General features: G+C 72.1%; 42 protein-coding genes, 1 tRNA gene, 1 pseudogene and 1 riboswitch (1 of these 45 cut by a window edge). Of the genes and pseudogenes, 27 read left to right on the top strand and 17 right to left on the bottom strand.

Going from position 1 to position 57,671, the window contains the following annotated elements:
* Positions 1-251 carry the end of a hypothetical protein gene (locus ACF09C_RS07505; protein ID WP_392089772.1) on the top strand. 1,300 nt of this gene lie to the left of the window's left edge, so 251 of the gene's 1,551 nt are visible here — the last part of the coding sequence; the start codon falls outside the window, past its left edge; its stop codon occupies positions 249-251.
* Positions 252-306: 55 nt separating this feature from the next.
* Here ACF09C_RS07505 and ACF09C_RS07500 read toward each other — a convergent pair whose 3' ends face one another.
* Together ACF09C_RS07500 and ACF09C_RS07495 are read right to left on the bottom strand one after the other, a co-directional pair.
* Positions 307-747: a hypothetical protein gene (locus ACF09C_RS07500; protein ID WP_392089770.1), complete on the bottom strand. Its 441-nt coding sequence runs from the start codon at positions 745-747 to the stop codon at positions 307-309.
* Positions 748-760: 13 nt separating this feature from the next.
* Positions 761-7,597 carry an RHS repeat-associated core domain-containing protein gene (locus ACF09C_RS07495; protein ID WP_392089768.1) on the bottom strand — a complete coding sequence of 2,279 codons (6,837 nt, stop codon included), beginning with the start codon at positions 7,595-7,597 and terminating at the stop codon, positions 761-763.
* A 510-nt stretch (positions 7,598-8,107) separates the two neighbouring features.
* Between ACF09C_RS07495 and ACF09C_RS07490 the strand changes: the two genes are divergently transcribed.
* Positions 8,108-11,632 carry a DNRLRE domain-containing protein gene (locus ACF09C_RS07490; protein ID WP_392089765.1) on the top strand — a complete coding sequence of 1,175 codons (3,525 nt, stop codon included), beginning with the start codon at positions 8,108-8,110 and terminating at the stop codon, positions 11,630-11,632.
* 79 nt (positions 11,633-11,711) lie between these two features.
* Here the strand turns inward: ACF09C_RS07490 and ACF09C_RS07485 are convergent, their stop codons facing one another.
* Both ACF09C_RS07485 and ACF09C_RS07480 read right to left on the bottom strand, forming a co-directional pair.
* Positions 11,712-12,923, bottom strand: a complete 1,212-nt coding sequence (locus tag ACF09C_RS07485) for a glycosyltransferase (RefSeq protein ID WP_392090288.1) — start codon at positions 12,921-12,923, stop codon at positions 11,712-11,714.
* An 83-nt stretch (positions 12,924-13,006) separates the two neighbouring features.
* Positions 13,007-13,726 carry a leucine-rich repeat domain-containing protein gene (locus tag ACF09C_RS07480; protein WP_392089763.1) on the bottom strand — a complete coding sequence of 240 codons (720 nt, stop codon included), beginning with the start codon at positions 13,724-13,726 and terminating at the stop codon, positions 13,007-13,009.
* Between the two features lie 159 nt (positions 13,727-13,885).
* Between ACF09C_RS07480 and ACF09C_RS07475 the strand changes: the two genes are divergently transcribed.
* Positions 13,886-14,326 carry a hypothetical protein gene (locus ACF09C_RS07475; RefSeq protein ID WP_392089760.1) on the top strand — a complete coding sequence of 147 codons (441 nt, stop codon included), beginning with the start codon at positions 13,886-13,888 and terminating at the stop codon, positions 14,324-14,326.
* An 81-nt stretch (positions 14,327-14,407) separates the two neighbouring features.
* On the opposite strand, the gene ACF09C_RS07470 is transcribed toward ACF09C_RS07475, so the two are convergent.
* Both ACF09C_RS07470 and ACF09C_RS07465 read right to left on the bottom strand, forming a co-directional pair.
* Complete coding sequence (locus tag ACF09C_RS07470; RefSeq protein WP_392089758.1) at positions 14,408-15,340, bottom strand: hypothetical protein; 933 nt, start codon at positions 15,338-15,340, stop codon at positions 14,408-14,410.
* A 197-nt stretch (positions 15,341-15,537) separates the two neighbouring features.
* Positions 15,538-15,611, bottom strand: a tRNA-Pro gene (locus ACF09C_RS07465).
* A gap of 139 nt (positions 15,612-15,750) precedes the next feature.
* Between ACF09C_RS07465 and ACF09C_RS07460 the strand changes: the two genes are divergently transcribed.
* Complete coding sequence (locus tag ACF09C_RS07460; RefSeq protein ID WP_392089756.1) at positions 15,751-16,221, top strand: DUF309 domain-containing protein; 471 nt, start codon at positions 15,751-15,753, stop codon at positions 16,219-16,221.
* 6 nt (positions 16,222-16,227) lie between these two features.
* Here the strand turns inward: ACF09C_RS07460 and ACF09C_RS07455 are convergent, their stop codons facing one another.
* The 3 genes from ACF09C_RS07455 to ACF09C_RS07445 all read right to left on the bottom strand — a co-directional run bounded on the left by ACF09C_RS07455 (position 16,228) and on the right by ACF09C_RS07445 (position 18,618).
* On the bottom strand, positions 16,228-17,463 hold the full coding sequence (locus ACF09C_RS07455; RefSeq protein ID WP_392089754.1) for a cytochrome P450: 1,236 nt from the start codon (positions 17,461-17,463) through the stop codon (positions 16,228-16,230).
* 133 nt (positions 17,464-17,596) lie between these two features.
* Positions 17,597-17,971 carry a DUF488 domain-containing protein gene (locus ACF09C_RS07450; RefSeq protein ID WP_392089752.1) on the bottom strand — a complete coding sequence of 125 codons (375 nt, stop codon included), beginning with the start codon at positions 17,969-17,971 and terminating at the stop codon, positions 17,597-17,599.
* 29 nt (positions 17,972-18,000) lie between these two features.
* Positions 18,001-18,618 (bottom strand): TetR/AcrR family transcriptional regulator, encoded by a 618-nt coding sequence (locus tag ACF09C_RS07445; RefSeq protein ID WP_392089749.1) that lies wholly within the window; start codon positions 18,616-18,618, stop codon positions 18,001-18,003.
* 159 nt (positions 18,619-18,777) lie between these two features.
* On the opposite strand from ACF09C_RS07445, the gene ACF09C_RS07440 reads away from it, so the two are divergent.
* From ACF09C_RS07440 to ACF09C_RS07405, 8 genes are all read left to right on the top strand, one after another.
* Positions 18,778-19,746, top strand: a complete 969-nt coding sequence (locus ACF09C_RS07440; protein ID WP_392089747.1) for a phosphatase PAP2 family protein — start codon at positions 18,778-18,780, stop codon at positions 19,744-19,746.
* On the top strand, positions 19,743-20,807 hold the full coding sequence (locus ACF09C_RS07435) for a DMT family transporter (RefSeq protein WP_392089745.1): 1,065 nt from the start codon (positions 19,743-19,745) through the stop codon (positions 20,805-20,807). Before ACF09C_RS07440 ends, ACF09C_RS07435 begins: the two co-directional genes overlap by 4 nt.
* Before the next feature lie 91 nt (positions 20,808-20,898).
* A complete protein-coding gene (locus ACF09C_RS07430) occupies positions 20,899-21,603 on the top strand; it encodes a MerR family transcriptional regulator (RefSeq protein ID WP_392089743.1) in 705 nt (234 codons plus the stop codon).
* Positions 21,604-21,656: 53 nt separating this feature from the next.
* A complete protein-coding gene (locus tag ACF09C_RS07425; protein WP_392089741.1) occupies positions 21,657-22,685 on the top strand; it encodes an SPFH domain-containing protein in 1,029 nt (342 codons plus the stop codon).
* Positions 22,682-23,581 (top strand): hypothetical protein, encoded by a 900-nt coding sequence (locus ACF09C_RS07420; protein ID WP_392089738.1) that lies wholly within the window; start codon positions 22,682-22,684, stop codon positions 23,579-23,581. Before ACF09C_RS07425 ends, ACF09C_RS07420 begins: the two co-directional genes overlap by 4 nt.
* A 162-nt stretch (positions 23,582-23,743) precedes the next feature.
* Positions 23,744-24,619 carry a GNAT family N-acetyltransferase gene (locus ACF09C_RS07415; RefSeq protein ID WP_392089736.1) on the top strand — a complete coding sequence of 292 codons (876 nt, stop codon included), beginning with the start codon at positions 23,744-23,746 and terminating at the stop codon, positions 24,617-24,619.
* Between the two features lie 620 nt (positions 24,620-25,239).
* Positions 25,240-26,937, top strand: coding sequence for a S8 family serine peptidase (locus ACF09C_RS07410; protein WP_392090286.1), 1,698 nt, complete (start codon positions 25,240-25,242; stop codon positions 26,935-26,937).
* Positions 26,938-27,201: 264 nt separating this feature from the next.
* Positions 27,202-30,027 carry an AAA family ATPase gene (locus ACF09C_RS07405; RefSeq protein WP_392089733.1) on the top strand — a complete coding sequence of 942 codons (2,826 nt, stop codon included), beginning with the start codon at positions 27,202-27,204 and terminating at the stop codon, positions 30,025-30,027.
* Between the two features lie 98 nt (positions 30,028-30,125).
* Here the strand turns inward: ACF09C_RS07405 and ACF09C_RS07400 are convergent, their stop codons facing one another.
* Complete coding sequence (locus tag ACF09C_RS07400) at positions 30,126-30,938, bottom strand: caspase domain-containing protein (protein WP_392089732.1); 813 nt, start codon at positions 30,936-30,938, stop codon at positions 30,126-30,128.
* Positions 30,939-31,044: 106 nt separating this feature from the next.
* Here ACF09C_RS07400 and ACF09C_RS07395 point away from each other — a divergent pair, with 106 nt between their 5' ends.
* The 4 genes from ACF09C_RS07395 (at position 31,045) to ACF09C_RS07380 (ending at position 40,701) form a co-directional block, all read left to right on the top strand.
* Complete coding sequence (locus tag ACF09C_RS07395) at positions 31,045-31,941, top strand: DNA/RNA non-specific endonuclease (RefSeq protein ID WP_392089730.1); 897 nt, start codon at positions 31,045-31,047, stop codon at positions 31,939-31,941.
* Between the two features lie 125 nt (positions 31,942-32,066).
* Positions 32,067-37,541: a trypsin-like peptidase domain-containing protein gene (locus ACF09C_RS07390; protein ID WP_392089728.1), complete on the top strand. Its 5,475-nt coding sequence runs from the start codon at positions 32,067-32,069 to the stop codon at positions 37,539-37,541.
* A 66-nt stretch (positions 37,542-37,607) separates the two neighbouring features.
* Positions 37,608-38,699: a trypsin-like serine peptidase gene (locus ACF09C_RS07385; protein WP_392089727.1), complete on the top strand. Its 1,092-nt coding sequence runs from the start codon at positions 37,608-37,610 to the stop codon at positions 38,697-38,699.
* A gap of 172 nt (positions 38,700-38,871) precedes the next feature.
* Complete coding sequence (locus ACF09C_RS07380; RefSeq protein WP_392090283.1) at positions 38,872-40,701, top strand: bifunctional serine/threonine-protein kinase/glutamate ABC transporter substrate-binding protein; 1,830 nt, start codon at positions 38,872-38,874, stop codon at positions 40,699-40,701.
* A gap of 218 nt (positions 40,702-40,919) precedes the next feature.
* Here the strand turns inward: ACF09C_RS07380 and ACF09C_RS07375 are convergent, their stop codons facing one another.
* Both ACF09C_RS07375 and ACF09C_RS07370 read right to left on the bottom strand, forming a co-directional pair.
* The gene (locus ACF09C_RS07375) at positions 40,920-41,321 is read right to left on the bottom strand and encodes a nuclear transport factor 2 family protein (RefSeq protein WP_392089725.1); all 402 of its coding nucleotides are present in this window, start codon (positions 41,319-41,321) and stop codon (positions 40,920-40,922) included.
* A gap of 85 nt (positions 41,322-41,406) precedes the next feature.
* Positions 41,407-42,438 carry a medium chain dehydrogenase/reductase family protein gene (locus tag ACF09C_RS07370; RefSeq protein WP_392089723.1) on the bottom strand — a complete coding sequence of 344 codons (1,032 nt, stop codon included), beginning with the start codon at positions 42,436-42,438 and terminating at the stop codon, positions 41,407-41,409.
* Positions 42,439-42,582: 144 nt separating this feature from the next.
* Here ACF09C_RS07370 and ACF09C_RS07365 point away from each other — a divergent pair, with 144 nt between their 5' ends.
* Complete coding sequence (locus ACF09C_RS07365; RefSeq protein ID WP_392089721.1) at positions 42,583-43,158, top strand: TetR/AcrR family transcriptional regulator; 576 nt, start codon at positions 42,583-42,585, stop codon at positions 43,156-43,158.
* Between the two features lie 97 nt (positions 43,159-43,255).
* Here the strand turns inward: ACF09C_RS07365 and ACF09C_RS07360 are convergent, their stop codons facing one another.
* Complete coding sequence (locus ACF09C_RS07360; protein WP_392089719.1) at positions 43,256-44,116, bottom strand: recombinase family protein; 861 nt, start codon at positions 44,114-44,116, stop codon at positions 43,256-43,258.
* A gap of 344 nt (positions 44,117-44,460) precedes the next feature.
* Between ACF09C_RS07360 and ACF09C_RS07355 the strand changes: the two genes are divergently transcribed.
* The 3 genes from ACF09C_RS07355 (at position 44,461) to ACF09C_RS07345 (ending at position 47,009) form a co-directional block, all read left to right on the top strand.
* A complete protein-coding gene (locus ACF09C_RS07355) occupies positions 44,461-45,558 on the top strand; it encodes a serine hydrolase domain-containing protein (protein ID WP_392089717.1) in 1,098 nt (365 codons plus the stop codon).
* Complete coding sequence (locus tag ACF09C_RS07350) at positions 45,555-46,331, top strand: MerR family transcriptional regulator (protein ID WP_392089715.1); 777 nt, start codon at positions 45,555-45,557, stop codon at positions 46,329-46,331. Before ACF09C_RS07355 ends, ACF09C_RS07350 begins: the two co-directional genes overlap by 4 nt.
* 105 nt (positions 46,332-46,436) lie before the next feature.
* A complete protein-coding gene (locus ACF09C_RS07345) occupies positions 46,437-47,009 on the top strand; it encodes a dihydrofolate reductase family protein (protein WP_392089714.1) in 573 nt (190 codons plus the stop codon).
* On the opposite strand, the gene ACF09C_RS07340 is transcribed toward ACF09C_RS07345, so the two are convergent.
* A complete protein-coding gene (locus ACF09C_RS07340) occupies positions 46,964-47,824 on the bottom strand; it encodes a Tn3 family transposase (RefSeq protein ID WP_392089712.1) in 861 nt (286 codons plus the stop codon). The two genes, ACF09C_RS07345 and ACF09C_RS07340, sit on opposite strands and share 46 nt — an antisense overlap.
* 40 nt (positions 47,825-47,864) lie before the next feature.
* Positions 47,865-47,967, bottom strand: a riboswitch (cobalamin riboswitch).
* 152 nt (positions 47,968-48,119) lie between these two features.
* Here ACF09C_RS07340 and ACF09C_RS07335 point away from each other — a divergent pair.
* The 3 genes from ACF09C_RS07335 to meaB are packed head-to-tail and all read left to right on the top strand — an operon-like array spanning position 48,120 to position 53,097.
* A complete protein-coding gene (locus ACF09C_RS07335; protein ID WP_392089709.1) occupies positions 48,120-49,931 on the top strand; it encodes a methylmalonyl-CoA mutase family protein in 1,812 nt (603 codons plus the stop codon).
* Positions 49,931-52,105 (top strand): methylmalonyl-CoA mutase, encoded by a 2,175-nt coding sequence (gene scpA, locus ACF09C_RS07330; protein WP_392089707.1) that lies wholly within the window; start codon positions 49,931-49,933, stop codon positions 52,103-52,105. Before ACF09C_RS07335 ends, scpA begins: the two co-directional genes overlap by 1 nt.
* The gene (gene meaB / locus ACF09C_RS07325) at positions 52,102-53,097 is read left to right on the top strand and encodes a methylmalonyl Co-A mutase-associated GTPase MeaB (protein ID WP_392089704.1); all 996 of its coding nucleotides are present in this window, start codon (positions 52,102-52,104) and stop codon (positions 53,095-53,097) included. The genes scpA and meaB overlap by 4 nt, the downstream gene beginning before the upstream one ends.
* 53 nt (positions 53,098-53,150) lie before the next feature.
* On the opposite strand, the gene ACF09C_RS07320 is transcribed toward meaB, so the two are convergent.
* A complete protein-coding gene (locus ACF09C_RS07320; RefSeq protein ID WP_392089702.1) occupies positions 53,151-53,615 on the bottom strand; it encodes a hypothetical protein in 465 nt (154 codons plus the stop codon).
* Between the two features lie 50 nt (positions 53,616-53,665).
* Between ACF09C_RS07320 and ACF09C_RS07315 the strand changes: the two are divergent.
* Positions 53,666-54,100, top strand: a pseudogene (locus tag ACF09C_RS07315) (erythromycin esterase family protein); the annotation flags it as partial.
* Positions 54,101-54,210: 110 nt separating this feature from the next.
* Positions 54,211-54,615 carry an erythromycin esterase family protein gene (locus ACF09C_RS07310; RefSeq protein ID WP_392089700.1) on the top strand — a complete coding sequence of 135 codons (405 nt, stop codon included), beginning with the start codon at positions 54,211-54,213 and terminating at the stop codon, positions 54,613-54,615.
* On the opposite strand, the gene ACF09C_RS07305 is transcribed toward ACF09C_RS07310, so the two are convergent.
* Complete coding sequence (locus ACF09C_RS07305; protein ID WP_392089698.1) at positions 54,557-55,594, bottom strand: GlxA family transcriptional regulator; 1,038 nt, start codon at positions 55,592-55,594, stop codon at positions 54,557-54,559. The two genes, ACF09C_RS07310 and ACF09C_RS07305, sit on opposite strands and share 59 nt — an antisense overlap.
* Before the next feature lie 101 nt (positions 55,595-55,695).
* On the opposite strand from ACF09C_RS07305, the gene ACF09C_RS07300 reads away from it, so the two are divergent.
* Complete coding sequence (locus tag ACF09C_RS07300) at positions 55,696-56,526, top strand: dienelactone hydrolase family protein (protein WP_392089695.1); 831 nt, start codon at positions 55,696-55,698, stop codon at positions 56,524-56,526.
* Here the strand turns inward: ACF09C_RS07300 and ACF09C_RS07295 are convergent.
* Positions 56,521-56,805 (bottom strand): hypothetical protein, encoded by a 285-nt coding sequence (locus ACF09C_RS07295; RefSeq protein WP_392089693.1) that lies wholly within the window; start codon positions 56,803-56,805, stop codon positions 56,521-56,523. The genes ACF09C_RS07300 and ACF09C_RS07295 overlap by 6 nt on opposite strands.
* A gap of 339 nt (positions 56,806-57,144) precedes the next feature.
* On the opposite strand from ACF09C_RS07295, the gene ACF09C_RS07290 reads away from it, so the two are divergent.
* Positions 57,145-57,671 (top strand): hypothetical protein (locus ACF09C_RS07290; protein WP_392089690.1); only part of this gene is annotated, 527 nt, incomplete at its 3' end.

The raw sequence follows: 57,671 nt of genomic DNA, 5'->3' as shown, positions 1-57,671 counted from the left end.
GTTCCCGGCTGGCGGTCGCCGTGAGCAAGACGGACCTGCTCACCGAGCACGGCCTGGCGCCTGCCCGCCGCGAGGACAGCGACGCCACCCGGGCCTGGCTCTGCGAGGCCCTCGGCCTGCACACCCTCGTCCGGGCCATGGACCTGCACTTCCGCGAGGTCCGCTTCTTCCGCACGGCCGCCGTGGCCGACGAGGAGGCCGGTGTGGACGCCAGCGTCACCGGGTTCGTCGACTGGTGCCTGCGAGGCTGACGGCAAAGGGCCCGCACCTCCATGAGGTGCGGGCCCCTGTGGCCGTGCGCCGGCTCTACGAAGCCGTCCAGTCCGCCGGGACCGGCAGGCCCCAGTCCTCGCAGGCGCGGACCATCACGGCGCGGACCTCCGGGCCCGCGTGGGCGTACGCGAGCGGGCCGTCGTCGCCGATCAGGTAGTCGCCGGTCAGGCCGCCGAGGAACTCCCGGACGAGGGGCTCGGGTGAGGAGGCGACCCGCTCCAGGAAGGAGAAGGTACGCCGCAGCACCTCGGACCTCTCGGGACCGGGCTCGGCCGCCAGCGCCGGCAGCAGGACGTCGTTGAACAGGTCCCAGAGCCTGCCGTACACATCCGTCCTGACCGTGTCCCCGTCCTCCGGGTCTCCGGTCAGCTCGACGGCCGCGCGGACCTTCTCCGCGACCGGCTCACGCATCTCGGGGAAGGCGGCCAGCAACTCCCCGAGAAACGTGCGCGATGCGATCGGTTCGTTCACCACGTGCTCGGTTTCCTTACGCGATACAGGCGGCCGGGTTGGCACACGGATCGGCGTTGAGCTCGTCCGCCATCCCGAGGGGGTCGAAGATATCCTCGACGGTCTCCCACAGGCCGTCCTTCACTCCGTGTTCCTTGATGTTCCCGGCCGCCCCGCCCACGCCGGTCAGCACGCCGCCGGCGATGCCGAACGACTTGAGGAAGCCGCCCAGCCTGCTCGGGTTGCCCGTCGCCCTCGGCTTCGGGTTGGGAGAGCGGTCCTTGGGATGGACCTCGAACTTCTGGCCGGTGATGTCCGACATGGCCTCGGCGTTCAGGGCGGTCTTGCGGCTGGCGATGAGGTTCTTCTCGATCGCCGGGTTCGCCTTCGCGTACGCCGTCATCCTGCCGTCGATGTCCCTGAGGTTCATGGCGTGCCAGAGTTCCTTCGCCTCGGCCCTGGCGAGCTTGAGCTCGGAATCGGTGAGCACACCCTTGCCGCCGTCCAAGCGCGCCTTGCGGTCCTCCTCCAGGAGGCCGGAGAGACGGGTCATCAGGTCAGGGACCTTGGGGACGTGCCAGCTGCCGTTGACGGGCTTGCCGTAGTTCAGCTCATGGATGAACGCCGTGCCCACCTTGCCGTCGCCGGTGACCTTCGCACCGGGCCTGACATTGCGGAGGTAGATGGCGTTCAGGATGTTCTGGAAGTTCGTGTGCTTCACCACCGGGGGCTTGGCGACCGGCTTCTTCAGTCCCGGGTTGGCGTGCAGGCCGATGCCGGTGAGCTGCATGAACATCTTCTTGACCTGCGTGAAGAGGCCGAAGAAGAACAGACCGGTCGGGTCGCTGTTGGTGATGGGGCTGTTGTTGCTGTACGCGTACCCGTTCATCTGGAGCGGGTCGGACAGGTCCACCACGGGGTCGGCGGAGATGAAGCGGCCGGTGGAAGCGTCGTACTCACGGGCCCCGATGTGGGTCAGGCCGCTCGGGCTGTCGATGCCGACGCCGAGGTACGACCGGCGGTCGACCCAGGCCGGCTTCGGTCCGCGCACCTCGCCGTAGGGCTTGAAGGCCCTGCGGGTGACGGGCTGGTTGGTGGTCTGCTCGACCGCCGTGGTGGCGGTGCCGAGGTGGTCGGAGAGCAGCACGGTCAGCTTGTGGCCGGAGGTGGCGCCGTTCACCGTGGACCGGACGACCGTGGGCGCGCCCTGCTGGGCGTAGCCCCGCGTCGCGCGGGTGATCTTCCCGGCGGCGGTGGTCAGTTCCGTGCCGTCCAGGTTCAGCACGCTCCCGGAAGGGGTGTTCTCCAGGATGCGGTTGCCGTCGGCGTCGTAGACGTACTTCGTCGTGACGCCGCCCTCGGTGAGCGTCGCGAGCTTGTTCTCGCGCGTCCACGTCAGATCCTGCGTGGTGGTGGCGAGGTCGCGCTTGGTGGTGTTGCCGTAGGCGTCGTTGACGTACGCGCTGCCGCCGCCGGCCGGAGCCGTCGACACCCAGGACAGGGTGTGGGGCTGGGCGGTGTACGTGGGCGAGGTGCCGTTGCCCGTGACGAGCTTGCCGTACCCGTAGGTGAACGTCACGTCCTTGGTGGCGTCCTTGGTGTCGTGCTCGACCAGCGAGGCGCGGTTGCCGAGCAGGTCGAACCGGAAGGACTGCCAGTAGGAGGTGGCGCTGGTGTCGAGGGTCCCGGTGGCCGGGGCTCCGGCGGCCAGCGAGGCCGTCAGCACGCTGTCGGGGCTCTCGCCGTCGGTCACCTGGTCGGGTGCCTCGGCCACCGGACCGGTGGAGGGCCAGCCGTCCGTGCGCGGTCCCCAGGTGGCGCCGTTCGCCGCCTTGCAGCCGGTGCCGTCGCCCTGCGGCGTGAGGTTGGACGTCCACGCCTGGGTGAGTTCGCCCATCGCGTCATAGGTGAAGCACTGGGTGTCCCGCGTCGTGACCGTGCCGTCGGTCAGCCTGCGGGCGAAGCCGGTGATGTTGCCCGCGATGTCGTACGCGTAGGTGCTGTCGGAGATCCGGTGGGAGTTCGCGGTCTCCCGGTCGGCGACCGTGCGCTGAAGGCGCCCGGTGTGCTGGTCGACGAAGTTGGTCGTCCACACGCGGTAGGGCTGCGGTCCGGTGACCGTGCGCAGTGGCTCCCCGTACGGCGAGTAGGTGATGTCCGAGGTGTACCAGGTGTGCCCTGAGGTCGACTCGGCGAAGCCGTCGCTGTTGTAGCGGGTGATGACCTTCTCGGTGGCGAGGCCGCCCGCGGCCGGCAGGGTCACCGAGAGCGGCTTGCCCGTCGGGGTGTAGCTGTAGGCGTAGCCGTACGTGCCCGAGACGCCGGTGGTCATGGCGTTGGCGGGGATCACGACCTGACGGCCGGTGGGCTGGTAGCGCGCGTCGAATCCGGTGACACGGGTGATGTAGTCGCCGCTCGCGTCGTGACGGATCGAGGAGGTCCGCTGGCCGATGCCGCCGGTGACGTCGTCGTAGGTGTACTCCTTGACGGGCGCCGAGCTCGTCGTGCCCTCGCGGACGGCGACGATGCGGCCCAGCTGGTCGTAGGAGGTGTGGATCGCGCCCCGGAGGTCGGTGGCGCTGGTCTGGCGGTCCGCCTTGTCGTAGCCGTAGGAGATGTCCCCGGTGTCGGGGTCCGTGGCGGAGGTGATCCGGCCGCGGGCGTCATGGGTGTAGGTCCAGGCGTTGCCCGCCGGGTCGGTGACCTTGGTGCGGTTGCCGCGGGCGTCGTAGCTGTAACGGGTGTCGCGCCAGCGGCTGGTGGCGGTGTTCGTGTAGTGCTGGATCAGGGTGATCCGGCCGCGGGCGTCGGTCCAGGTGTTGGTGGCCGGCATGGCGCCGCCGGCGGGCCGGCTGTAGGTGTTGGTGTCGCCGTAGGTGGTCGTCGACCAGTACGCGGTGTCGCCGCCGTGGTAGGTCGTCGCCCGGACCGGCCGCTCCAGACCGTCGTAGCGCGTGCGGACCAGGCTGGGGACGAGCGCGTCGGACACCCGCTTGAACTGGGCGGCCTCCGGCTCTCCCTTCGCCACGTACGCACCGGTCTGCTCGCCGACCAGGCCGTGGTCGTTGTAGCGCGTGTCGACGATGATCCGGCCGGGGCCATGGGCCTCGCGCTGGGTCTGGACGGCGCGCATCAGGCCGTCGTAGACGGTGACCTGCTTGGCGTAGGTGCCGTCGTCCTTGATGCTCTGGGTGGTCACGGCCGTCGGCCTGGTCACCGTCGGGGAGGTGTCGGCCATCTGGTAGCCGATGATGACGTCCGGCGTCTGCGTGCCGGAGGAGCGGCCCGTCGACCAGCCCTTGACGAGCCGCCCGAAGGCGTCGTACTCGCTCCGGACGACCTTGCCGTTGGGGTCGGTGACGGTGAGCTCGGAGCCGCGGCCGGGGTCGAAGGTGCGGACGGTCGCGTGCCCCTTGGGGTTGATGACCTTGACGCTCGTGACCGCGCCGCCGGTGTCGCCGGGGGTGTACTGGGTCTCGGTCGTGCCCACCTCCGGCTCGGTCACCTTGCGGGTCCGGCCCAGCGGGTCGTACGTCGTCGTGGTGACGACGGAGTGCGAGGTGCCGGCGCCGTCGATCTCGGCGCTGGAGGTGACGAGCCCCTTGGCGGGGGGAGCTCCCCATGCCTGGTCGTCGTACGAGATGCGGACCGAGCTGATCAGCTGCGTCGCCGGGTCGGCGGACGCCTGGCTCGCGCACGAGGTCGCCGTCTTACGGGTCGACGAGGGAGCACCGATGATGTGCGCCGTGGTGTTGTGGAGCAGCGTGGTCGTGGTGCAGTTGTAGTCGCTGAGCGTCTCGCCCGTGCCGTTCGGCTTGACGACGGCCGTCTGCATCTGGACGGGGATGCCCCAGTCGGGGTCCACCTCCGTCTCGGTGCGGACCGCCTGCCAGCCGCTGCCGACCGTCTGGATCGCGTCCGAGCGCTGTACGCCGGCGCGGTAGGCCTTGAGCGGCGGCAGGCCGCCGTCGCGGGTCCGCGACGCGGTCTCCTTGGACCAGGGGAACGTCAGGGTGCGCTTGACGATCCGGCCGCCGGATCCGTCGTACGCGATCGTCTCGGCGGGCATGCCCGCGTACTGCGCGGCGTCGTCCGCCACGAGGGTGACGGCGTCCTTGGAGTCCTTGACCACGCCGCCCGCGCCGCGGAAGTACCGCACGACGGAGCGGGACTGGGTCTGCGGGCTGCCCGTGGAGGGGGTGTTCTTGCTGCCCTTGACCGTGGAGACCTGCCGGTAGCCGCGCCATTCGCTGTAGGTGCGCAGCGCGGGCTTGGTGAATTCGTCGTCGCTCTTGGTCCAGGCCGCGTCGGCGTAGTCGTAGCGGTGGGTGATCCGGTCGGAGACACCGGTGATGCGGTCGGTCTCGGTCACCGTGTGCACGACGTACTTGTTGAACCAGGCGAGGGCCGGCTTCTCCAGCTCGCCGTCCGGGGACCAGCGCAGCGGGAAGCAGGTGCCGCGGTTGTCCTCGGGCGCGACGGTGGGCTGGACCTTGCAGCCGCCCTTGTACGTGACCTCGATGTCACCGCCGTGCTCGGTGGAGACGGTGCCGATGCGCGGGCGGGTGAAGCCGGGGCGCGCGTCGGTGCTGCTGCGGGGGACGAGGTTGGGGAGCTGCTTGTCCTTCAGGTAGCCGCTCAGCGGGTGCGCGGTGCCGGTGCCGACGACGTACGGCTTGAAGGAGACGCCGGACGTGGAGAGCAGGGTGCCGCTGGTGTCACCGGGTTTGAAGCCGTAGCGGGTCACGGAGTTCAGCCACAGGCCCGGCGCGGTGTCGTACCAGTCCCGGGGGAACGAGTGGTTGAGCAGGAAGGTGTCCACCTTGGCCAGGCCCGTCGTGCCGGGGCGGTGGGCGTAGGTGGTGATGCCGCCGAGCCGCAGCCGGTTCCAGAAGGAGGGGAAGCCCGGGCACAGCTTCGAGCCGGACTTGCAGTTGAGGTTGCCGGGGCTGTCCCACCAGGGGCGGTAGGAGGCGGGGTTCTTGGTGTCGTCGAACTTCTCGGAGGCGCAGACCGTGTCGTCCTGCACGCACCGCTGCCACAGCAGGAAGTCGATCTTGGCCGCCGGTTCGGCGCCCAGCGCGCCTTCGCGCAGGCCGTACTCGATGGAGTCCGGGAGGCCGCCGCGGTCGTACTTCTCCGGGGTCTTGAACTTCTTGTTGACGGCGTAGTAGTTCGTCGACTTGTGCCAGTTGACGATCATCACGTTGCCGTGGACGTCGACCACCTTGTCCAGGCCCCAGTGCCAGGCCTGCTGCTTGGTGGCGTCGTCGTTGCAGCGGGAGGCCGCGAAGGTCTCGGCGTGGCACGGCTCACCGGGGTGGTTGCCGAAGACGGGGACGGTGAAGACCGACTGGGTGTCGGCGTGACCGTCACCGATCTTGTTCAGGCCGTAGTAGTACCGGGTGCCGTCGGTGGTGGTGACGACCCAGTACTCGCCGTTGTTGTCACCGTTGGTGCCGCCGGTCTTCAGCTCGACGCGGGTGCCGTCGTCGTGCTGCGGGCGGTAGATGTTGCTGGTCCCCTCACGGACCAGTTCGAGCGTGCGGCCCTGGTGGGACATGACGGCGTTGTACGAGACCCAGCACAGGTCGGAGGTCTTGGCCTTCTTCGCCGTGTTGTTCGGCTCGCCGGCCGAGGTCGCCTCGCGGTCGTCCTTGCAGGTGCGGTAGCGGCGCTCGATGTGTCCGGGGTCGTAGTCCCAGCCCTCGCCGATCCAGGAGGCCTGCGGGGAGGAGGTGGCGGTCCTGCCGTCCACCGCCTGGGAGTTGTAGTCGAAGGAGATCTCCGGCGAAGGGCCGGCCGGCGCCGACGGCACCGCGACGGGGTACGACCAGGTGAACGCGCCGGAGGAGGTCCCGGCCTCCCACTTGCCGTTGGAGATCAGGGGGGTGGCCCGGAAGGAGCCGCCCTCGCCCATGCCGGAGTCGACGGCGCCGACGACGGCCCGGTCGCCGCTCGCGGCGACCTGCTGCATTCCGGTGGAGCGGACGTAGGAGGCCTGGAAGACGCCGGACGGCGGGGTCACCGCACGCGGGGCGACGGCCGGGGTGACGGTGCCGTCGGCCGCGGTGTCGACCGTCGCCGTGATGGTCCTGGTTTTGGTGTCGTTGACCGTCTCCAGTTCGTCGTAGGTACGGCACTCCTCGACGTCCGGGGTGGTGAGGTAGCACTCGGGGAACTGGACGAAGGTGAGGCGGGAGGCCCAGTCGGCGCCGTAGAGGTTCTGGTACGCCTTGTAGTCGAGCTGTACGGAGACCGGGACGGAGCCCGTGGCGGGGGCGGTCACGGTGACGACCGCGCCGTCGACGCTGTCGGCCTCGGGCGCGGTGCGCGGGTAGACGCCGACCTCCCACGTGCCGGTGGGCGTCGCGGCGCCGGGCGCCTGGCCGAGCTTCACGGGCAGCGTGCCGACCGGCTCGAGCTCGGCCTGGGTGACGCCGGCGATAGAGGCGGTGGCACCGGCGCCGGTGCCGGTGGTGAACGCTGCCTGCCGCACGGCGCCTTCGCCGGAGGCGGCGGAGGCCTGCTGCGGGGCCGGGTCGCCGAAGGTGACGGCGGCCGTGCCGCCGGCCGGCGGGGTCGCGGTGCCGGCCGGAGCCTCCTCCTGGTCGGCGGGCGGCGCGGCCGCGATCGTGTCGAGGCCCGCGTTACGGGTCGCCCCGTCGACCTGCTTCTCCTCGGGGAGGTTCTCCAGGACGAGTTCCTCGCGGGGCACTTCGTCCTTGGACGGGTCCGGCGGCAGGGCGGCGGCCTGGGTCGGCAGGAGCGTCAGCAGCAGAGCGGCACCTACGGCCGGAACCACTGCGGTACGCAGGCGCTTTCGGCGCGCGGACAAGAAGGCAGGCACGGGTGGGGTCCCCCCGGACGACATGAAGCGGCGCCTGGGCGGACCGCAGGTGAGGCCAGTGAACGCGGCAATTCTGTGTGTGAGGTGCGGATAAAGACCAGGCGGAAAGTGATCACGTGGTGATGATCACAGCCATACTTCGGTCGAATGGGAACAGCATCACTCGAACCAGTTCAGTGGCTCCACAATCCCCAGTCGGACGAGGTAAAACGGTGATTCCCGCCTCAGCGGACCAAGCGGAATCAACTGCAGCAAATTCGAGGGATTTTCGTCCGGATATCGAGCGGGAATTCCGTCTCGTCTGTCGCCCCGTACTGCTCAGGTCCGCTCGCGCGGCCGACCGGGCCTGACGAAAGACGTCCGGCTCCGTGCGGAGATCCTGTGACCGTCGCGTGACGGCTGATCCCCCGTAAGCCATGATCTGCAGGCATCCGTCACGCCGGGGCGTGTTCCGCCGCGCCCGCGTGACCAGCCACAGGAGCCCGGTCGGCCGTCTGCCGTACGCCGGTTCTCGAGGGGGAAGGAACCTCGCTCATGACGAGCAGATGGCGCCGCGTGCCCGGGCGTCGACCGGTCGCGGCCGTGGCGGCCGCCGTCGTGGTGGCCTCGGGCCTCACGTACGTCGGACTCGACAGCGGTCCCGAGGACCGCCGTACGGACGCGGCCCCGCGCACCAGGGCCGGCGCTCCCCTGAGCGAGTCCGACGCCGGCGCGCTGGCCCGGAAGACCGGCAAGGCCGTCGAGGCCACCGCGATGCGCACGGCGTACTCGACCACGTGGGCCAGGCCGGACGGTCTGATGCAGCGGCGGATCCACGCCAGCCCGATCCGCGCGCAGGTCGACGGGGTCTGGAAGGCCATCGACACCGATCTGAAGCGGGTCGACGGCGGCTGGGCGACCAAGGCCACCAACGTGGGCGTCCTCTTCTCGGCCGGTTCGAAGGGCAAGGGCGGGCAGGGCCAGGCGGGCGACCGCGCCTCGCGGGCCGGTGCGCAGCGCGTCCCGCTGCTGCCGGGCACGCCGGCCGGCGCCCCCATGGCGGCCGCCGCCTCGGGCAACGTGCTCGCCACCCTCACGGTGAACGGCCACGACATCGTGCTGACCTGGCCCGACGCCGTGCCCACCCCGATCGTCGACGGCCCCCGCGCGCTCTATCCGGAGATCCTGCCCGGCGCCGATCTCGTGCTCACCGCCGACGACGGAGGCTTCGCCCAGCTCCTGGTGGTGAAGAATCGTCAGGCCGCGGCCGACCCGCGCGTCGCGCGGCTCGCGTACGGGCTGTCCTCGCCCGACCTCAGCTTCAGTCTTGACCCGGCCACGGGCGTCGTCTCCGCCACCGACACCGGAGGCCAGGACGTCGCCGAGTCCCCCACGCCGCTGATGTGGGACAGCTCGGGCACGCCCACGCAGACCGACGGCGGAGGCGGCACCAGCGCCTCTCCCACGGCCTCCGAGGTGATCCCCTCCGAGTCGCCGGTCCCGACCGGTGAGCCCGAGGAGACGCCGACCGCCTCGGCCGAGCCGACGGACGGCATGAACGACGGCGACCAGGGCGACACGTTCAACGAGGTGCTTCCGGAGGCCACCGACGAGGCCGCCGATCCGTCCGTGATCGGTGAGATCGAGGGGTCCGCGCCGCCCGTCCCCGCCGAGCCGACCCCCGAGCCCTCGCAGACCGGCTCGGCGGCGACGCTGTCGCTGCCCGGGGTCAACGGCCCCCAGCCCGACTCCAAGGGCACCCTGGTCGGAACGGACCTGGAGGGCTCGGAGTGGGTGATGACCCCGGACCAGGACTTCCTCAACGACCCGTCGACGGTGTACCCGGTCTTCGTCGACCCCTCGGTCAAGAAGCACACGAACGACTGGACGACGGCGTACAGCCGGCACCCGAACGCGAGCTTCTACAACGGAAAGAACTTCAACAAGGGCGGCACGCACGAGGCCCGCGTCGGCTACGAGTCCGACACCTGGGGCACCTCGCGGTCGTTCTTCAGCATCGACTGGGACCCGGACCTGAAGGGTTCCACGGTGCACAGTGCCAAGCTGCGCGCCCTGGAGACGTACTCGTGGTCGTGCAGCGCGCGCAGCATGACCGTGCATCTGACCGGCACGATCAGTTCGAAGACGAACTGGAAGAACGCGCCGTCGATGAACAGCGGCAACAAGATCGGCGGCGGCAGCTTCGCGCACGGCTGGAAGTCCTCCTCCTGCCCTGACGAATGGGTCGCGTTCGACGTCAAGTCCTCGGCGAAGAAGGCCGTCGACGGCGGCTGGAAGACGATGACCGTCGGGTTCAAGGCGTCCGACGAGGGGTCCCAGTACTCCTGGAAGAAGTTCCAGGCCAACGGCGGTCAGGACCCGTTCGTCGACCTGTCGTACAACCGCCCGCCGACGACCCCGACGGGTCTGGTCCTCGACCCCAACGAGGTGCGCTGCGACACCACGTCCCCGTACCTCAACGTGGGCGCGTCCTCGATCACCCTCTGGGCGAACAGCACCGACAAGGACGGCAACCTCCAGTCGCTCCACTTCGAGCTCTGGCCGACCGGCGGCTCCACCACCAACCTGCTCGGCAGCAAGGGCAAGGTGTCCGTCGGCAGCCAGACCGGCTCGGCGAAGGTCCACACCGACCCCTTCTCCACCAGCGGGCTGAAGAACGGGACCACGTACTCGTGGCGGGCCAAGGCCGTCGACAAGTTCGGCGCGACCTCGTCGTACTCGCCCAGCAAGACGCCGTGCCGCTTCGTCTTCGACAACTCCAAGCCGTCGTCGCCGACCGCGACCTCGGCGCAGTTCCCGGACGCCGACGCCAAGGACAACGGCTTCGAGAACGACTCCGAGGACTCCAAGTGGAGCACGGTGAAGTTCGGCACGGCCGGCTCCTTCACCTTCAAGGCGGCCCAGACGGACGTGGTGAAGTTCGAGTACGGCTTCAACCAGGCGTCGTACCCCTTCTCGGTGGCCAGGACGAACGGCGCGCCCGTCACGACGACGACCACCGTGAGCAACGTCAAGCCTCCGCTCGCCGGGCCGAACGTGCTGTACGTGCGGGCGGTCGACGACGCGGGACACCCGTCGGAGCCGACGAAGTACCTCTTCTACGTGACCCCCAGGGACCAGGCGGACCAGCCGGGCGACTTCACCGGTGACAAGCTGCCCGACCTGATGGTCGTGGACGGCAACGGCAACCTGCGGCTCTACCCGTCGGAGTCCACCACCGACCTCCTGAAGGGCACCGGCGACCTGGACTGGTCCATGTCGGGCTCCTACCGCGGCAACCCGGCCAAGGACCCGAACGGCGACGACGGACTCCCGCAGTACGTCTCGGCACCGTCCGGCTACTGGAAGAACACCCTGATCACCCACCTCGGCGACATCTACGGCGGGGACGGTCTCCAGGACCTCGTCGCGCGCCGCGAGAGCAAGCTGTGGGTCTACCCGGGCGACGGGTACGGCGGTGTGAACATCGACAAGCGGCAGGAGATCCTGCTGCCGTCGAACGCGCCGGCGCCGGACACCATCACCCAGATCGTCTCCGCGGGAGACGCCACGGGCGACGGCAAGACGGACTTCTTCCTGAAGGTCGGGGACGCGCTGTGGGCTCTCGTCGGCTACAACGGCGCGAGCATCGAGACGGCCGTCCGGCTGTCCAGTTCGCCCTGGCTCGAGCGCGACATCGTCACCGTCCAGGACATCACGGGCGACGGTGTGACCGACATGGTCTACCGCACCGACGTCTCGGGCCGCCTGCTGCTCCGCACCGGCAAGAAGGACGCCGACGGCAGCGGCGTGGACATCATGTCCCTGGCCTCCGCGGCCAACTCCGCGACCGGCACGGACGACCAGTACGGCGCCTCGGGCTGGGGGCGCAGCAACATCCGGTTGTTCTACGGCACCCCGGACGCCAACGGCGACTCCATCCCCGACATCTGGACGCTGCGGGTGGACGGAGCGGTCCGCTTCTACGCGGGCAGCCGAGTGGCGCTGGCGGGCAGCGGTGTCGAGATCGTCGGCAACAGCGACGGCGTGGGCTGGAAGAACAAGCTCGCCATCGGCTGACGTGACGCGCGCCTTGCAGCCCGGTGGGGCCCTGCCGACTCGGCCGGGCCCCACCGGGCTTTTCCGACCTTCGTTACGGTCAGGGCGCCAGTCGGGCGAGCGCGGCGAGGACCGGCGCGACGCCGTCCTCCGCGGCCAGCCGGCCGGCGAGCGCGCGGGCGCGCGTCTGATGGGAGCCGTCCTCCGTCGCCCGGCGCAGGGCCGTGGCCAGGGCCCCGGAGGTGAGCCGGCGCAGCGGCAGCACCCCGGGAGCCGTACCCAGGGCGGTGAGCCGGGACGCCCAGAACGCCGCGTCGAACTGGACCGGCACCGGAACGGAAGGCACCCCGGCCCGCAGGACGGCGCCCGTCGTGCCCGCTCCCGCGTGGTGGACGACGGCGGCCGTCCGGGGGAACAGCGGGGCGTGCGGCACCTCGTCGACGGTCAGGATGTCGTCGCCCGCTGCGTCGAGACCCGCCCAGCCCCGCTGGACGATCCCCCGCAAGCCGGCCGCGCGCAGCGCGGTGACGATCTCGCGGCTCACCCGCTCGGGATCGGGAACGGTGGCGCTGCCGAGACCGACGAAGACCGGCGGGGCTCCGGCGGCGAGGAACTCCTCCACGTCACGGGGCAACCGCCCGGTCTCGTACGGCCACCAGTACCCGGCCACGTCGAGCCCCGCGGGCCAGTCCACGGGCCGGGGGACGACGAGCTCGCTGTAGCCGTGCAACACCGTCGCCGCCCGCCGCCCCCGGGACCGGCCCGCCGCCACGAGGCCGTGCCGCCGCCGCAGTGACCGTACGGCGTCGGCGAACAGCAGCTCCACCGTCGTCATGACGGCCCGTCCACTCGCCCGGTTGCCCACGGTGCCCAGAGATCGCGTCCCGAGGACCGGGGCGGGGAACTCCCGGGTCGGATGCAGCGGCTGGAGGTGCAGGCCCAGGGCGGGCACGGAGAGGCCCTCGGCGATGGCGTACCCGAGCGGCCCCAGCGACCCGCCGACCAGCAGCACCTCGCCCTCACGCGCCACCTCCACGAGCGCCGCCGTCATCTCGTCGGCGGCTCCCCTGGCCATGGACGCAAGCCGTACGAGCTTCCCCGCACCGGTCCGCGCGTCATGCAGCCGCCTACCGCGCGCGGAGCGCAGCTCGGCCAGGGGATCGACCGGCAGCGGATGAAACCGCACCCCCGACCCGGCCACCAGCGGCTCGAACATCGCGTGCGTGGCCAGCGTCACCTCATGCCCGGCCCGTACGAGACCTGCCCCCAGACCCGTGTACGGCGCGACATCGCCCCGCGACCCCGCCGTCATCATCACGATGCGCACACGGCCAGTGTGCCCGACGGGACCGCCCCGCACAGAAGACCGGCCGGGTGCCGCGCCGGTGTCAGCCGTCACGCCAGGACGACGCATCCCCGCCCCTCCAGCTCACCGAGGAGCGGCAGGCAGGGATCGACCTCGTTCCACCGCAGATCCAGCTTCTCCAGCGAGGGCATCAGTCCGAGCCAGTCGGGCAGCCGGCTGATGTGATTACCCCTCAGGTCGATCTGACGCAGTCGCGGAAGCCCGGCAAGTGGCTCCGGCACGTCGGCGAGGGAGTTCTCACGCAGGTCGAGGTGCCGCAGTTCGTGCAGCTCGGCCACTGACGACGGCAGGCGCGCGATCCTGTTCCCCCGGAGCCACAGCTCACGCAGGCGCGTGAGCCGGCCGATGGCGTCGGGCAGGCTGTTGAGCCGGTTGTGCTGCGCCCTCAACTCGACGAGTCCGCTCATCCCACAGAGGGTCTCGGGCAGGTTGGTGAGGAGGTTCTCACCGATGTTGAGATAGCGCAGGCGCGTCAGGTTCCCCAGAGATTCGGGGATCCGGGACAGCTGATTGTCGTGCAGGTAGAGGCACTCGCGGAGTTCGGCCAGACGGCCGATTTCCTCAGGCACCGACGTCAGCGCGTTGTGGCCCAGGTCCAGGGTCTTCAGCCGTTGAAGCCGCCCGATGCCCGGCGCGAGCGCCGCGAGCCCGTTGTCCGCGAGGATCAGCACATCGAGTTCGGTCCGCTGCCACACCGACTCGGGCACCTCTCCGAGTTCGTGACGCCACAGGTTCAGTGTGTGCCGCAAAGCCGACTCCCCCTCGTCATCGACGGTCAGTGCTCCGATTCTCGCCCCTGCCGGGACGGGCTGCCGGGAGACTCCTGTGCTGTGAACATGGGGATATCTGGTTTCGAGCCGTCCTTCCTGAGAGGGGTCGACGCGATGAGACGGGCGCACGGATCGCGGTTGGCGACGCTCGCCGGTAGGCGGCTCACGGGGTTTGCGCTGGTGCGGTTTGCCGCAGACGGAGAATGGTTCGCCGACTGTCCGGTGGTGCTGGACTTCGCCGGTGTCCAAGTGGAGTTCTGTCACTGGAAGTTCGACGAGCTCTCGATCGGCTGGGACACGATCGACACCGCGGGGACCATCACCGGGTGGGAGTGGTCGGAACTCACGCCGCTGTGGTCTCACTGCGATGAACGCCTCGAACCGCTCGTCGGCCGGCAAGTACGTGAGGTCGCGCTTCTCGAATGGCGGCCGGAAGAGCGTGACATGGCGGCCGGAACGGTGGCGGTGGAATTCGTCTTCGCCGGCGGGTCCCTGCGGATCGCCAACGGTCTGGACGAGAACAGCATCGAGGTCGGTCCGGTCCCCCCGGAGTTCGTCCGACACGGTCTGGGCCGCTGAGCACTCCTGCCCGGTCGGCCCGGCAGGGCCCCGAGGCCGACGAGTCGCACAGCGCGCCGGGGCGGACCTCCTGGTCTTCGGCTACCAGGACTGGGCCGCCGGGGCGGGCGGGGGCGTCCGGGTGTGTCGGCCGGACAGGGCCATGCGGTTCCATGTGTGGCGCCGTCCGCGGATCGCGACCGAGTAGGCGTACATCACCTCCGGGTCGCACATCCCGGGGATGTACGAGTCGCCGAAGTGGTGGGCGTCGAATCCGGCCTCCTTGGCGTTGAGGGCCAGCTGCGGCACCACGTCCGTGTGCGCACCCTCCTGGCTGGTGCCGATCGCGCCCATCACGACCGCCCCGGCGTCCTGCACCGCCGCGACCGCCTCGGCCGCCAGCTCCCGGGTCACGCCTGGCAGCGTGCCGGGCAGCGGCATCACCACCCCGTCGGCCCCCGCCTCGACCAGCGCGGTCAGCCGCCCGGTGGTCACCCGCTCGGGGTACCCGGCATGGTGCATCTTCCCCGACCAGATCGCCGCGTCGTCCCCGAGCCCGACACGCAGCTCCTCGGTCACCCGTGCCATGGCCTCGTACGAGCCGCCCGTACCCGGGTTCGCGGTCACGCACAGCAGCGCCGCGCCCATGCCGACCAACCGCTTGGCGTACTCGGGCTTCGCGCGGCGGATCTCCGGCACGTCGCCCGGCTCCAGGTTCACACCGATCGGCCGGCCGATCACCTGTGCCAGCTCGGTGAAGGAGGCGAACTCACCCAGTCCGGGCAGCCGCAGCCGTTCGCCGTCCCACGCGCGCTCGATCAGGTTCAGTACGACGATGTCTGCTCCGAAGGCGGCGACCAGCTCGGCGTTGTGCACGCCCCGGCCGTCGGGGTACGGAGAGAGCGCGGCCCGCTCGGCGAAGACCTCGGCGACCATGGTCCGCCCCTCGGCGGCGGCCACGGCCCGGGTCAGCGCCCGTCCACGCAGGGCGGCGAGCTGGTCACGGTCGAGGTCGAGAATGCGAGGTTCGGTCATGCTTAGACCCTAACTGGCACGGAATGGCGCAAACCCTGTCTTTCGGAAGGAGGAACAGGGTCTTCGGTCCCGATCCGAAGGTGTCCCAGACAGCGACCGAGGCGCGCCTCGTCACGCCTCGCCCTGCAGGAACCAAAAACGATCAGGGGCCGTTTCAGATTTCTCTGAAACGGCCCCTGATGTGCGACTCTTTCGAGTCGGGACGACAGGATTTGAACCTGCGACCCCTTGACCCCCAGTCAAGTGCGCTACCAAGCTGCGCCACGTCCCGGTGCCCGTGCCGCCGAGGTGATCCCCGGTGGCGGCGTGCAAGAGAACATTACCTCACTCCGCGTGGTCGCAGGACGCACCCCCGGGAACGCGCCGGGGGCATTCGCGCAGGCAGGGTGGGTCGGGGGGAGAATGGGCCGGTGGACAGGACGGCGAGGGACCGGGACGACGAGGGGCGGGCGCGCAGTGGGCGGCCCCGGGACGGGTTGGGGCGGCCGTTGCCGTACGGGGCCGAGGGGGTGCCGCGGCAGCCCGAGGGGGTCGTACGGACACCGGCCGAGACCGTGCGGGAGGCGCAGGCGCTGCTCGACGCGGGCATGCCGTTCCACGCCCACGAGGTCTTCGAGGACGCCTGGAAGAGCGGCCCCGCGGCGGAACGGGACCTGTGGCAGGGGCTCGCCCAGCTGGCGGTGGGGCTCACGCACGCCGCCCGCGGCAACGCGCAGGGTGGCGCGCGCCTGCTGCTGCGCGGTGCCGCGCGCATCTCGGGGCAGGACGATCCGTACGGGATCGACGTCGGCGGACTCGTCCGCTGGGCGCACGCGTTGGCCGAGCGCGCCGGCGAGGTGACGGACGCCGCCGCCGAGGCGCCGCGGCTGCTCAACTCCTGACGTCCGTCACCACACCAGGGGGAGTTCCAGGGGCGAGCGGTGGATCAGGGTCGGCCGCATCACGACCTCCTTGTCCTCGGCGAGCCGTAGGCCGGGGAAGCGGCGGGTGAACAGCTCCAGGGTGACGCGGAGTTGGGCGCGGGCGAGTTGCGACCCGGGGCAGCCGTGGGCGCCATGACCGAAGCCGACGTGGCGGGTGGGGCTGGCCGGCCGCGTGATGTCGAAGGTGTCGGCGTCCGGGTGGCGCGCCACGTCGCGATTGGCGGAGCCGTAGGCGACGAAGACCGTTGCGCCTGTGGGGAGTTCGGTACCGGCGAGGACGACGGGCCTGGTCGTGGTGCGGCGGAATCCCTGGACGGCGGTGTCGTAGCGGATCGCCTCCTCCACCGCGCCGGGTATGAGGTCGGGCTGGGAGCGGAGCAGCTCCCACTGGTCGCGGTGGCGGAGGAGGTGGAGCAGGGTCGTGCCGATCAGCGCGGTGGTGGTGAGGTGGCCCGCGATGAGGAAGTTCTGCAGGTTGGCGACCAGTTCGGCGCGCTGGTCCGCGGTGAGTTCGGGGCTCCCGTCCGTCGCCACGGAGGCGACCATCAGCGAGCAGAGGTCGTCGCGCGGGTGGGCGTGCCGGGCGCGGGCGTAACGGTCGAGGAGGTGCTGGAGCGCGACCACGTCCTCGGCGGCGGCGAGTTGCTCGTCCTCCGGCAGCGGGCGGAAGAGGAGTTGCTCGGCGCGGTGGCCGCCGTGGACGGCGGTGGGCACGTCCTCGGGCGCGAAGCCGATGAGCCGGCCGACGACGGCGCCGGGCAGCCGGCCCGCGTAGGACGCCATGAGTTCGGTGCGGCCGTCGGCGGCGAAGCCGTCGACGAGGGCGGTCGCGACCTCGGCGGCGTACGGCGTGAGGGCCGCGACCCGTGCGGCGGAGAGGCCGCGGTTGATCGGGGCGCGGTGTCGGCGGTGGGCGGCGCCGTCGGTGGAGACGACGGTGGGCCGCGCGGCGAAGCCGCGGGCGAGGACCCCGAAGGCGGCCGGTGAGGGCAGGACGTCGGGCCGCAGGGACTGGGCCGAGGAGAAGTCCTCCGGCCGCAGCAGCACCTCGCGGACGTCGGCGTCCCGGGCGACCAGCCAGGCGTCGAGTTCGGGTACGAAGGTCAGCCCTTCGGTCTGTCGCGCCCGGGCGTAGAGGGGGTAGGGGTCGCGCTGGAGCGCGTCGAGCAGCTCGTGGGGTACGGACGTCTTCGGGTCCACGCGGCGGCTCCGTGGGGGAAGGTGCGGAACTCGGGCGGGCCGTCGGTGGAGCGGGCGGGTGGTGTGTGGCGGGTGGACGAACGGCCGGTCGCCCGTCCTCATGGTGACCGGCGGCGGGTGCGCGTGGCTACGGTCAGGTGGCGGTCAGAGCGCGTTCGAGGACGGAGGTATGGCTGACGGACGGGTCCTTGGCGGCGGTGAGGAGCGTGACGCGGCCCTGGGCGGCGAGGCCGCGCAGCCGGTCCAGGGCCTCGGCGGCGGCCGGTTCGGCCAGCTCGTCCTCGTACCGCCGGCAGAACTCCTCGTACGCGCCCTCGTCCTGGGCGGCGTGGTACCAGCGGCGCAGTTCGGTGGAGGGGGTGAGCGCCTTGGGCCACTCGTCGACCCGGGCGTCGGTCTTGGCCAGTCCGCGCGGCCACAGGCGGTCGACGAGGACCCGGACGCCGTCGTCGGGGGACGGGGGTTCGTAGATCCGTCGGACGCGTACGTCGGGCGCGGAGGAAGGCATGGGTCCAGGGTGCCTGACGGGCGGGGCGCTCACCTCTCGGCGGCGCGGCCCGTCGGCATGAGCGCGGGGAGCAGGACGGAGTCCACGAAGACACGCATGGTCGAGGCGTCCGCGAACCGCTCCTCGAAGAGCCGCTCGATGCGGAGCATGCCGAGGAAGCAGGGCGCGACGAAGCCGACGGCCGGGTTGTCGGCGTCGATCTCGCCGCGCTCGACGGCACGGCGGAGGATCTCGTCGAGCGCCGCGATCTCGGGGCTGATGACGGTCTCACGGAGCGCGGCGCGCAGGTCGGGGTACTGGACGTAGGCCTGGCTCACGGCCTCCATCAGCTCGGCGTCCCGGTCGCGGCGGGTCGCGGCGGCGTGCGCGGCCTCGCGGAGGTCGCCCGCGAGGGTGCCGGTGTCGATGCCCGCGAAGAACGTGCAGCGCTGCTTGGCGAGGGCGGCGGTGACGAGCTTGGGCTTGGTCCCCCACTGGCGGTAGAGCGTCGCCTTGCCGCACTTGGTGCGGGCCGCGACGCCCTCCATGGTCACCGCGTCGTAGCCGCCCTCGCGGAGCAGGCAGAGCACGGCCTCGTACAGCTCGGTCTCCCGCTCGGGGGTGATCTTGCTACGGCGGGCGGCGGTGGTCGCGGCCTGCGTGGACATGGCTTCCTCCCGGACAGCTCTCTGCACATACGAGAGTAGGGGGTGCACAATCGAGACGCAAACGTTTCGAGACGCTTGCGTCTCGATTAATTCGGATCTAGGCTTCCTCCGTTTGCTGCCGAATTGACGGATTGACGCACGATGCGAAGGGGCCGCGCCATGGCTGCCGGGATACGCGGGACCCGGGGGACACCTCCCGCCGAACCGAAGCCGGAGCCGGGGCCGAAGGCGGAGCCGGAGCCGGAGCTGGTGGCGGAGCCTGAGCCGGAGCTGGAGCCGGTGCCTCCCGGGCACGTCGCTCCCCCGAGGCCGCCCCTGCTGCGCGAGCTGCTGCTCGTCACCGCGCTCTTCCTCGTCTACAAGTTCGGCCGGCTCTTCGCCAACGGCCACGAGCTGCGCGCCTTCCACAACGCCGACCGGATCTGGGACGTCGAGCGGACGTTCCACCTCCCCGGCGAGGGCGCGGTTCAGGCACTCCTGCTGCACGGCGACGGCGACGCGCTCGTCCGCGCCGCCAACACCTACTACGCGGCCGTGCACTTCCCGGCCACGATCGCCTTCCTCGCCTGGCTCTACTGGCGCCGGCCGGCCCACTACCTCTGGTCCCGCCGGGTCCTCGCGCTCCTCACCGCCGCCGCGCTCGCACTGCATCTGCTGATGCCGCTGGCGCCACCCCGGATGCTGGCGGCGACGGGGCTCGTCGACACGGCGCGGGTGTACGGTCCGTCGGTCTACGGCGCGACGCCGGAGACCGACTCGATGGCGAACCAGTTCGCCGCGATGCCCTCGCTCCACTTCGGCTGGGCACTGATGGTCGCGATCGGCCTGATCGTGGCGGGACGCGGGCGGCTGCGGTGGCTCTGGCTGCTGCATCCGGCCCTGACCCTGCTGGTCGTCGTCGGCACGGCCAACCACTACTGGTTCGACGCGCTCGCGGCGGCGGCCCTGCTCGGCCTCGCGCTCGCACTCGTCCGACCGCCGGGCGAGCCTCCGACCGAACCCGCCGCCCCCGCGGAACCCGCCGAACCCGCCGAACCCACCGTGCCCGCCGAACCCGTCATGCCCGCCGTCCCCGGTGCCGCGCCGCCGCGCGCCACGACTCCGCGCCCGGCGGGGGCGCTGCGGTGAACGGCCTCGACGGCACGGTCATCGCCGTACTGCTCTCCCTGGTCTCGACCGCCGGTTACGCCCTCGCCGCGGTCGCCCAGTCCCGGCTCGCCTCGGCCTCCAGCGGCGGCCGGGGCGCGCTCCGTGCGCTGCTCGCGCGCGGCCAGTGGTGGTGGGCGGTGGGCCTCAACGCGGCGGGCGCGCTCGCGCATGTGGTCGCGCTGCACTACGGCCCACTGACGCTCGTTCAGCCGCTGGGCGCGCTCACGCTCGTGGCGGCCCTGCCCCTGGGCGCGTACTGCGCGCGGCGCCGGGTCACCCGGGCGGAGTGGCGCGGCGCGCTCCTGACCCTGGCCGGGCTCGTCGCCCTCGTCTCGGTCACCGGACCGGCGGCCCCCGGCGACGCCCTCACCCTCCGCGAGGCCCTGCTCGTCGCGGGCGCGACGGCCCTCCTGATCGCGGCCCTGGCGTCGGGGAGCCGGTACGGGGCGCTGCGCGGTGGGCGGCGGCGCGGACAGGGGCTCGGACACGCCACGGCCTCCGGGGTCGCCTCCGGGGTGGGCTCCGCACTGACCCAGACGCTCACCGCCGCGCTCGCGCGGGAGTTGCCGGGCGGCGTGCCGGCCTGGTGGCAGACGACCCTCGTCGCCGTACTGATCTCCGCGTTCGCCGTCGGCGGGCTCCTGCTCTCGCAGGCCGCCTACCGGGGCGGTCTCGCCGCCCCGCTGGCCGTCGTGAACCTCTCCAACCCGGCCGCCGCCGCCGTCATCGGCGTGGCGCTGCTCGGCGAGACCTTCCGCGCGGGCGCGTGGGGCTGGCTGGTCGCGGGCGCGGCCTCGCTGGCGGCGGCGCGGGGTGTGGTGCTGCTGACGACGGGCGCGGGGACGGCACCCGAATCCCCGGCACCCTCCCCCGTCGTGGCGGCCTCCCCTGTCGTGCCGGCCTCCCCAGTCGTGCCGGCCTCCCGAGCCGTGCCGGCCTCCCCTGTCGTGCCGGCCTCGGGGCCACCGCTTCCGACCCCCCGCGCCGACGACGCGGCACTGGCGGCAGCACAGGCACCGTCCCCCGCGGTCGCCGGCTGACGCCCCCCCGTACTGGATAGCTGGACTATCCTTTAAGTGGAGGATAGAACTCCCCGTAGTCGTGTCGAGACGATGGGAACGGTGGAACCCTTTGCGCCTCTCCGAGTTGAGCGACCGCGGCGGCGTGTCGGTGGCCACCGTGAAGTACTACCTGCGCGAGAGGCTCCTGCCACCCGGAGCCCCGGTCACCGCTCGGCAGTCGGAGTACGGCGAGGAGCACCTGCGCCGACTCCGCCTGGTCCGGGCCCTCCTCACCGTCGGAGGGATGACGATCCAGCAGGCCCGGGACGTCCTGGCGGTCGCGGACGACCCCGCCTTCGGCCGCCACGAACGCATCGGCGTCGCCCAGTACATGCTGGGCCCCCAGATCGTCCCACCCGGGACCGCCGACCCGGAGCGCGCGCCGTGGGACGAGGTCTTCGCCGAGATGCGCGGGCTGCTCACCGAGATGGGCTGGCGGGTGTACGACGAGGCTCCCGCGCTCGCCGCGCTCACCCGGGCGGTCCTGACGCTCCGCGAGCTGGGCTACGGCGGCACCACCGAGCACATCCGGCGGTACGCCGAGGTGATGCACCCGATCGCCGCCGAGGAGTACGCGGTGATGGAGGACTACCCGGTCCTGGAGGAGGCGATCGAGGCGGCGGTCGCGTACACGGTGCTGTACGAGCCGATCATGCTGTCCCTGCGCCGCCTGGCCCACGAGGACGTCTCGGCCCATCTGCACCGGATCCCGCCGGCCCACCACCCGGCAGCCGACTCCGGACCCGAGCCCGAGGCGCCCATTTCGTCATCTTGACCAAAAGACGCCGCACCCCATATCGTCAACATGACGACAAGGGGGAATCACCGATGGCCGACATCACCCGCCGCGCCGGCTGGCGCCACCTGCGGTCCGCTCCGACCGCGCACATCCGCCACCACCGGCGCGGACGCCTCGTGCACGACGGCACGGGGCTCAGCTTCTGGTACCGCTCGCTCTCCGCCGCGCTCTCGGAAGTACCGGTCAACGACCGCGAGCTGGCGATGGCCTTCCACGCCCGTACCGCCGACTTCCAGGACGTGAGCGTGCAGTCCACCGTCACGTACCGCGTCGGCGACCCGGAGGCGGCGGCCACCCGGCTCGACTTCTCCATCGACCCGGACACGGGCGCCTGGCGCGGCGCGCCCCTGGAACAGATCGCGACCCTGCTGACCGAGACGGCCCAGCAGCACGCACTCGACGTCCTCGCCCGCACCCCGCTGGCGGCGGCGCTCGTCGACGGGGTGGCGTCGGTACGCGACCGGATCGCGGACGGGCTCTCGGCCGAGCCGCGGCTGCCCGCCACCGGGATCGAGGTCGTGGCGGTCCGGGTCGTGGCGATCCGTCCCGAGCCGGAGGTCGAGCGGGCGCTGCGCACCCCCGCGCGCGAGCAGATCCAGCAGGAGGCGGACCGGGCGACCTACGAGCGCCGCGCCGTGGCCGTCGAGCGTGAGCGCACCATCGCCGAGAACGAACTCGCGAGCAAGATCGAACTGGCCCGGCAGGAGGAGCGGCTCGTCGACCAGCGCGGTACCAACGCGCGGCGCGAGGCGGAGGAGAGCGCCGCCGCCGACTCCGTACGCGCGGAGGCAGAGGCCGCGCGGAAGGTCCGGCTCGCCCGGGCCGAGGCCGAGGCGGCGCGCGAGGTCGGCGAGGCGCGGGCGGCCGCCCAGGCGGCCTGGCTCCGGGTGCACGCGGAGGTCGACGCGGGCACGCTGCACGCCCTGGCGGCGACCCGGGCGGCGGAGAACCTGCCGCGGATCGAGAGCGTCACGGTCTCCCCCGACGTCCTGACCGCGCTGCTCGGCAGGCTGGGCGGCGGGACGGGCGGCGGCGCGACGGGCGGAACCTCGTCGTGAGCCTGGCGCCGCGCGCGGTGCTCGTGCACCGCACCACGGAGTACGAGGAGTTGCTCGCGCGGCACGGGACGCACGGGCAGGCGGCGTTCTTCCTGTCGAGCCGGGGCCGGAGCATCGAGGACGTACGGCGCCGGCACGAGCGGAACCTGCGCGGGCTCGCGGACGTGGCGGCGCGCGTGCCGCTGTCGTGGCGGCACGCGCGCGTGGAACGGGCGGATCTCGACCGGTTCCTCTTCGGCCCCGAGGACGTCGTGGTGGTCGTCGGGCAGGACGGCCTGGTGGCGAACGCCGCCAAGTACCTGTCCGGCCAGCCGGTCGTCGGCATCGACACCGACCCGGGCCGGAACCCGGGGGTACTCGTCCGGCACCGGGCGGCCGACGCGAGGGCGCTGCTGAGGGCGGCGGTCACACCGGCGGCCGGGGCGGACGAGCTCACGATGGTGGAGGCGGTGACGGACGACGCGCAGCGGCTCCTGGCCCTGAACGAGATCTACCTCGGTCCGCCCAGCCACCAGACCGCGCGCTACACCCTCGCCGTCGAGGGGGTGGAGACGCCGCCCGAACCGCAGGCGTCCTCGGGGGTCCTCGTCGGTACGGGAACGGGGGCGACGGGCTGGCTGCGCTCCCTGTGGCACGAGCGCTCCAGCGGCCTGCCGCTCCCCGGTCCGACGGCCCGCCGCCTCGCCTGGTTCGTCCGCGAGGCCTGGCCCTCCCCGACGACGGGCACGACGCGGGTCGAGGGTGCGCTGACCCCCGGCACATCGCTCCGTCTCACCGTGGAGTCGGATCGCATGGTCGCCTTCGGCGACGGCATGGAATCGGACACCTTGGACCTGACGTGGGGCCAGACGATCCGGGTGGGCGTCGCCGGGACGACCTTGCGGCTCGTGGGCTGAGCCCGGCACGGGCCGCGGCCGGAAACCGTCGTCGCGGCCATCGGGCGGGCCGGCGGGTCGCTATGCTCGGGGCGCTTTGCCCGGTTCTGACACCCTCTCCGCCGCTCCCCCGGCCCGCGCCCCGGGTCCGCAGCCCCGGCCCCTGGTCCCCAAAGGAACCTCATGACGCTCCCCGCCACCGGCTCCCTCCAGGTCTCCCGCGCGACGCTCCAGGACTGGGCGGTCGTCCGCCGGTGGTGCGTCGACGAGGGGTGGAACCCGGGAGTTTCGGACGCGGACGCGTTCTTCGCCCAGGACCCCGGGGGGTTCTTCCTCGGACGGGTCGACGGGGAGCCCGTCTCGGCGATCTCGGTGGTCAACTACAGCGACCGGTACGCCTTCCTCGGCTTCTATCTCGTCCGCCCCGACCTGCGCGGACTCGGCCACGGCCTCGCGACCTGGCGCGCGGGGCTCGCCCACGCCGGGGACCGGTCCGTCGGGCTCGACGGGGTGCCGGACCAGCAGGACAACTACCGCCGCTCCGGCTTCTCCGCCGTCCACCGCACGGCACGGTACGTCGGCGAGCCGAGCACCCCGGACTTCCCCGGCGCGCCCGACCCGCACATCGTCCCGGCCCTCGACGTCGACCCCGAGGCCCTCGCCGCGTACGACAGCGCGTGCCACCACGCCGACCGGCCCCGCTTCCTCACGGCCTGGCTGGCCACTCCCGGCCACCGGGCCCTGGCGCGGGTCGTCGACGGGCGCCTGACGGGGTACGGCGTGGTGCGCCCGGCGGAGGACGGGGCGCGGGTCGGACCGCTGTTCGCCGACACGCCCTCCGACGCGGCGGCGCTCCTCGACGCCCTCGCGGCCGAGGCGCGGGCACTCGGCTCGGCGCGGATCGCGGTCGACATGCCGGAGGCCAATCCGGCGGCGGCCCGGCTCGCGCTCGACCGAGGCCTGGAGCCGTCGTTCGAGACGGCGCGGATGTACACCGGTCCGGTCAGGCCGATCCCGCGCGAGCGGGTCTTCGGTATCACGACCCTCGAACTCGGCTGACCCTCCCCTTCCCCCTCCCTCTCCGCGCCTCCCCCTCCTCCCGCGGGGCCCGCCCCGGGTCCCCCCAGCTCGCCCCCCGGGCGCGCGCGTTGGCCGCGCGCGCCCCTCCCTCGTGCGTGCCGCGCGCTCTTCCCCGCCCGCGTCCTCCGCATTCCCGCCCGCCCCCTCGGGCTTCGCGTCGGGCCCTCCCTCGACCCCCTCGGGGGGCGACAAGGGTTTTCCCCGTATCGGGTTCATCTCGTCGTTCCCTACTGTCTGCCGCACCGGCATCCCGATCCTCCGACCCACCCGACTGTCAGGTCCATGTGGAGCGGTAGGTAGGGTCCGCCGGTGGCGGCCTTGACCCGGGCCGTCGTGTCGCCGGTGGCGGCGCACGGGCTCCCCAAGCCCAAGGGACCGACGGATCGCGACCCCACTTCGCCCCGTGGCTCCCGCGCCGCCGCCACTGCTCCGCACCTACGTCGTGCTTGAAAGGGAACACCTTGAACAGTTCCAGGCGGAGAGTCATATCCGTCGTGGTCGCGAGCGCCGCGATCATCGGCGCCGCTGCCACCTCCTCCGGGGCGTTCGCCGCCGCCCCGGCCGCTGTGACCCCGAAGCCGGCTCCGGCCGCGCAGGCGATGACCGCACTGCCGAGCGCCCCGGTCGAGAAGGTCATCGTCACCTACAAGGCCAAGACCGCCGAGGCGGGCTCCAACGAGGCGGTCAAGACCGACGCCCGGGCCAAGGCCGCGAAGACCGGCGAGAGCCTCGCCTTCGAGCGCCGCCTCGCCGGCGGTGCCGCCCTTGTCGACCTGGGTGGCAGCGCCACCAAGCAGGACGTCACCGAGGTCATGGACGCGTTCCGCGCCGACCCGCAGGTCGCCTCGGTCGAGCCCGACATCCGCGCGTACGCCATGGCGGTCACGCCGAACGACACCGACTACGCCAAGCAGTGGGACCTCTTCGAGGCCACCGGCGGCATGAACGTTCCCACCGCCTGGGACAAGACGACCGGCTCCGGCGTGACCGTCGCCGTCATCGACACCGGCTACGCGGCCCACACTGACCTCGCGAGCAACGTCGTCAACGGGTACGACTTCATCTCCGACTCCGCGGACGCCCGCGACGGCAACGGCCGTGACGCGAACGCCAAGGACGAGGGCGACTGGAACGCCACCGACAACGAGTGCGGGCTCGGCTCCAAGGCCTCCAACTCCTCCTGGCACGGCACCCACGTGGCCGGCACCATCGGCGCCGTCACCAACAACACCAAGGGCATCGCGGGCATCGCGTACAACGCGAAGATCCAGCCCGTGCGCGTGCTCGGCAAGTGCGGCGGTTCCTCCGCCGACATCGCCGACGCGATCACCTGGGCGTCCGGCGGCTCCGTGCCGGGCGTCGCCGCCAACGCGACCCCGGCGAAGGTCATCAACCTGAGCCTGGGCGGCGCCAGTTCCACCTGCCCGAGCGTCTACCAGACCGCGATCAACGGCGCCGTCTCGCGCGGTACCACCGTCGTCGTCGCCGCGGGCAACAGCAACGCCAACACCTCCGGCTTCACCCCCGCGAACTGCTCGAACGTCATCACCGTGGCGTCGACCAGCCGCGAGGGCAACCGTTCGTTCTACTCGAACTACGGCTCCATCGTGGACGTGGCCGCGCCGGGCGGCGAGACCCGCCGCGGTACGGACACCCCGGGTACGGTCACCACGCCGCAGAACGGCATCTACTCCACGCTGAACTCCGGCACGACGACCCAGTCCGCCGAGAACTACGCGCCCTACCAGGGCACCTCGATGGCCGCGCCGCACATCGCCGGTCTGGCCGCGCTGCTGAAGTCGGCGAAGACCAGCCTCACCCCTGCCGAGATCGAGTCCGCGATCAAGGCCAACGCCCGCCCGCTGCCCGGCACCTGCACCGGCGGCTGCGGAACCGGCATCGCCGACGCCGCGAAGACCGTGGACGCCGTCACCACCACCACGCCGCCCACGGGCACCGTCTTCACGAACGCGACCGACGTCACGATCGCCGACAACACCACCGTGTCGTCCACGATCAACGTCACCGGCCGCACCGGCAACGCCCCCGCCGCCCTCAAGGTCGGCGTGGACATCAAGCACACCTGGCGCGGGGACCTGGTCATCGACCTGATCGCCCCCGACGGCACGGTGCGCAACCTGAAGGCCTCCTCCGGCTCGGACAGCGCCGACGACGTCGTCACCACGTACACCGTCGACGCGTCCAGCGAGGTCGCCAACGGCGCCTGGAAGCTCCAGGTCCGCGATGTGGCCTCGGGTGACACCGGCTACATCAACTCGTGGAGCCTGACCTTCTGAGCCCCACCTGAACCACCCCCCACAACAGCATTATTGCTGGTCAGCGACGCGCTCGTGGTCTACACCACGGGCGCGTCCTGGCGTGGGGGCCGCGGCCCGCTGTCCGTATGCCGGACAAAGGGCCTGGACTGCGCCAGCACGCTCCGTATCCTCTGCCCCACGGGGCTCACGGGCCGGGCCCCGAGTGCCGGAGGGGGTGGACAGGTGAGAGAAGCGCCGCACCCTTCGCCACGCCCAGCGGGCGTGGGCGGATCACCGGCGCCGGTGGGCCGGGAAGAGCTCCTCTCCCGACTCGAGCGCGTCCTCAACTCCCGGGGCCGCGCGTTCCTCACCGGCACCACGGGCGTCGGCAAGACCGAGGTCGCGCTCGCCGAGGCGTCCCGGGCGGAGGCCCGGGGCGAAACGGTCCTGTGGCTGGCGACCCTGCCGGCCGACCGCGAGATACCCGGCGCCGCTGCGGCCGCCCTCGTCGCCTCGGCGGCGGCGACGGTGACCTGGCCGGGGCTCCCCGGCCCCACGGCGCAGGGCGAACCGAAGGCCTCGGCCGGCGACACGGCGGTGCCGCCACCAAGGACCGACCTGGCGTCCGGCGTCTTCGACGGGCTGCCCGGGCCGCAGCGGACCGCCGTCGCCATGCTCTGCCGGGAGGCGCCGCTGCAGGACGGCGGCTGGGACCCGATCGCGCTGCGCCTCGGCCTCGCGCAGATCCTGCGGGCCCTCACCGCGCGCGGCCCCGCGCTGCTCGTCGTGGACGGCGTGCAGCACATCGACACCGACAGCGCCGACCTGCTGCGTTTCGCCCTGCACCTGGCCCCGCCCGCGCTGCGGGTCATCGCCGTCGAGACTCCGGAGGCGTACGGCTCCGAGGACGGCCACGACACCCGCCTCTGGGTGCCGTCGGAGGCCGACATCCTGCTCGTGCCGCCGCTGCACGCCGACGAGATCGCCGAACTGCTCATCCACCACCGGCTGCCGTCCCGGATGGCCGGCCGCATCCACAAGGCGAGCGGCGGCAACCCGCGCCTCGCGCTCGCCGTGGGCCGCTCGCTGGCCGACGCGCGCACCCCCGTCCACCACGCGGAGGCGCTGACCCTGTCCGGCCGGGCCCGGGACCTCGCGCGCCAGCTGCTCGGCGCCGCACCGCCCGCCGTACGGGAGACGCTGCTGCTCGCCGCCCTCGCGCTGCGCCCCACTGCGGCGCTGATCCGCCGGGCCGGACGCCCCAACGCGGAGGCGGACCTCGCCGCCGCCGAGCGAGCCGACCTGGTGTCGCTGGCCGAGGACGGCACGGTCGCCTTCACCGCGGGACTGCTCCCCTCCACCCTGGTGCACGACGCCTGCTGGGCGGAGCGCAGTGCCGGGCACGCGGCGCTCGCCGGGGTCGTGGACGACTCGGTCGAGGCGGTCCGTCACCGGGCGCTCGCCACCGACGTCCCCGACGAGGCCCTGGCGGCCGAGGTCGCCTCCGCGGCCGATCTGGCGCGGCGGCGGGGCAACAGCGCGCTCGCCGCCGAACTGGCCCTGCTCGCGGCCGAGTCGACGCCCGTCCTGCACGCGCCGCAGCGGATCAGCCGGCTCGTGGACGCGGCCGAGGAGGCCGCCCGGGCCGCGCGGGCGGACCTCGCGATGCGGGCCGCGAGCGATCTGCTGGCCCGCGACGCGTCCCCTTCCGACCGGGTACGGGCCCGGCTCGCCGTCCTGGACACCGCGGGGCAGGGGCTGACCGGCCTGGACGAGATGTACGTGCACGCGATGGAGGACTCGGAGGGCGACACCGCGCTGCGGGCCGGGGTGCTGCTCCGACTGGCCGTCAAGTACGTGCTCGCGGACGGCGATCCGCTGCGCTCGCGGGCCGCCTCGGTCGAATCGGCGGCGCTGGCCGCCTCGATGGGCGATCCCCGGACGGCGGCGCAGGCCCTTACCGTGCAGGCGCGGATGGACCGGGCGCTCGGGGCCTCCGACGCGGAGTCGGTCCTGGCGCAGGCGCGGGGCCTGGAGATGGCCGAGCGTCCGCTGGGAATCCGTAACGCGGCACAGATTCTGACGATCCGCCACGCGCTCTTCGACGACCGGCTCGTCGATGCCCGCGACCAGCTGAACGCGCTGCTGCCGCTGGTGCAGCGGCGCGGTTCGGTGGAGGACACGATCGAGCTGTTCTCCACGCTCGCCGCGATCGAGTCCCGGATCGGAGCCTGTCCCGCGGCGCTCGTGCACGCGGGCCAGTCGCTCGCGCTGACCCTGGAGGCGGGCCTGTCGCCCGGGCCCGCGTGGTACACGCTCGCGCTCGCGGAGACCGCCGGCGGCAGCTTCGCCCGGGCCGCGAGTTACGCCAGACGCAGCGTGCAGGCCTCGGAGGAGGAAGGCGACCGGGTCTTCCTCTCCCGCAGCCTCTACGCCCTGGGTCGGGTCCAGCTGGTCAACGGGGATGTCGCGTCCGCCCTGGAGACCCTGCGCCGGGTGCAGGCGAACGAACGGGCGCAGTCGACCGTCGATCCGTCGATGCTGCGGTGGCACGAGGAGCTGGCGGAGGCCCTGCTCGCCAACGACGCGGCGCAGGAGGCGGTGGACCTGCTGGCCGGGGTGCGGCCGGTGGCGGAGGAGCTGGGCCGGACGACCGTCCTGTTGGGCTTCGACCGGGCGCACGCCCTGTACCTCGCCGGGTGCGGGCGGACGGACGAGGCGGCGGAGCTGCTCACCGCGACCGCCGAGCGGTTCGCGGCGGCGGGGCTGCCGCTGGAGCACGGGCGGGCGCTGTTCTCGCTGGCGCGGGTGGAGCGCAGACGCAGGCGCCGCTCGGCGGCGCAGAGCGCGCTGCAGGCCGCGGCCACCGCTTTCGAGCGCGCGGGGGCGGCTCCCTGGCTCGCGCTGACGCGGGAGACGCCGGCCGCGGAGGACTCCCAGCCGGCGCTCTCGTCGCTGACCGACGCGGAGCTGCGCCTCGCCCATCTGGTGGGGCAGGGCGCCAGCAACCAGGAGGCGGCGGCCAAGCTGTATCTGAGCGTGAAGACCGTCGAGGCGCGCCTCACGCGGATCTACCAGAAGCTGGACGTCCGCTCCCGGGCCCAGCTGGCCACGGCGCTGCGCGGCTGAGCGGCTCGCCGCCCGGCGGGGTCGTTCCGCGCGCGGTGTCCCGCGCGCGGTGTCCCTCGCGGGGTGTTCCTCACGCCGTGGTCAGGCCTCGGACCGTTTCAGACCGTGAAGGGCCGCTGGCGCAGGAAGGTGGGGGGCGGGGCTCCCGTCGTGTAGAAGTTGGGGCTCTGGGTGGCCGGCAGCCGGCTCTGGATGGCGCGGTGGAAGGAGCGGTAGCCGCCGCGGAAGCCGCCGGAGTCCCAGACCTCCAGGAGCGCGGCGGTGAAGGCGCCGTTGGCGTCGCCGTCGAGGGAGAACTGGTTGTCCTGGCAGCCGGAGATCAGGAGCGCCGTCGCCTGGGACGTCTCCCCGTTCGGGGAGTCCTTCGCGAGGGAGCGCTGCAGCTCGTCGAAGAAGCCCTGGTCGCGCGCGTAGATCTCCTGCTGGCGGAAGGGCGGCATCAGACGGACGGCGGTCTCCGGGGGTGCGGCCCCGGGCATCTCGATGGCGGTGCCGCTGTGACAGCAGTCGAGCAGGGCGACGATCCGCACGCCGTCGGCGAAGGCCCGGAACTCCCGGTTCACCTCGTCGTCGAGGAACTGCCGGTCGTAGAGCACGAGCGTCTCGTCGAGGGAGTCGGACTCGTCGTCGTCCCCCGTGGTGTCCGGCACCTGGCCGCCGTGGCCCGAGTAGGTGAAGAGCAGGATGTCGCCGGGGCCCAGACTCCCCGCGGCCTCGCGGAGCGCGCCGGTGACCTGGTCGACGGTGCCGTCGGGGGTCAGCAGGACGGTGTCGGAGAAGCCCGCGGCGCGGGCCAGGGCGGCCATGTCCCGGGCGTCGTTCTCGCAGGCGTTGAGGGCGCCGTCCCAGCCCTCGTAGCGGGCCGGGTCGACCTTGTTCAGTCCGACGTGGACGGAGATTCCGGCGGGCATGGGGTGCCTCCTTGAACAGGGTGGGGAGGAAAGCACCGGGCGGCTGATCGAGTGGCCTCTGCGCCCGGTGCCGAGCGCGACCCTTCAGGCGCGGTACTTACATCGTATGGAACCGACCGATCCCTCGCCTTCCACACCGCATCCGCGCGCGGGCGCACCACGCCAGGACTCGCTCGCCGACCGCACCGGCTACGACGAGGACTTCCTCGGGCCGACCGTGCCGCTGGCGCTGCCCGTGCGCTCCGCCGTGGAGACCGTGATCCTGCCGTACACCCATTTCACCGTGGTCTTCCGGCCCGACCGGCGGCTCGCCGCCTCGACCGCCGTCTGCATCGAAGGAGGTCAACTGGCCGAGGACGTACCCCGGGACGATGTCTGGCTGTTCGATCCGCGGCTGCCGAAGGAGCAGCAGACCGGCAACGACGTCTACAAGAACAACAGTCTCGACCGGGGCCATCTGGTCCGTCGGCTCGATCCGGTGTGGGGTCCGGCGGCGGTCGCGGGTCGGGCCAACACCGACAGCTTCCACTACACGAACGCGGCGCCGCAGTCGGACGTGTTCAACCAGGGCAAGCAGCTCTGGCAGGGGCTCGAGAACCATCTCCTGGACCACGCGGCCGAGTTCGACCGACGTCTCACGGTGTTCACGGGTCCGGTGCTGCACGACTCCGACCCGCCCTACCGGGGTATCCAGGTGCCGCTGCGCTTCTGGAAGGTGGCCGCGTTCATGCAGGACGGGGCGCTCGCCTCGACCGCGTACGTCCTGGACCAGAGCCCCGATCTGAGCCGGGACGCGGAGCGGGCGCTCGCCGGGGCGAAGGCGGGCGCGCCGCCGCCGCTCGGCCCGTTCCGGACCTTCCAGGTGCCGGTCTCGGACGTCGCCGAACTCACCGAGCTGGACCTCGGGCCGCTGCCGGACGTCGACCTGATGCCGCCGTTCCGGTCGCCCGACGAACGCTGGCGGCGCCTGGAGTCGCTCGACGACGTCGTGCTGCACAGCTGACCGGGGTGGGCCGTCCGGCTTCGGCGCCCGCGCGCCGACGGGTCGGCCCGCCGCCCGTTTGCCACCGTTCCCGCCCGGTGAAACCATGACAGAGAGGACAGTCGGGACCGCCGGGCAGGTGCGGTATGCCGCTCACCGATACGGAGTGGGGACTCGTCACCAGTTGGGTGCGTGAGTACCTCCTGGACACCCCTGATCCGGCCGGCCGGCTGCGGGGCGTCGGCCTTTCGCCGGAATTCGTCGGGACACTCGTACTCACCCCGGACCGCGACGCGAACGCGCGTCTGGTGGTCGGGGCGGCGCGCAGGGACATCGCCCACCAGCGCGCGCTGCTCGACGCCCTGACCGGACTCGACACGCTCACGGCGGCCGGGAACACCGAGGCACGGAGCCTGCTGCGGCGGCTGCGGGAGGACGAGGAGCTGCTGCGTTCCGCGCGCGACCCGTTCGCCACGCTGGTGCTCGCCAACGGGACCGAGGTGTTCATCGACCGGGCCGAGCTCCGCGAGAAGCTCCGCGGGTTCGTCGCCGATCCCGAGCAGACGGTCCTGGTCGTGGACGGTGAGCCGGACAGCGGGCGCTCGTACTCGTACCGCCTCATTCGTCATCTCGGGCAGCACTGCGGCTTCCGTCCCGTACGGATCACGCTCTCGCGGACGACGACGGCGGCGCGGCTCGTGGAGCGGCTCTCCGAGTTCGTGGCGGGCCCTGGAGTGGACCGGGCGCCGTTGAACCCCACACAGTTGAACGATCCACTGCCCTCGGTCGACGACGCCGTGCACCGGATCGTGAGCTGGGCGACGGCCGCCGAGGAGCGCTTCTGGCTGGTGCTCGACGAGTGCGACAAGCTCGACCCGACCTCGGACGCCTGGGACTGCATCGGCAAGCTCGCCCTCGCGGTCTACGAGCACACTCCGGTACGGCAGGACTCCGTTCCCCGGCTCGTCCTCCTCGGCTACTCCCCCGCCATGCGCCAACTCCCGTACGACATCCGCAAGAACGAGTGCCGGGACACGGCTCGCATCGTGACCGAGGACGATCTGCGCGCGTTCTTCCGGGAGTTCTTCGGCCAGAAGCAGCCCCCGCCCGACCCCGAGACGCTGACACGCCTGGTGGACGTGGCGGTCACCGAGGTGCTGCGCGCTGTCGCATCTGCCGGTGGGACCGGAGGAGACACGCCGGGTGACGACGCGACCGGCGGCGGCTCGGCGGGGGTCGGCTCGACTGATGGCGGCTCGGCGGGGGTCGGCTCGGCCGGTCTCGGCTCGGAAGGGGTCACCGACAGCTACATGCGCCGGGTCTGCACGGCGGTGGAGGAGACCGTACGGCTCTCCCGCACCCTCGCCCCCGGCGACGACGCCCCCGAGCAGCTGTGGCGGGCGATGCGCAGCGCGGCCGACCAGCCGCCACCGACCGCCACGCTGCCCGACCTGCGCAGGGCCTACCGCGAGGCGGCCTGCCTCCTGGACGAGTTCGCCCCCGCCCTGCTGCGTCTGCCCGGCGAGAGCGTGCCCACCCGGCGCGCCGTCCTCGCCCTCGTCGACGACTGCACGGCGCTGGCCTCGCACCCCACGCAGACCTGGGTCCTGAAGCCGGAGGTGCGCGAGGCGACGCTGAGCTCGTTCACGACACCCGAGGCCGCCCGGCGCGCCCTGGAGGCGGCCATCGGCGCGGCGTCCGGTGCCCCTCCGGCCGGGGGCACGGCGCCCGGCGAAGGCGGATGCGGCGACGGGGCGGCCCACGGAGGTCCGTGCGACGGAGCCCGGCACCCCGGGCTCGGCACCGAGCGCGCCGCGCTCGCCCTGCTGTCCGGCGCCCCCGTCGACCTCGACGCGCTCGACGGGCTCGGCGTGGAGGGACTCTGCGACACCCTGCGGGCGGTCCTGTGGGTGCGGCGCATTCCCGGTGTCACCGGCCTTCCTGACGTCGACGACCTTCAACACCGCCTGGAGCGGGCGCGGTTGCTCGAACCCCTCCAGCGGCTGATCGACGGCCCCGTGCACGGGCGGCAGCGCGAACTCGACGCTCTCCGGGCGTACATCGCACTGCCCTCCGAACCGGCCGAGCCGCCCGTCCTCATCCACGGCATCGGCGGCATCGGCAAGAGCACGCTGCTCGCCACGTTCCTCGTCGAGAGCCTCCGCGACTCCCCCACCGGATTCCCCTTCGCCTTCATCGACTTCGAGCGCCCGACGCTCTCCATCCACGAACCGGCGACCGTGCTCGCCGAGGCGGCCCGCCAGCTCGGCATCCAGTACCCCGCCCACCGGTCCGCGTTCGACGCCCTCGCCGACGAGTGCGAGGAGACCGCGGCCTCCCAGCGGGGCGAGCGGAACCAGCTCGACGAGCTGTACCAGCTGTCCGCCACCCGGGCGACCCTCGGCCGCGACTACTCGGCCGGCTTCCATTCCCGGGCCAGCGCGCGCGAACAGGAACTCGCCCGGCACGTCGGCGAGTTGGTTGCCGAAGCGGTCGACACGCCCCCGGGCCAGGACGACCCCCCGCTGGTGGTCGCCTACGACTCGTTCGAGGAGGCCCAGTACCGCGGCTCCCCGGTCCTCGGCCGGATGTGGGCCATCTGGTCGGCGCTGCGCGCCGCGTACCCCCGGCTGCGGTACCTGGTCGCCGGTCGCGCCCCGATCGAGCACCCGGCGAAGGTCCTCACGCCCCGCACCATGGAGCTGGGCGAGCTGGACCAGCAGGCCTCCCTGGACCTGCTGCTGTCCTGCGGCGTCGACGACGAGGACGTCGCCCGGGACCTCGTCGACCGGATCGGCGGCCATCCGCTCAGCCTCAAACTCGCCGCGCGCACCACCGTCCTGCTGGGCGCGGGTTCCGAGTCGCTCGGCGACCTGTTGCGCAGCCTGCCCTCGCGCCGCCGGTACTTCCACCACCAGGTGGACCAGATGCTCATCCAGGGCACGCTCTACGAGCGCATCCTCAACCACATCGCGGACGAGGCCGTCCGGGCCCTCGTGCAGGCGGGTCTGGCACTGCGGGTGATCACCCCTGAGCTGGTCCGTGACGTCCTCGCCGGACCGGCGGGCCTGGACGTCGATTCGGCGCAGGACGCCCGTACGCTCTTCGGCCGGCTGGTCTCGCGGCTCGACCTGATGGAGCCCGCGGGGCCGCAGGCCGTTCGACACCGGGCGGATCTGCGCTCGATCATGCTGCGGCTCTCCGACAGCGCGCGGACGGACCTGATGCGGGCCGTGGACCATCTGGCGGTGGAGTTCCACGCCGCCCGCGAGGGCCCGGCCGCGCGCGCCGAGGAGATCTACCACCGGCTGCGGCTCGGCCAGAACCCCCGTGCGGTGGAACGCCGTTGGGAGCCGGGCGTGGCTCCGTACCTGACCGGCGCCGACCGCGACATGCCGCCCCGCTCGGCCGCGTTCCTGCTGGGCAAACTCGGCGGACACGTACCCGACCGGATCATGGCCGAGGCCGACCAGGAGGACTGGGAGCGCATCGCGTCGCGCGAGGTCGAGGACCTGCTCACCCAGGGGTACGTGGAGGCGGCGGCGGAGCGGCTGGCCGAGCGCCGCCCCTGGACGCCGTGCAGCAGGCTGCACGGGCAGCTGGTGGAGACCCTGGCCCGGTCCGGGCGGGTCGCGGAGGCTCGGGCGACCGCCGAGCAGGCCGTGGACCTGGCGGCCGAGGCGGGGTGTGCGAAGACCCGCCTCGAACTGCTCCAGCTGTCGGCGCGGCTGGCCCAGGACGAGGGCGACCTCGTCGAGGCCGACCACGACCTCCAGGAGGCGGAGGACGTCGCGGCGGGACTCGGCCTGGCGCACGAGTCGATGGGGGTCCTGGTGGCCCGCTCGCGGCTCGCGGCGCTCTCCGACGAGGGTTCGGCCGAGATGGACGTACGCCTCGCCCGTACGCTGCGTGGCATGCCGGACGAGGAGCTGGCCCGGCAGCCCGCCCTGGCGCGGGCCGCGGCGGCCACGGCCTCCCGGGTGGATCCCGCGCTCCTGGAGCACACGCTGCGTCTCGTGGGTCTGCCGGCCGACGACGAGGCGGTCGTGGCCGCCCTCGCCCGCTGGATCGACGCGGCGATGACCGACGAACCGCAGCTGCGTGAACCCCTGGTCCGGATCCTGGAGTCGGCGGCGGGCACCGCCGACGCGACACCCCCCGCGCCGGCCGGACCCGCCGCGACGAGGACGTCGACAGGCGGCCACGCGGTCCCCCACACCGCCCGGATGACGCGGGAGGAGGTGGAGCGGGCGCTGCGCCTGGCGCGCGGGCGCGGGACGCTGGACAGCGTCGCATGGCGGGTGCTCACGCTCCGCGACTCCAAGGGCGACCTGGTCGAGGGGGTCGCCGCGGCCATGGACGCGGGCGCCGCCGACCGGGGTCAGGGCGCGGAGCCCGCAGGCGGCGGGGACGGCCGCGGGGTGTGGTCAAGGCCCCCGCCCGACGCGTCCGAGGGCGCTGTCCGCGGCGTGCCGTACCTCTCCGCCGAGGACCTGGTCCGCGTGCGCAACGCGGCCCTCGACGCGGGGCTCGGTGAGGACGGGGTGCGGCGGCTGCTGTTCACGGGGACGAGTGCGCACTTCCGGGCCAGCCTGCCCGCGATGGACACCCCGCTGCGGCAGATGCACTCCGACCTGGATGTGATGAACCAGGTGGAGCGGTTGATCGACGGAACGGTTCCGCTGGAGATCTGGCTGCACAACGCGATCGCCCAGACCGTCGACGCGGCGCCGCTCACGGTGCTCCAGCGGGCGCTCGACGACGTGGCGCGGGACGCCGCCGGGGAGCCTGACCTGCCCGCCGGGCCGCTGCCGGCGGAGACCAAGGAGGAGGTCATCTTCCGGGACGACACCGTGCCGTTCGAGTTCCTGCAGGGCGGCGTTCTCGCCGGCTCGGCGGTGGCTCGTCTGAAGGTCCCGCCCTTCGAGTCGGGCAAGCCGCTCCAGCCCGCCTATCCGCACGCGGGCACCGGCTGGCTGATCGCCCCCGAACTGCTCATCACCAACCACCACGTCGTGAACGCCCGCACCCGCTCGCCCGGGGTGCTGCTCCGGGTCGCCGACGACGACCTCCAGCTCCAGGTGCGCAACTCCCGCTCGCGGTTCGACTACGGCGCCGACGAGGCGGAGACCGTGGAGGCCACCGCGGCCGCCCTCGTCGCCTGGGACGAGGGGCTCGACTTCGCGCTGATGCGGCTCTCGCCCGGGCTGCCGCCCCGCCCGGTGCTGCGGGTGGCGACCGCCCCGCTGCTCCTGACCGGCTCCGAACCGGTGGCGGTGAACATCATCCAGCACCCGGGCGGGCAGCCCAAGCGGGTGGCGTTGCGCAACAACCTCGTCTTCGAGGCGGACGAGCGCGACCTGCGGTACTTCACCGACACCCGCAGCGGCTCGTCCGGTTCGCCGGTCTTCACGGACGACTGGACGGTGGTGGCGCTCCATCGCGGCACCCGCAGGGTCGAGGAGGTCCACTACCAGGGCAGGACGACGGCGTTCGTCAACGTCGGCACGCAGCTGAGCCGGATCCTGGCCCATCTGAAGGAGAAAGCGCCGGAGTTGTACGAGGAGATCGGCGCCGCGCAGTCGCTGCCGGGGCCGGAGACCCACATGTGGGCGGCGTGAGCCCGGCGTGCGGAGGGGCGAAGGCGACGGGCGCGAGGACGAACGGAGAGGCGGAGGTGGCGGAGGATGAAGACGCGGGTGGCGTACGGATCACCGGTCGCGACGGGACCCGAGCGGGTCTTCGACGACCTGGCGGGCGTGGCGGCGCGGGTGCGCCGGCACCTGGAGGCGGAGATATCCGAATCGGCGGCGGAGCTGCCGCCGGACGAGGCGCCGGCCGGCCAGATCTCCCGGTTCGCCCAGGAGGAGCGGGCCCGGGTCCTCGAGGCGGGGGCCGCCGGTCTGGAGAAGCTCGCCGCGCACCGGGCGGACGAGATCGACGAGGACGAGTACTTCGGTGTGGAGGCGATCGTCCTCCTGGAGGGCCGGCCGGCGATCCTGGTACAGGGCCAGAACTTCGCCGCTCAGGACGGTGACTGGTCGGTCCTGGAGGCCGGGCGGGCCGCGATCCGCGAGTCGATCGCCCGCGTGGGCCGGGTCGAGGTGACCGGCCACCCGAGCCTGGACTGGGTGGGCACGGCCTTCCTGGTGGGACCGCGCACGGTGATGACGAACCGGCACGTGGCGGTGGAGTTCAGCCGCGCCGTGGACGCGGGCTGGTCGTTCCAGCAGGGCATGTCCGCGCGCGTCGACGCGGGCGAGGAGCTGCCCGCGGACGCGACGGCGGCAGCGGGCTTCGGGGCGGGGTCGGGAGCGCCGGCGTACGAGGTGACCGACGTGATCGGCATCCACCCGGACGTCGACATGGCCCTCCTACGGATCGAGCCGCCGGACGGCAGCCCGCTGCCGACTCCCCTCGCCGTGGCCGCCGACGCGCCCGCGAGCGTGCCCGGACGGCCGGTGTACGTGGTCGGGTACCCGGCCTGGGACGGGCGGCGCAACGAACCCGAGTCGATGCGGCGGATCTTCATGGACGTGTACAACGTCAAGCGGCTCCAGCCGGGTACGGCGACCGAATTCACCGCCGGCGGCCTGGTGATGAAGCACGACTGCTCGACCCTCGGCGGCAACAGCGGCTCCCCGGTCTTCGACCTCACCGACCATCGGGTCCTCGGCCTGCACTTCGGCGGACGCTACCGGCTGGGCAACTTCGCCGTGCCCCTGTGGGAGTTGATCGACGATCCGCTGCTGCAGCGGGCGGAGGTCAACTGGGTGTGAGCGTCGAGCGGGTGCGGGTTCGGCCCGCGCGAGCACCGGATCACGTCGCTGAACTCCTGTGCCGTGTGGGAGAGTCGGGCGCGTACGGAGGGCGGACGGGGGCTTGGGGGACGGCGTGGCGCGGGTCATCGACGGCCGGTTCGAGCTGGTGGCGCGGCTCGGCGGTGGCGGTATGGGGTTGGTGTGGCGGGCCCGCGATCTGATGCTCCGCCGCGACGTGGCGCTGAAGGAGGTACGGCCGCCCGACCCGGCGCTCGCCGAGTACGACCCCGCGGGCGCCCGTGCCCTGCGCGACCGGGTCCTGCGCGAGGCGAGGGCGCTCGCCCGTGTCGCCCACCCCAATGTGGTGACGATCCATCACATCGTGGACGAAGGGCCGGAGTCGTACCCCTGGCTCGTGATGGAGCTGGTCACCGGCGGCTCGCTGCAGGACCGTCTTGACCGGGGCACGCTCACGCCCGGCGAGGCGGCCACGCTCGGGCGGGGGATCCTGACCGGGCTGCGCGCCGCGCACGCGGCCGGGATCCAGCACCGGGACGTCAAGCCCGCGAACGTTCTGCTGCGGCCGGACGGCTCCCCGGTCCTGACGGACTTCGGCATCGCGGCGCTGCACGGATCGACCGCCCTGACCGCCGCCGGTTCCCTCATCGGCACACCCGACTTCATGGCCCCCGAACGGGTCGGCGGCGAGGAGGGCGGCCCGGCGGCCGACCTGTGGTCGCTGGCCCTGACGCTCTACGTGGCCGTGGAGGGACGGAACCCGCTGCGCCGCTCCGGGACGCTCGCCACGCTCGCGGCGGTCCTCGGCGAGGACGTGCCGCCCCCGCGCGAGGCCGGCTCGCTCACGCGGGCGCTGACGGCCGTCCTCGTACGGGACCCGTCGGCCCGCCCGGACGCGGCCGCCCTCGACGGGCTGCTGGCGGAAGCGGAGGGCGCGGGGCGCGCGGAGGACGCGGTGTCCGCTCCGGAGCCCACGGAGGCGCCCCCGCGGGATCAGGCCCCACTGGATGAGGCCCCACCGGATCAGACCCCACCGGATCCCGCCCCGCCGACCACCTCGTACCGGATCGCGCCCCCTGCGCCGGCACCCACCCCGGCGGCGTCGGCGCCGAGGCGCCGCGTGCGGAGGAGCGGACTCGCCGTGATCGCGGCCTTCGCCCTGGCAGGCGTCCTGACCTGGACGCTCTGGCCCGACGGCGGCGGCGAGGCGGAGGGCGGCGACACGGCGCAGGGCGGCGGCAAGCCGTCGGGGTCGCCGAGCACCTCCCGTACGCCCACGAACGCGTCCCCGATCACGATCGGCATCAAGTTCGACCAGCCGGGCATGGGGATGCGGAAGCCGGACGGCACGTACACGGGCCTGGACGTGGACGTCGCGACCTACCTGGCCCGCGCGCTGGGCCATGACCCTTCGGCCATCATCTGGAAGGCGGTCACGAGCCCCACCAGGGAGAGCCTCCTCACGCGTGGCGAGGTCGATCTCGTCGTGGCGACGTACGCGATCACGGACCGGCGGGCCCAGCAGGTCGACTTCGCGGGCCCGTACCTCACGGCCCACCAGGACGTCCTGCTCCGCGCCGACGACACCCGTGTCACCAGCCTTGGCGATCTGAAGGGGAAGCAGGTCTGCTCGGCCACCGGATCGAGCTCGGCCCAGAACATCCCGACGAAGATCGGCCCGGACACGGCCGTGGTCGAGCGGAGCACGTACGCCGAGTGCGTGCAGTCCTTGGAATCCTGGGCGGTCGACGCCGTCACCACGGACAACGCGCTGCTCGCCGGTTACGCCGCGCAGCCGACGTACGAGGGCAAGTTCCGGCTCGCCGGGTTCCGGCTGACCGAAGAGCGCTACGGTGTCGGCCTGCCGAAGGGCAGCCCCCTGCGGGCACGGGTCGACGCGGCACTCAAGGCCATGGTGGCGGACGGCTCGTGGGCGAAGGCTGTGGAGAAGAACCTGCCGCTGCTCAAGGAGACGGGTTCCGGCACGTCACCGACCGGTTGAGGCGGGCGGGCAGGCTGGACAGCCCTAGGGTCTTTCGTTTGGATCAGGCCGGATCAGGGAGCGGGGTCTGGTGCATGGGGTCTCCCCAGGCCCTCTGGGCCTAGGGGACGGATCGCAAGGCGGAGGAGGGCGTCAACGCGGAGCGTTGGCAACCGACGACAACGCGGCGAGGCGCGGTGCCAGGCCCCGCGAGCCCGGCCTGATCCAAACGACAGGCCCTAGGCTCCGGTGCCCTCCGCCGCCTCCCGGGCGATGCGGTCGAACTCGGCGCCCATGGCCTCGGCGAGCGCCTGGGCGGCGGACAGCGGCCGCACCATGACGGTGAAGTCGTCGATCCGGCCGTCCTCGTCGAAGTGGAGGAAGTCGCAGCCCTGGATCCGGCGGCCGTTCACCGTCGCGCCGAAGACGAGGGCGTGGTCGCGGCCGTCGGGGTTGGCGATCTCGCGTTCGTAGGCGAAGTCCTCGAAGACCCTCATCACGCCTCGCAGGATCGCGGCGGTGATCGCCTTGCCGGCGTACGGCTTGAAGGCCACGGGGCTGGTGAAGACGACGTCCTCGGCGAACAGGGCCTCGATGGCGGCCGCGTCACGGTTCTCGACGGCCTTGCGGAACGGGTGCATACGCCCTCGCAGTACTCAACTAGTTGAATAGGTTGAGAGGAGGCTAGGGCCGGGGCGCGGCCCTGTCCACCCCCGCCTTCGCGCCTCACGGAGTCAGGACGACCTTGCCGTTCACCATGCCCGACTCGGCCAGTCGCATCGCCTCCGCGACCCGGCTCAGCGGCAGCTCGGCCGCGACACCGGCCGTGATCTCGCCGCGGCGCATCGCCTCGAAGACCTGGCCGAGGTCGGCGCGCAGGCGGGCGCGGAAGCGGTCCTTCCCGAAGGCCCGGCCGCCCCAGACGTTGTAGAAGTACGCGCGGCGCCCGTTGGGCAGCGCCTGCCAGACCCACACCCGGCCGAGGATCCTGAGCACCGGCAACTGCTTCGACCCCGAGTCGTCCCGGGTGGCGGCGCTGCCGTACGAGACGAGAGTGCCGCCCTTCGCGAGCAGCCGCCAGGAGTCGACGACGCTACGGCCACCGACGTGATCGAAGACCGCGTCCACCCCGCCCGGCGCCAACTCCCGCACACGGGCGGGCACATCCTCGGTCCGGTAGTCGACCGGGGTGACGCCGAGCCGCCGCAGCGCGTCGTGGTGGCGGGCGGAGGCGGTGCCGATGACCTTCACCCCGGCGCTGCGCGCGAGCTGGACGAGCACGGTTCCGACACCGCCGTTGGCGCCGTGCACCAGGACGGTCCCGCCGGCCCGGATCCGGGCCTTGCGGTGCAGCATCTGCCAGGCCGTGACCCCGTTGACGACAGCGGTCTCCGCCTCGGCGGCCCCGAGGCCCGACGGCACGGGGACGGCATCGGCGGCTTCGAGCAGGACGTGACTGGCCCAGCCGCCCGTCTTGGTCAGCGCGGCGACCCGGGTGCCGAGCAGCTCGGGGCCGACCCCCGGGCCCACGGCGGCGACCGTGCCCACCAGGTCGTACCCCGGGACGAACGGGAACGGCGGCTGGTCGTAGTACCGGCCCCGGCGCATCTGCTGCTCCGCGAAGGAGACCCCGGTCGCCTCCATGGCGACGAGGACCTGCCCCTCCCCGGGCGCCGGAACCGGCCCGTGCCGCAGCTGGAGCCCCTCGGGCTCCACCGTGCCGGGCAGGACGACCTCTACTCGTTCGATGACGCTCATGACGACCGACCTCCGTTTGGCGACGGCGCGACCCCGAGTGGGTTACGCGGTATCGCTTCCGTTAAAAGGTATAACCATCTCTCGCGAAACCGTCAACCCTTCACGTGAGTGATAACCTCTAACGTCGGCGACACGGGAGGAACCATGACGGACACGGAGACCGGCGGGACGCCACGGGAGCGGTACCGCAACCAGGTGCGGGCGGAGGTCAGGCAACTGGCCTGGGAGCAGATCGCGGCCGACGGCGCCTCGGCTCTCTCGCTCAACGCCATCGCCAAGAAGATGGGCATGAGCGGCCCCGCGCTGTACCGCTACTTCGCGGGCCGGGACGAACTGATCACCGAACTCGTCCGGGACGCCTACCGCAGCCTGGCCGACACCGTCGGCCGGGCCGAGGGCGCGGGCGCCGACCTCGCGGGCCTGGCCCGCGCGCTGCGCCGCTGGGCCCTCGCCGACCCGCACCGCTACTTCCTCGTCTACGGCACACCCGTACCCGGCTATCACGCGCCGGACGAGATCACCGGCATCGCGAGCGAGATCATGAGCGCGCTCCTGCGGGCCGGCGAGTCGGCGGGCACGACGGATCCGTTCGCCACGGCGATGGCCTTCTGGACCCGTCTCCACGGTGTGCTCTCGCTCGAACTCGCGGGCCACTTCACGGGAATGGACGTGTCACCGGAAGCCCTCTTCGAGAACGAGATCGCGACACTCGGCCGTTAGCCCACCGCCGGCCCGGAGGGCCCGCTGACTGGGGCCCCAGTAGTTCCCGCCGAAAAAACGACGCTAAGCGGCTACGGCGCAGGTCAGAGGTCCCGGTTCACATAGACGCGGTGGCCTTGTCGTGCTCGCGCAGCATCCGCATGACGGTCGCGGGCGAGGGATGCTGACCCTTCTTCTTGCCAGTGGTGATGACGAGCCGGGCAGCGATGTCCCGCAGGCTCATCTCCTGCTCGCGCAGGTGGAGGGCCATAGAGAGCATGTGGTCGTCAGTGACGCCTGCTCCGCCGATGGTCTTACCGCGCTTGCGGGCGGACTCGTGGCCTTCGAGGGTGCGGTCGCGGATGTACTCGCGTTCCATCCCAGACAGCGCGGCCAGCACGGTGAACACGACGCCGGAGGGGTCGTGCGAGCCCTGGAGCTCACCGGTGAGGAACTGAAGGCCGACGTCACCGGCTTTCAGCTCTTCGGCCAGCGTCGCCAGTTCGATGCCGCGGCCGAGGCGCTTGTGCTCATGGACGACGAGGGTGACGCGCACACCGGAAGCTCGCAGTTCGCTGGCGAGGGCGACGGCCTTGTCCAGCTCGGGGCGCTGGGTGGCGCGGGTGGAGATCTTCTCGGAGAAGATCCGGGTGACCCCGGCCTCGGTGAGCGAGTCGAGCTGGGAGTCGAGGGACTGCCGGGCGGTGGATGCCCGTGCGTACCCCAGGCGGACGTGTCCGACCGGTTCGGTGCCGGCGTCCGCGGGTCGGGACAGCTCGGTCCAGGCCGAGCCGGGCTTGCGGACGGCGGGGGTCGGCACGTTCAGTGCCTCGGCGAGTTGGGGTACGAGGCGGAAGCGGGCGGTGTGGTACTGGATGGCCACGTTGCCCTTGCCGGTCCGGCACGGGGAGCCCGCGGGGGCGGCGCAGGTGGACATAGGGCACGCGTGCGATTCCACGAGCTTGAAGTCGTCGCTCACGAGCCCCGACTGTTTCATGAGGGTGTTTCAGCAGTCCAGTCGTTTGCAACAACTCATGAAACATGATCACCGCAGGTGAATCTCCGGGTGATCGCCTGTTTCACGAGTGAACGCCCATGAGACATCGCGGTCGTCGCCGGGACGGCTATCCAGTCCCGACGCGGGTCAGCGAAGCCTGCGGCCAGGATCCCGGAGTGGGGCCGGGAGTTCTCACTGCCAGCCATGCCGACTGGAAGCGGCGACCGTGGGCTGGATCACAGTTGAGGTTGACCTTGGGGCAGGGTGGAGGCTCGTCGCATCGGCACACGACGCCGACCCGGGCACAACCGATGTGAAGGAGCAGCATGTCCACCACCCTTTCCGGTCAGGGGCAGGATCGTCCGGAGCTGCAGAAGGCGATCGAGGAGTTGGCCGAGTCCGGTTTCGTAGGGATCCAGCTCCGGGTGAACGACGAGCAGGGCGAGTGGGTCGGCAGCGCCGGTGTGCGCGAGCTGGGCCAGAGCGCCAAGCCGCTGACGAACGGGCACTTCCGCATCGGCAGCAGCACCAAGAACTTCGTCGCCACCTCGGTGCTCCTGCTGGTGGCCGAGGGCAGGATCGGCCTGGATGCCCCGGCCGATGACTACCTGCCCGAGTTCGGTCTCGACCGGCGGATCACTGTGCGGATGCTGCTGCAGCACACCAGCGGGATCTTCAACCACACCGGAGAGCTCTACGAGGACGGGACGATCGTGCTGGGGGTCCCCTGGCAGGGCCAGGAGTGGGTGGACAACCGGTTCAAGACCTACCTGCCCGAAGAGCTGGTACGGCTGTCGTTGTCCAAGCCCACGCGGTTCGCGCCGGGTACGGGCTGGAGCTACGCCAACACCAACTACGTGCTGGCCCGACTGGTGGTCGAGAAGGTCACCAGCCGTTCGTTCGCCGAGGAGCTGCAGCGGCTGATTCTGGGGCCGCTGGGGATGACCGGCACCGTGGCGCCGGGCGGCTCGTCGGAGATCCCCGAGCCGCACAACCACGGCTACTACCGCTACGAGGACGCCGGGCAGGAACGGACGGTCGATGTCACCCGTCAGAACCCGTCCTGGGTCGGAGCCGGCGGCGACATGATCTCGACCACCAAGGATCTGCACACGTACTTTTCCGCGCTGATGGGCGGCGAGCTCCTGCCGGCCGAGCTGCTGGCCGAGATGCGCACGCCGGAGGCGACGGTCGCCTACGGCCTGGGAGTGTTCGCGCAGGAAACTGCGGGCGGCACCCTCTTCCACCACAACGGTGCCACCATGGGCTCGGCGGCGCTGATGTACAGCAGCCCCGACGGCAGCAAGACCCTGACCGCCGGGCTGACCTGGGTGGACGACGCCGACCTGTCGATAGCACCGGCATTCCGGACCGCCCAGCAGCGTTTCGTCGACGCGGTGTTCTGCGGCAAGCTGGGCCGATGAGGAACGGGGTCACGATCGGGCAGGCGGCGGCGTTCGTCGGCGTCACGGTGAAGACGGTGCGGCACTACCACAAGCTCGGCCTGGTCGCGGAGCCGGAACGTGACAGCTCCGGCTATCGGCGGTACGGATCCGGCGAGCTGCTGCAGCTGGTACAGGTACGGACGCTGGCCGCCGCGGGCGTGCCGCTGGCCGAGATCGGGCCCATGCTCGACGGCGACGCCGAGCAGTTCGGCGCCGCGCTCACCGACGTCGAGCGGCAGCTCACCGAACGCATCGATGAGCTGGCCGCCCGCCGCGACACCCTTCTCCGGCTCGCCGACGGCGACCGGGCCCTGCTGCCCGACCGCGCCTGCGCGGTCCTGGACCGGATGCCCGGCCTCGGCTTCAGCCCCGACTACGTGGCCGCGCAACGCGAGGCCCTGGTGCTGGCCCGGGCGCTGGTGCCGGAGGGCTTCGACGGCTTCCTGGCGCAGCTCGAACACGGGCTGGACGACCCCGAGTACGTCGACCTGATCAAGCGGGGCCGGGAGGCGGAGACCTGGGAACCGGACGACCCGAGGATCGAAGAACTCGCGACCGCCATGGCCGACCGCTACCTCGCCAACCCCGCGCTGCTGGGGGATCATGCCAGCCGGCAGGCATGGGCCAAGGCTGCGGCCCAGTACAAGCTGATCAACAATCACCGCGAGGACGAGGCACCGGTCTCAGCCAGGGTGACCGCGCTCACCGAGGCCAAACTCCGCTCCGCAGGCGTACCCGTCCCCCACCGATGAGGGCCTGGAAGAAGCGCGCTGCGCTCGCTCCGCAGACCAGACCAGACCAGACCAGACCAGGCCGGCTCGATGAGAACCGGACACGAGACACCGAGGAAACCTCAGATGCGTACTCTGATCAGCTCCGCTTTCATCTCGCTCGACGGTGTCGTGGAGGGCCCGGGCGGTGAGCCCGGCTACCGCAACTCCGGGTGGACCTTCAAGGACGTCGAGTTCCTCCCCGAAGCGTTCGACATCAAGGGCCAGGAGCAGAAGGAGGCCTCCGCGATCCTGCTCGGCCGGACCAGCTACGAGGCGTTCAGCCCGGTGTGGCCGGACATGGAGGAGTTCGCCGACTACAAGGAGATGCCGAAGTACGTCGTCTCCACCACCCTCGCCGAGGACAAGCCGGTGTCGAACTGGGGCGAGACGACGATCCTGCGCTCGCTCGACGAGGTCGCCGCGCTGAAGGAGACCGAGGGCGGCCCGATCATCGTCCACGGCAGCGCCACCCTGAACCAGGCCCTCTCGGACGCCGGCCTGATCGACCGCTACCACCTGCTCGTCTTCCCGCTCCTGCTCGGCGCGGGCAAGCGCCTCTTCAGCACCACCGACAAGGACACCCAGAAGCTCAAGCTGATCGAGCACGAGGCCTACGCCAACGGCCTGCAGAAGAACGTCTTCGACGTCATCCGCTGACATGGCTCCCGCACTCGCCCTGCCGTAGCGCCCCGGACGTCGCACTCATCGGTGGCCTGCCCGGCGGACGTCGGACCACCACCGTGCAAGCCGGAGGCGGATGCCCGCAATGACCACGGCGCCATCGGCACATCAGTATCCGCCTCCGCCTTCGCCGGCCCGTACCGGCAAGCCTCCGCTACCCAGTCCCTGCTGGCCTGTACGCTCCGGGGTCCCGGTGCACCTTGCCTGGTCCGACTCGCCGTTCGACAGCCCGGTTCCGGGATCGTCCGTGTCCACGGTCCGCAACGGCCGGTGTCCCCGGTCGTCGAGCTGGGCGAGTTCGCGTTCGTAGTCGAGGTGATCGAGCCGTAGTAGTTGACCGCCGAACTGCGGGCCGGGGAGATGTGCGCCAGGACCTCGGCGTCCACCTCGCGGCCGGCGGTGCCCAGCTTGCCGACGGCCAGGCCCATGTACACCGTGTGCCAGCAGACCACGCTGTTGGTCACGACGGTCAGGCACCACGCCTGCTCGTTCTGCTGCTCGGGCTGGCGGCGGGCGACCTTGCCCTCGCGGGCGTAGTGGAGCTGACGGCGCAGCGAGTGGAGCGACTCGCCCTTGTTCAGCTGCCGGGCGATCTTGCGCCGGTAGCCCTCGTCCGACAAGTACTTCGCGACGTAGATCGTGCGCCGGATCGCGCCGTACTCCTTGAGCGCGGCGGCCAGCGCGTTCTGCCGGGAGGACGCCGACAGCTTGCCCACGATCAGGGAGGCGGTGGCGTGCCCGTACTTCAGCGACCCGGCAAGGCGAAGCAGGTCATCCCAGGGGGCCGCCACCAGGTCGAGGCCGTCGGATTACACCCACGCCCCTCTCGCCACTGGCGTGCTGCTCGACGGCGTACTCCCCGGTCACAGTGGCGGGACCGCGCCGGAATCGCACCGGCTTCCCCGCACCGCGGGCCTTCGCCGCGACCATATAGTTGGACGTCCTAGTAAATCTACCTCGGCCGGGTGAACCCGCCGTGTCCTTCGTAGAGCGGGATCCGGTGCGGCTTCAAGAGCTGCCGGGAGAGGGCAAGGTCACAGCGGTGCACACTGCAGCCATGTGAGCGAGCTGTCCTAACATCCGAGCATGACAGTCCTTCCCGACGACGGGCTCGCCCTCGCCGCCGAATTCCCCGACGCGTCCCGCGAGCAGTGGCAGCACCTGGTAGCCGGCGTGCTGCGCAAGTCGGGCAAGGACGTGGAGGGCCAGGCGGCCGAGGACGCCCTGTCCACCGCCCTGGAGGACGCGCTCCGCGTCCGTCCCCTCTACGCCGCCGAGGACACCGCACCCGAGCCCGGTCTGCCCGGCTTCGCGCCCTTCGTACGGTCCGGCCGCGCCGAGGGGAACACCGTCGGCGGCTGGGACGTCCGCCAGCGGCACACCACCGCCGACGCCCCCACGGTCCTCGCCGACCTGGAGAACGGCGTCACCTCCCTCTGGCTGGTCGTCGGCGAGGGCGGCATCCCGCTCGGGAGCCTCGGCCGGACCCTCGACGGCGTCTACCTCGACCTCGCACCCGTCGTCCTCGACGCCGGACAGGACGTACAGGAAGCGGCCCGCGAGCTGTTCGCGCTGTACGAGGAGCGGGGCGTCGCCCCCGAGGCGGCGCGCGGCAACCTGGGCGCCGACCCGCTCGGCCTGGAGGCCCGCACGGGCCGGGCCCACGACCTCTCCCCCGCCCTCGGGCTCGCGCGGCGCTGCGCCGAGGAGTACCCGGGCCTGCGGGCACTGACCGTGGACGCGCTGCCGTACCACGAGGCCGGCGGCTCGGCCGCGCAGGAACTCGGCTGCGCGCTCGCGACCGGCGTCAGCTATCTGCGGCAGCTCACCGAGGCCGGGCTCACCGTCGAACAGGCCCTCGGGCAGCTGGAGTTCCGGTTCGCGGCCACCGCCGACCAGTTCCTCACCATCGCCAAGTTCCGCGCCGCGCGCAGGCTCTGGGCCCGGGTGGCCGAGGTCAGCGGGGCGAGTGGCGCGGGCGCGCAGCGGCAGCACGCGGTGACCTCCCCGGTGATGATGTCCCGGCGCGACCCCTGGGTGAACATGCTCCGCACCACCGTGGCCACACTGGCCGCGGGCGTGGGCGGTGCCGACGCGGTCACCGTGCTGCCGTTCGACCACGCGCTCGGTCTGCCGGACGCGTTCGCCCGCCGTATCGCCCGCAACACGTCGACCATCCTCGTGGAGGAGTCACACCTCGCCCGGGTCATCGACCCGGCGGGCGGTTCCTGGTACGTGGAGCGACTGACCGACGAACTCGCCCACGCGGGCTGGGAGTTCTTCCGCACGATCGAGAGCGCGGGCGGCCAGGCCGCCGCGCTGCGCTCCGGAATGATCGGCGACCGGCTCGCCGAGACCTGGGCGGCCCGCAGCGCGAAGCTCGCCAAGCGGCGCGAACCCGTCACCGGCGTCAGCGAGTTCCCGAACCTCGCCGAGAACCCCGTCGTCCGCGAACCCGCGCCCGAGCCGCCGTCCGGCGGGCTCCCCCGGGTCCGGCGCGACGACGCTTTCGAGGCGCTGCGTGCCCGCTCCGACGCGCACCTCGCCGCGACCGGCGCCCGGCCGCGCATCTACCTCGCCACGCTCGGCCCCGCCGCCGCGCACACGGCACGGGCCACGTTCGCCGCCAACCTCTTCCAGGCGGGCGGCATCGAGGCCGTCACCGAGGGCACCTTCGAGGAGAGCGGCGCGAGCGAGGTCTGCCTCTGCTCCAGCGACGCGCTCTACGAGGAGCAGGCGGAGGACCGCGCGCGCGAGCTGCGGGCCGAGGGCGCCGGGCATGTGTTCCTCGCGGGCCGGCCCGCCGCGTACGCGGGTGTCGACAGCTATGTCTTCGCGGGCTGCGACGCGGTCGCCGTGCTCGCCGCCACTCTTGACCGGATGGGAGTTGTGTCCTGATGTCCGTCCCCGACTTCTCCGGGATCGAGCTGGGTACCCCGGCCGCCGACGGCAGCGCCGACGAATGGCGCACCGCCGTGAAGAAGGCCGCCGGCGGTGACGACCTGCTCTGGGAGACCCCGGAGGGCATCGCGGTCAAGCCGCTGTACACCGGGCAGGACCTGGAGGGCCTCGACTTCCTGGGTACGTACCCGGGCATGGCGCCGTACCTGCGCGGCCCGTACCCGACGATGTACGTCAACCAGCCCTGGACGATCCGTCAGTACGCGGGCTTCTCCACGGCCGAGGAGTCGAACGCCTTCTACCGGCGCAACCTGGCGGCCGGTCAGAAGGGCCTCTCGGTCGCCTTCGACCTGCCGACCCACCGCGGCTACGACAGCGACCACCCGCGGGTGACCGGTGACGTCGGCATGGCGGGCGTGGCGATCGACTCGATCTACGACATGCGCCAGCTCTTCGACGGCATCCCGCTGGACCGGATGACCGTGTCGATGACGATGAACGGGGCCGTGCTCCCCGTGCTCGCGCTGTACATCGTCGCCGCGGAGGAGCAGGGCGTACCGCCCGAGAAGCTGGCCGGGACCATCCAGAACGACATCCTCAAGGAGTTCATGGTCCGCAACACCTACATCTATCCGCCGAAGCCGTCGATGCGGATCATCTCCGACATCTTCGCCTTCACCTCGCAGCGGATGCCCCGCTACAACTCGATCTCCATCTCCGGCTACCACATCCAGGAGGCCGGCGCGACGGCCGACCTGGAGCTGGCGTACACCCTCGCCGACGGCGTCGAGTACATCAGGGCGGGACGCGAAGCGGGCCTGGACGTCGACGCGTTCGCGCCCCGGCTCTCCTTCTTCTGGGCCATCGGCATGAACTTCTTCATGGAGATCGCCAAGATGCGGGCGGCCCGGCTGCTCTGGGCCAAGCTGGTCAAGCAGTTCGACCCGCAGAACGCCAAGTCGCTGTCCCTGCGCACCCATTCGCAGACCTCGGGCTGGTCGCTCACGGCCCAGGACGTCTTCAACAACGTGACCCGCACCTGCGTCGAGGCGATGGCGGCCACCCAGGGCCACACCCAGTCGCTGCACACCAACGCCCTCGACGAGGCGCTCGCGCTGCCGACCGACTTCTCGGCGCGGATCGCCCGCAACACCCAGCTGCTCATCCAGCAGGAGTCCGGCACCACCCGGGCGATCGACCCGTGGGGCGGCAGCGCGTACGTGGAGAAGCTGACGTACGACCTGGCGCGCCGCGCCTGGAAGCACATCCAGGAGGTCGAGCAGGCGGGCGGCATGGCGCAGGCCATCGACGCCGGCATCCCCAAGCTGCGCGTCGAGGAGGCCGCGGCCAGGACCCAGGCGCGCATCGACTCCGGGCGCCAGCCGGTGATCGGCGTCAACAAGTACCGGGTGGACTCGGACGAGCAGATCGACGTGCTCAAGGTCGACAACTCCTCCGTGCGCGCCCAGCAGATCGCCAAGTTGCGGCGGCTGCGCGAGGAGCGGGACGAGACCGTCTGCCGGGACGCCCTGGACGCGCTCACCCGGGCCGCGGGCGGCGAGGGCAACCTCCTGGAGCTGGCCGTCCGCGCGGCGCGCGCCAAGGCGACGGTCGGTGAGATCTCCGACGCCCTGGAGAAGGTGTACGGGCGGCACGCGAGCCAGATCCGTACGATCTCCGGTGTGTACCGCACCGAAGCCGGGCAGTCCCCGTCCGTCGAACGCACCCGCACCCTCGTCGACGCCTTCGCCGAGGCCGAGGGCCGCCGGCCGCGCATCCTGGTCGCCAAGATGGGCCAGGACGGCCACGACCGGGGCCAGAAGGTGATCGCCACCGCCTTCGCCGACCTGGGCTTCGACGTGGACGTCGGCCCGCTGTTCCAGACCCCCGGCGAGGTCGCGCGGCAGGCCGTCGAGGCGGACGTGCACATCGTCGGGGTGTCCTCGCTGGCCGCCGGCCACCTCACGCTCGTCCCGGCGCTGCGCGAGGAGCTGGCGGCGGAGGGCCGCGAGGACATCATGATCGTGGTCGGCGGCGTGATCCCGCCGCAGGACGTGCCGACCCTCCTGGAGATGGGCGCGGCGGCCGTCTTCCCGCCCGGCACGGTCATCCCGGACGCGGCCCACGACCTGGTACGGCGACTGTCGGACGGCCTCGGGCACGAGCTGTGATCGACCTCGACGCGTACGTCAAGGGCGTGCTCGACGGCAAGCGGGCCGTCGTGGCGCGCGCGATCACGCTCGTCGAGTCCACCCGTCCCCAACACCGGGCGCTTGCGCAGCAGTTGCTGACGGAACTGCTTCCGCACAGCGGCCGGGCGCGGCGGATCGGGATCAGCGGTGTGCCGGGCGTCGGCAAGTCGACGTTCATCGACGCCTTCGGCACCCTGCTGACGGGGATGGGCCATCGGGTCGCGGTCCTCGCCGTCGACCCGTCGTCGAGCCGGACCGGCGGCTCGATCCTCGGCGACAAGACGCGGATGGAGCGCCTCGCCGTGGACCCGGCGGCCTTCGTCCGCCCCTCGCCCACGGCGGGGACGCTGGGCGGGGTCGCCAAGGCGACGCGCGAGTCGATCATCGTGATGGAGGCCGCGGGCTACGACGTGGTCCTCGTCGAGACCGTCGGCGTGGGCCAGTCGGAGACGACGGTGGCCGAGATGGTCGACTCCTTCCTGCTGCTCACGCTGGCCCGCACGGGCGACCAGCTCCAGGGCATCAAGAAGGGCGTCCTGGAGCTGGCGGACGTGATCGCCGTCAACAAGGCCGACGGGCCGCACGAGCGCGACGCCCGGGCCGCCGCCCGCGAACTGTCGGGCGCCCTGCGGCTGATGCACGGCGCGGACGCCGCGTGGACACCGCCGGTCCTGCACTGCAGCGCCCGCGAGTCGACGGGGCTCGACACGGTCTGGGAACGCCTGGAACAGCACCGCACCCTGCTCGACTCCACGGGCCGGCTCGCCGCCCGGCGCAGGGACCAGCAGGTCGACTGGACGTGGACGATGGTCCGCGACGAGCTGCTCGGCCGCCTGCACGCCCACCCCGCCGTACGCGCCCTGACCCCCGACGTCGAACATCGGCTCAGGGAGGGCACGTTGACGGCGACCACGGCCGCGGAGCGCCTGCTGCGGGCGTTCGAGGAGCCGACGGGCACAACCGGGGGCTGAACCCACTGCCGGGGTGCCCGGGAGTCGACTCCCGGGCACCCCGGCGTTCCTGACTAGCGCTTCCCGTCCGTGAGGTACCGGCGGAAGAACGCGTCGATGGCGGCCGCCCCGGCCTGGCGCTGGGCGGCCTCGGTCAGTTGGGGATCGTAGGTGGAGCCGCCGAGATCGGTGCACTGGCCGGGACGGTCGGCGGCGTGGACGGCGTCGTCCCAGGCAGCGACCTCCCCGCTCGCCGGCGACCACTGGGTGTTGAAGTAGTTGTGGTTCGCGCCACGCATCTCCAACGGGTGGAACCCCGCGGAGCTCTTGGCGGTCGCGTCGGCGGCGAAGCCGAGTGCCTCACTGCCGACGTGCCCGTCGCAGGTTCCGCGGATCGCGGCCAGGGGCGTCGTCGTGATCTCGTACGCGGTCATGTCCTCGGTCATGACGTTGTAGGCGGGCGCGAGCGCCAGGACGGCCCTGACCTTGACGCCTGCGGGCCACCGGTCCTTGTGACGCTCGGCCGCCTGCCAGGTCACGTTCCACGGAGCCCGCCGGCCGGCGTACGGATCTCCGGGCGCTGAGCGGCATGATCGGGAACGCGAAGGTGGTGGGCCTCGGCGAGGCCACGCACGGTTCGCACGAGTTCTTCGCCATGAAGGAACGCGCCTTCCAACACCTCGTGAAGGAACGGGGGTTCACGACCTTCGCGCTGGAGATGAGCTGGTCGGCGGGGCTCAGGATCGACGAGTACGTCCAGGGCGGCCCCGGCGACGCGCGGCGGGTCGCCGAGGAGACGCTGGCCGGATCCCCGTGGGAGCGTGCGGAGTTCGACAGCCTGATCGGCTGGATGCGGGCGCACAACGACCGCCATCCCGGGCACCGCGTCCACTTCATGGGGGACGACCTCGGGGCGCCGAAGCTCGGCGACCACATCTTCGAGCGCGTCCTCTCCTCGGTCCGTGCGAGTCGGCCGGAGGCGCTGCCACGGCTCACCGAGTTGTACGCCGGGCTGCGTCCTCTCGACGACTTCCTCGCCCCTTGCGCGCGCCGCTCGCGCGACGCCGGGAGACCGCCGCGCGCACAGGCAGCGCTCGAACTGGTGGCCGGGCACCCGGGAGGCGTCGACCACGCGTGGGCGGTGCAGCACGCCCGGAACAGACCCAGGGCGCTGTCCTCCGCGACCGTCTGGGGCGCGACTACGCCGCGATCGGCTTCAGTTTCGCCGGCGGCTCCTTCCTCACCAAGGACACGTCCCTCGACGGTGCCTGGAAGCCGGTCACCGTACCTGCGGCCCGCCCCGGCATGAACGAGCACACCCTGGACCGGGTCGGCCACCGGGACTTCTACCTGGACCTGCGGACCGCACCCGCCACGGCCCGCGCCTGGCTCGACCGGGCCCGTCCGGTCCACGACGCGGGCTCCACCTTCACCCCCGACCCCCTGCCCACCCTGGCCCTCGGCCGGGCCTACGACGTCCTCATCCACCTGCACCGGGTTCGGGCGGCGGATGCACTGGAGATCCACCACGGCGGCTGAACCCCCGGTCCGCCCGGCGGAAGGCGGCCCGGTAGGCGCTCGGGCGGTGGCCGGTGTGGCGGGCGAACAGCGCGGCGAAGGTGCCGGGGTCCTGGTAGCCGACGGCCGCGGCGACGGCGGAGACGGTACGGTCCGTTGTCTCCAGGAGGTGGCGGGCGCGCCGGATCCGGGAGTCCTGCAGATGGGCCAGGGGGCTGCGGCCGGTCTCCGCGGTGAAGCGCCGGAGCAGGGTCCGCGTACTGACCCGGAAGGCATCGGCGAGAGCGGTGAGGTCGTACCGTTCGGCGAGGTTCTGATCGAGCCGTCGCATCACACGCTGGGAGAACGCTCCGCCGGGCTGCGGCAGGAGCCGAGGGTCGACGTACGGACTCTGGGAGGTACGCGCGTCGTCGACGAGCGCGACCCGCGCCGTGGCCCGGGCCACCCGGCCGCCGCTGTGCCGGCGGATCAGGTCGAGGGCGAAGTCGTACATGGCGCTGAAGGCGGCCGTGGTGGTCACTCCCGTGTCGGTGACGACCAGGTCTTCCGGGCGGACGTCGGCCCGCGGGCAGCGCCGCGCCAGTTCGTCGGCGTACAGCCAGGAGGTGGTGGCCCGGCGGCCGTCGAGCAGTCCGGCCTCGGCGAGCAGGAACGCGCCCACGCACAGGGAGACGACGGCCGTGGTGGCGGCCCGCGCGCGGATCAGCGCGATCTCGGGGCCGAGCTCGCCGAGGCGTGCGTCGAGCTCCGTGGCCGGGCCCAGTTCGAAGCCGGGGACGACGAGGACGTCGATCTCGCGCGGCGGACGCACGTCGAGACCGGAGCCGCCCGAGGCGGTGACCCGGCGGCGGGGCGAGACGATCGACACCTCGTAGCCGGGCGCGTCGGGTCCTGCGAGGTGCGCGGCCATCGTCAACAGGTCGGGCACGCCGAAGACTTCGGAGGCGAAGCAGCCCGGATAGGCGAGGACGCCGACCCGCAGCCCACCCGGCTCCCCCACCACCGTCCCACCTCTCCGCCGTCGGCCCATGGCGAGACTACCCCCGGGCTTGGCGATCCCGCCCCTCAACGGACGGCCGGACGGCGGTCCACGCTGTCCCCATGACCGACGATCCGATCAGCGATTTCAGCCGCCGGAGCGTGACCGTGGAGGGGGTGGAGAAGACGGTGTACGTGGCCGGGGACGGGCCCGCGGTCGTGCTGCTGCCCGAGATGCCGGGCATCAGCCCCGACGTCCTGCGGCTCGCCCGGTGGGTGCGGGACGCCGGCTTCACCGTCCACGTACCGTCCCTCTTCGGCACCGACGGCGCCTACCCGACGATCGAGGAGGGCAGGGAGGTCGTCCGTCGCGCCTGCGTGAGCGCGGAGTTCCGTGCCTTCGCAGGTGGCGGCACCAGCCCGGTGACGCGGTGGCTGCGCGGGCTCGCGCGCCAGACCCACGCCGCCTGCGGCGGGCCGGGGGTCGGCGCGATCGGCCTCTGCTTCACCGGCAACTTCGCCCTCACCATGGCCCTGGAGCCGGCGGTGATCGCCCCCGTGGTCAACCATCCGTCGCTCCCGCTCGACGACGCCGGAGGCCTCGAACTCGACGCGGCGGACGCGCGCGCGGTACGTGACCGGCTCACCCGCGACGGCCTCACCGTCCTCGCGTACCGCTTCGCGGGCGACCGCTGGTGCACGGCCCGCCGCTTCGCCGCCTACCGCGCGCTCCTCGGCGACGCCTTCGACGGCCGCGTCCTCCCGGACAGCGCCGCGAACCCGACCCCGCCGCCCTTCTTCGCCGACCTGGTCGGCACCCCCCACAGCGTCACCACCGCCCACCTCGTCGACGAAACGGGCCACCCCACCCTCCGCGCCCGCGACGAGATCCTGGCGTTCCTCACCGCGCGCCTGGTCGCGGGTCACCCGGAGCGACGCGTCGGACGGCTATGAGAGGAGGGAGCCCGGAGTCCCTCCGATGCATGGATGCATGGTTGCCTCGCCCTGGACGAGGATGCCGGTGCGCCGGCCCGGGCGTACGGCGACGGGCCCCGCGACGCGGAAGCCGACGGGGCTCTCCAGGCCGTCGACGGAGACGGTGACTATGGCGTCGTGGCCGTAGAAGGTCACGTCGGTGGGAAGGAGTACGGCGTCGCCGACGCCGCGGGCGGACTCCCCGTCCACACGGGGTATGTCCCGCAGGTCGCGGACGTCGCCGAGCCGGTACAGCACCACACTGACGGTGCGGTAGCGGCCGACCTCGCACTCACGTCTCCGCCGCTGAACGGCCCGGAGGGCTCTGTAACGTCGGCCTGACGTCCGCGGGTCATGACGGCCAAAAAGATCCTGCTCTTTCAGTTGAACCTTCCTCTTTTGAAAGCGGAACCCCCCGAACGGGCCCCGAAATGCCCTCATAGGGGCCGGAGAGTAGCGTCGTAAAGAGGGCACTCATGGCGATTCGTCCACCTGTGGGCAGCAGCGGGCGTCTCCCTCTCCCGTGACGGCAGCCGGGTCGACGGAATTCCGGGGGGGCGTGAGAGCGACACCTTCCCGAGAACCCGAGGAGTCACCATGTCCGGAGAACTGCTCTTCTACAGAAGTGACAACGGCGTCATAGCCACTGGCCGGCTGGAGAGCGACGGCATCTTCACCCAGCTCGCCGAAGGACAACTCAGCGAGGACTGGACCCATATCGTGGCGATAGGACGAGAACTCCTCTTCTATCGCGGCGACAACGGCGTCATCGCCACCGGACGGCTGGGCAGCGACGGCATCTTCACCCAACTCGCCGAAGGACAACTCAGCGAGGACTGGACCCATATCGTGGCGATAGGACGAGAACTCCTCTTCTATCGCGGCGACAACGGCGTCATCGCCACCGGACGGCTGGGCAGCGACGGCATCTTCACCCAACTCGCCGAAGGAAAGCTCAGCGACGGCTGGACCCACATCGTCGCCCTCGGCCGTGAGCTCTTGTTCTACCGCTCCGACAACGGCGTCATCGCCACCGGCCGCATCGACACCAACGGCATCTTCACCCAACTCGCCGACGGACAACTCAGCGACGGCTGGACCCACATCAACGCCCTTGGCCGCGC

The organism is Streptomyces sp. NPDC014870 (genome assembly GCF_043081505.1).
Classification (GTDB): domain Bacteria; phylum Actinomycetota; class Actinomycetes; order Streptomycetales; family Streptomycetaceae; genus Streptomyces.
The sequence above is the reverse complement of the archived record's forward strand: the minus strand, read 5'-3'. Positions and strand labels throughout refer to the sequence as shown.

Bases quoted from the DNA above. Each gene is read 5' to 3' on its own strand.
- ACF09C_RS07495 (WP_392089768.1), bottom strand. From the start codon at position 7,597: ATGTCGTCCGGGGGGACCCCACCCGTGCCTGCCTTCTTGTCCGCGCGC.
- ACF09C_RS07470 (WP_392089758.1), bottom strand. From the start codon at position 15,340: ATGACCGAACCTCGCATTCTCGACCTCGACCGTGACCAGCTCGCCGCC.
- ACF09C_RS07365 (WP_392089721.1), top strand. From the start codon at position 42,583: ATGACGGACACGGAGACCGGCGGGACGCCACGGGAGCGGTACCGCAAC.
- ACF09C_RS07345 (WP_392089714.1), top strand. From the start codon at position 46,437: ATGCGTACTCTGATCAGCTCCGCTTTCATCTCGCTCGACGGTGTCGTG.
- ACF09C_RS07380 (WP_392090283.1), top strand. From the start codon at position 38,872: ATGGGGTTGGTGTGGCGGGCCCGCGATCTGATGCTCCGCCGCGACGTG.
- ACF09C_RS07300 (WP_392089695.1), top strand. From the start codon at position 55,696: ATGACCGACGATCCGATCAGCGATTTCAGCCGCCGGAGCGTGACCGTG.
- ACF09C_RS07335 (WP_392089709.1), top strand. From the start codon at position 48,120: ATGACAGTCCTTCCCGACGACGGGCTCGCCCTCGCCGCCGAATTCCCC.
- ACF09C_RS07445 (WP_392089749.1), bottom strand. From the start codon at position 18,618: ATGTCCACGCAGGCCGCGACCACCGCCGCCCGCCGTAGCAAGATCACC.
- ACF09C_RS07350 (WP_392089715.1), top strand. From the start codon at position 45,555: ATGAGGAACGGGGTCACGATCGGGCAGGCGGCGGCGTTCGTCGGCGTC.
- ACF09C_RS07375 (WP_392089725.1), bottom strand. From the start codon at position 41,321: ATGCACCCGTTCCGCAAGGCCGTCGAGAACCGTGACGCGGCCGCCATC.
- ACF09C_RS07490 (WP_392089765.1), top strand. From the start codon at position 8,108: ATGACGAGCAGATGGCGCCGCGTGCCCGGGCGTCGACCGGTCGCGGCC.
- ACF09C_RS07485 (WP_392090288.1), bottom strand. From the start codon at position 12,923: ATGACGGCGGGGTCGCGGGGCGATGTCGCGCCGTACACGGGTCTGGGG.
- ACF09C_RS07400 (WP_392089732.1), bottom strand. From the start codon at position 30,938: ATGCCCGCCGGAATCTCCGTCCACGTCGGACTGAACAAGGTCGACCCG.
- scpA (WP_392089707.1), top strand. From the start codon at position 49,931: ATGTCCGTCCCCGACTTCTCCGGGATCGAGCTGGGTACCCCGGCCGCC.
- ACF09C_RS07440 (WP_392089747.1), top strand. From the start codon at position 18,778: ATGGCTGCCGGGATACGCGGGACCCGGGGGACACCTCCCGCCGAACCG.
- ACF09C_RS07355 (WP_392089717.1), top strand. From the start codon at position 44,461: ATGTCCACCACCCTTTCCGGTCAGGGGCAGGATCGTCCGGAGCTGCAG.
- ACF09C_RS07415 (WP_392089736.1), top strand. From the start codon at position 23,744: ATGACGCTCCCCGCCACCGGCTCCCTCCAGGTCTCCCGCGCGACGCTC.
- ACF09C_RS07410 (WP_392090286.1), top strand. From the start codon at position 25,240: ATGACCGCACTGCCGAGCGCCCCGGTCGAGAAGGTCATCGTCACCTAC.
- ACF09C_RS07390 (WP_392089728.1), top strand. From the start codon at position 32,067: ATGCCGCTCACCGATACGGAGTGGGGACTCGTCACCAGTTGGGTGCGT.
- ACF09C_RS07395 (WP_392089730.1), top strand. From the start codon at position 31,045: ATGGAACCGACCGATCCCTCGCCTTCCACACCGCATCCGCGCGCGGGC.
- ACF09C_RS07370 (WP_392089723.1), bottom strand. From the start codon at position 42,438: ATGAGCGTCATCGAACGAGTAGAGGTCGTCCTGCCCGGCACGGTGGAG.
- ACF09C_RS07450 (WP_392089752.1), bottom strand. From the start codon at position 17,971: ATGCCTTCCTCCGCGCCCGACGTACGCGTCCGACGGATCTACGAACCC.
- ACF09C_RS07385 (WP_392089727.1), top strand. From the start codon at position 37,608: ATGAAGACGCGGGTGGCGTACGGATCACCGGTCGCGACGGGACCCGAG.
- ACF09C_RS07425 (WP_392089741.1), top strand. From the start codon at position 21,657: ATGGCCGACATCACCCGCCGCGCCGGCTGGCGCCACCTGCGGTCCGCT.